Raw genomic sequence first — 54,577 nt, 5'->3', positions numbered from 1 at the left:
GCGTGGATCCCTTCATCCTGCTCGCGCTCGTAGTCGTCACAGCTCTCGCCTTCGACTTCACCAACGGCTTCCATGACACGGCGAACGCGATGGCCACGTCCATCGCGACCGGTGCCCTGAAGCCCCGCACCGCCGTCGCCCTCTCGGCGTCGCTGAACCTCGTCGGTGCGTTCCTCAGCATCGAGGTGGCGCTGACCGTCACCAACGCGGTCGTGAAGATCCAGGACTCCTCGGGCGCACCCGATCCGGCGCTGCTCGAGGACGGCGGTTCCGCTCTGCTGCTGATCGTGCTGGCCGGCCTCATCGGCGGCATCGTCTGGAACCTGCTGACCTGGCTGCTCGGCCTGCCCTCGAGCTCGTCGCACGCCCTCTTCGGCGGCCTGATCGGCTCCGCTCTCGCGGGCCTCGGCCTCAACGGCGTGAACTGGGCCGGCGACGGCACGAAGCTCGACGGCGTCGTCGGCAAGGTGATCCTCCCGGCGCTGATGTCGCCCGTGCTCGCCGGAGCGGTCGCGGCGATCGGCACCTGGCTCGTCTTCCGGGTGATCGGCAACCTCGCCGAGAAGAGCCTCCACCGCGGCTTCCGCTTCGGTCAGATCGGCAGCGCCTCCCTCGTCTCGCTCGCGCACGGCACCAACGACGCGCAGAAGACCATGGGAGTGATCACGCTCGCGCTGATCGCGGCCGGCGGCTGGAGCGACACCGAGTCGGTCCCCTTCTGGGTCAAGCTCAGCTGCGCGCTGGCCATCTCGCTCGGCACCTACATCGGCGGCTGGCGGATCATCCGCACCGTCGGCAAGGGCCTCGTCGAGATCGACACCCCGCAGGGCATGGCCGCCGAGAGCGCCTCCGCCGCGGTCATCCTCGCCTCCAGCCACCTCGGCTTCGCCCTCTCGACCACCCACGTCGCGACCGGCTCGATCCTCGGCTCCGGAGTCGGCCGCCCCGGCGCGCAGGTGCGCTGGCGCGTGGCGCTGCGCATGGTGATCGCCTGGGTCATCACGCTCCCGGCCGCCGCTCTCGTCGGCGCCGTGATGTGGTGGATCGGCCACCTCGTCGGAGGCGCGGCCGGCGGCCTCCTGATGGCCGCGATCCTCGTCGCCGTCGCCTCCCTCATCTACATCCGCTCGCGCCGCGACAGCATCGGCGCGCACAACGTCAACGACGAGTGGCAGGACGCGGCGGCACGCCCCGCGCCCGAGACCGCCGGCGTCTGAGCGAAAGGATCCGCACCGTGCTCTCCCTCTTCCTCTCCGCCGCCGGCCAGGTGGCCCTCGTCGCCGTGCTCCTCGGAGCAGGCCTGCCCGTGCTCTTCGCCGTCGGCGTCCGCTCCTTCGCCGTCGCCGCCGGTGCTCCCGCCTCGGGCGGGTCCGACGCCCCCGCGGTCCGGAGCGGTCTGCCCGCGCCGGTGCTGCGCGGGATCGGCGTGCTCTGCTTCGCCCTCGTCGTCGGCTCCGTCGTGATCGGCCTGAGCGTCATCATCGCGACGGGCCTCGGCCAGTCGGTGAGCTTCGAGCACGTGATCCCGACCTTCGTGCCCAAGGGCTGAGCATGGCCTCGACCGATCCGATCGCGGCGCGGGAGGGGATCGTCGCCCGCGTGGTCGGCTGGCTGCGCGCGGGCTACCCGTCGGGCGTGCCGGAGCAGGACTACCTGCCGCTGCTGGGCCTGCTGCGCCGCAGCCTCACGACGGACGAGGTCGAGCAGGTCGTCGCGCGGCTCCTGTCGGAGTCGGAGCGGGCCGAGACGGTCGTCTCACGGGCCGTCGTGCGCGAGCGGATCGAGCAGCTGCTGCTCGGACCGGCGCTGCCCGAGGACGTCGCCCGCGTCTCCTCGCGGCTCGCGAGCGCGGGCTGGCCGCTGGCGGGCCCGGAGTCGCTGGCCGAGCCGGACACTCGCGAGGGCCTGGTCGCGCGCATCGTCCGCTGGCTGCGCGCCGGCTACCCGGCCGGGCTGCCCGAGCAGGACTTCGTGCCGCTGCTGGCGCTCCTCCGCCGCCGTCTGAGCGACGAGGAGGTGGCCGAGGTGGCCGCCGGTCTCGCCGCCGACGCGCCCGCCTCCCGCGCGGACGTCGGCACAGCGATCGCCGGAGTGACCTCGGAGCTGCCCTCGGAGGAGGACATCGAGCGCGTGCGCCGGTCGCTGGCCGCGCTGGGCTGGCCGGAGGAGTTCGCGAGCTGACACGCCGCGGCCCGGGTCTCGGGCCGCAGGAGGCCGCGAGCCTCTCCGCCGCTGTCGCCGGCGTGCCGGCCGGAGAGCCCGCTGGCCGACCTCGCCGCGATCCCGGGCGGTCCAGCCGTCGAAGGGTGACCCCGCCGGGACCAGGATGCGGACGCTGCAGCGGTCGGGGCCCGCCGTGAGCGGGCGGGACGAGCGCTGGAGCGTGTCCTCGGGCGGGCGACAGGCGGCCGCCCGGTCGGCAGGGGAGTCGCGGGGTCACGACGCGCGCCGTCCGCCGTCCTAGGTTCGGCCCGGGTCCGGATCGGCTGCGCAGCCGGCTGCCGGACCGCAGCCCGACCGGAAGGACAGCCCATGCCCGCACCCACCATCGTCCTCGTCCACGGAGCGTTCGCCGACGCCGCGAGCTTCGCCCCGGTCACGCGGATCCTGCTCGACGCCGGCCACGCCGTGCGCGTCCCTGCAGTGCCGAACCGCAGCCTGCTGGGCGACGCGGAGTACCTCCGCTCCTTCGTGGAGCAGCTCGACGGGCCGGTCCTGCTGGCGGGCCACTCCTACGGCGGCGCCGTGATCACGGTGGCGGGCGCCGCCGAGAACGTGGTCGGCCTCGTCTACCTCGCGGCCTACGCGCTCGAGGAGGGGGAGAGCCTCGGGCAGCTGCAGGGCGCCTTCCCCGACTCCGACCTCCCGGCGAATCTCGTCTACACCCCGTTCCCGATCGACGGGGCGGAGCCGGGCACGGACGTGTCGGTCGCGGTGTCGGCGTTCCCGGAGGTGTTCGCGGCCGGGATCGACCCGGCCGAGGCGGCCGTGCTCGCGGTCGGCCAGCGCCCGCTCGCCGCTCTGGCCTTCGGTGAGGCCGCCCCGGTCGCCGCCTGGCGGACCCGGCCGAGCTGGGGCGTCGTCGCGGCCGCGGACCGGACGATCAACCCGGACGTCGAGCGGTTCGGCTACCGGCGGGCGGGCGTGCGCTCGGTCGTCGAGCTCGACGCGCCGCACCTGGTGATGCGCTCGCACCCGGAGGAGGTCGCGCGGGTCATCGCCGACGCCGCGGCGGAGCTGAGCTGACCGCGGAGTCGCCTGACCGCGGAGGGGTGCGCCGAGTGCCGGTGCGCTCCTCCGCACCCCGCCGCGCACCGCCCCCACCCGGAAGCACGCCCCGCCGATCTAGGTACTCCCGCCGCGGATCTAGGTCGGCGTCGCGTGGAGCCGGGCCCGCCGCCTCCCTAGCCTCGAAGGGAGAGAAGGGCGGGATCGTGGACACGGACACCGCACGGCTCGGCGCCTACCTCCGGGGGCACCGCGACCGGCTGCGCCCCGACGAGGTCGGCCTGGGCGCCGACGGCAGGCGCCGCGTCAGCGGGCTGCGCCGCCAGGAGGTCGCCGTGCTCGCGGGGATCAGCCCGGACTACTACCTGCGGCTCGAGCAGGGCAAGGACCGCCGCCCCTCGGCGCAGGTCCTGGACGCTCTGGCCCGCGCGTTCCGTCTCGACGCGGACGGGCGCGACTACCTCTTCCGGCTCGGCGGACACGCCGCGCCGCGCCGCTCGCCGGGCTGGGCACAGGCCGGGCCGACCCCGGCGCAGGTCGGCAGCCTGACGAGCATGGTCTCGTCCTGGACCACGACGCCCGCCTACGTGGTCGACCGCTACCAGGACCTCGTCGCCGTGAACGAGCTCGGCCGCCTGTTCCTCCCCCTGGCCTGCGAGCAGGGGACCAACATGATCGAGGCCGTCATCGACGCCGCGGCGCTCGAGACCGACGCCGAGCGGCACGAGGACTGGGACCGCACGATCGCCGTGATGACGGCCGCCCTCCGCTTCCACTCCGACCCGGCGGACCCGCGTCTGCGGGTCCTGGTCGCCTCGCTCGGAGGCCGCTCGCGGGTCTTCCGCCGCGTCTGGGCGAGCCAGGAGGCGTATCCGCTCCGCGAGGGCTCGTCGCCGGTGCGCGTCGACCCCTTCGGCTTCATCGCCTTCCGCTGGCAGACCTTGGAGGTGCACGGAGGCGACCACTTCCTGACCTCCTTCTTCGGCGCCCCCGGCAGCGCCGCGGCCGCCGCGATCGATTTCATCCGGGCCCGCCACCGGGTCGAGGAGTGTCTGCGCGAGGGTGCGATACTCGACGCGTGAAGCGGGACGCGCTCGTCGTCGGTCGGGGATCGGAGCTCGCGCGGCTCCGTCTGATGGTCGACGGCATCGCCGCCCACGGGTCGGCGCTCGTCATCGACGGGGACGCCGGGGTCGGCAAGACCACCCTGGTCGAGGAGGTCGTCGCCCACGCCCGCGCACGCGAGGTGCGGGTGCTGCGCACCGCGGGCTCCGCAGCGGAGTCGGGCGACCAGTACGCGGCGCTGCAGCTCCTCCTGCACCCGCTCCGCCCGGGCCTCGACGGCCTGCCCCTGCCGCAGCAGGACGCGCTCCGCGTGGCCTTCCACCTGGCGGACGGAGTGCAGCCGACGCCGCTCCTGGCCGGCCTCTCGGCCCTGACCCTCCTGAGCGACGCCGCCGCCGATCGGCCCCTGCTGGTCGTCGTCGAGGACCTGCACCGGATCGACCCGGAGTCGGCGTGGGCGCTGCGGATGCTCGCCCGGCGCATCGGCGAGGACCGCGTCGTCGTCGTGATGACCACGAGGGACCGGCCCGAGGAGGACTCCGGCCTCGAGCACCTCCACCTCGGGCCGCTGTCGGCCGCCGACTCGGCCGCTCTCCTGGACACGCTCCCGCATCCTCCTCGCGGCGCCGCCCGGCGCGCTCTGCTCGACCTGGCCCGCGGGAATCCCCTCGCCCTGGTGGAGCTGACCGGGCGCGACCCGTCCGCCGACGAGGCGGAGGACCGCGCGGTGACCGGACGCCTCGAGTCGGCCTTCGCCGAGCGCTTCGCGGAGCTCGACCAGCCCTCGCGGCTCGCCGTGCTGGCCGTGGCGCTGGGCGACGTCGCGACGGCGGAGGAGGCGAGCCGGCTGGCGAACCTGGCGATCGGCCGCCACCCCGACCCCTCCTGGATCGACCGGGCCGTCGCCGCGTCGCTGCTCAGCTGGACGCCGGGGAGCGGACTCCGCTTCCGGCACCCTCTCGTGCAGTCCGCTGTGACGAGCGTGAGCCGCCCCTCCGAGCGCGCGGCCGTGCTCCGCACGCTCGTCCAGGAGCACCGCGACGACCCGAGCCGGACGCTCTGGTGGCGGTCGGAGCTCGCGACCGGCTCGGACGGGCCGGTCGGCGAGGAGCTCGCCGGTCTCGCGGCGTCAGGCCTCGCGACGGGCGACGTCGTCCTGGCGGCGCAGGCGATGGAGCGGGCGGCGGAGCTGACCCCCGCGGGGCCGCTGCGCGTCTCGCGCCTGATCGACGCGGCCGAGTACTCCGGGCTCGCCGGCCGGACCGCGGAGGCGGCGCTGCTCGTGCACCGCGCGGCGGGCGAGACCGTCGATCCGGTACTCACCGCCCGCGCCGCCTGGACGCGCGAGACGCTGCCGACCGGGCGCACGGCCCTCTCGCGGGGAGACCTCTCGCCCGCGCTCGCCGCGGTGACCGCGCTGCAGAGCCACGGAGCCGTCGACGCCGCGACCGCCGCGCTCCTGCACCTCGCCGCCATCGCCTGGGACCACAACCGCGAGGCGTCGCCGGGGGAGCCGATGATCCAGGCGGTGCGCGCGCTCGCCCTCGACGACTCCGACCCGCGCGCCGTCCTGCTCGCGGCGGTCACCGAGCCGATCGCCCGCGGCGACGAGGTCGTCCGCCGGGCGCTCGCGGCGGCCGGCGGGGCGAGCGGTCCGGAGGAGGCGTGGTGGCTCGGCTACGCGCTGAACACGGCGGGCGAGGTCGAGGTCGCCCGGGAGCTCCTGGAGGAGGCGATCACGGGGCTCCGCGCGCGCGGCGACATCCGGATCCTCCCGCAGGCGCTCCTCGCCGCCTCGATGACCACGTCGCTCGCCGGCCGCTTCTCGCGGGCCCGCTCCTTCGCCGAGGAGGCGCTCGTCCTCGGGAGCGACCTGGGGGACGTGGGCTTCGAGACCGCGTCCCGGGCCTGCCTGGCCTGGTTCGACGCGATGGAGGGCGTCGCGCCCGATCCCGAGGCGATCAGCGCGGGGAGCGCGATCGGCGCGGCCGTCCTCTGCTCGAGCGTGATGCGGGCGACTCTCCGTGGATCGAGAGCGGCGGTGGCGGTCCTCGAGTCTCGACCGGGCGACGCCGTGCCGGAGCTCCTGCCCCTCCTCGACACGGACGACGACTCCCTGAACCCCGGCTTCGCGATCCTCACCACGCCCGATCTCGTCGACGCGGCTCTCGCGACCGGAGATGACGGAGTCGTGCGCCTGCACGCCGCGAGGCTGGAATCGCTCTTCGAGCGCTGGCACCAGCCGATGATCGAGGCGGCCCTCCGGTACGCGCAGGTCGCCGTGGCGCTCGCCGACGGAGCGCCGGACGCCGCGGCCGGGCTGCTCCGCCGGACTCCGCCGCCGCTCCCGTATGTGCGGGCGCGGGCGCTGCTGCTCGTGGGCGACGGGCTGCGCCGGGCCGGTCAGGCGGCGGAGGCGCGGCCCCTCCTCCGCGAGTCGCTGGCGATGCTCGAGGAGCTGCCGATCCACGCCTGGGCCGATCGGGCCCGTGACGCGCTCCGGGCCGCCGGAGGGAGGATCGCGGACGCGCCGTCGCCGGCCGCTGCCACGCTGACCCCGCAGGAGCTGCGCATCTGCGCTCTCGCGAGCACGGGGCTGTCGAACCGCGCGATCGCGCAGAACCTGTTCCTCTCGCCGCGCACGGTCGGCGCGCACCTGTACGCGGCGTACCGCAAGCTCGGGATCGGCGGGCGGGGCGAGCTCGCCGCGGTGCTCGGGAGGGACGCGGGCGCCGACGCCTGAGGCCGGACTCCGCTCGCAGGGGCACCCGGCCCCCGTTCGAGCGCAGACGCGCAGGCGCGCCCCGGAACGGCCGGGACGCGCCTGCGAGCGTGCCGCGCTACTCCTGGATGAAGGCCAGCAGGTCGGGGTTGATGACGTCGGCGTGGACGGTCAGCATGCCGTGCGGGTAGCCCTCGTAGATCTTGAGCGTCGAGTTCTGCAGCAGCTCGTGCTGCTTGAGCGCGGCGTCCTTGTAGGGGACGACCTGGTCGTCGTCGCCCTGGGTGACGAGGACGGGGACGGTGATCGCCTTCAGGTCCTCGGTCTGGTCCGTCTCCGAGAAGGCCTTGATGCCCTCGTAGTGCGCGAGCGCGGATCCGGTCATGCCCTGGCGCCACCAGTTGTCGACCACGGGCTGCGAGAGCTCGACGCCCTCGCGGTTGAAGCCGTAGAAGGGCCCGGAGGCCACGGCCTGGTAGAACTCGGCGCGGTTCGCCGCGAGAGCGTCGCGGAAGCCGTCGAACACCGAGATCGGCGTGCCCTCGGGGTTCGCCTCGGTCTGCACCATCAGCGGCGGGACCGACGAGACGAGGACGGCCTTGGCCACGCGACCCTGGGGCTCGCCGTACTTCGCGACGTAGCGCGCGACCTGACCGCCTCCGGTGGAGTGGCCGATGTGGATCGCGTTCCGCAGGTCGAGGTGCTCGACGACCGCGTTCACGTCGCTGGCGTAGTGGTCCATGTCGTGTCCGGTGCCGACCTGGGTCGAGCGTCCGTGCCCGCGGCGGTCGGTCGCGATGACGCGGTAGCCGTGCGCGTGGAAGAACAGCATCTGCGCGTCCCAGTCGTCGGACGACAGCGGCCAGCCGTGGTGGAAGACGATGGGCTGCGCGTCGGTGCTGCCCCAGTCCTTGTAGTAGATCTCGACGTCGTCGTCCGTGGTCACAAACGGCATCTTCGAACCTCCGTGCTCGTGTCGATCCCGAGCCCGGCCCGGGTCGTGTCCAAGGTGGTGCCTCCCCGGATGAGGGTGGGGAGCGGCTCCACGATAGGGGCGTGGGAGCGCTCCCTGAAGAGCGCGGGGAGATGTTCCGACGATCGTCCAGACCTGGTCGCCCGGGCGGTGCCGGGGCCGCCGGCCGCGCACGCCGTGTGGGGTCGGATGACTCGTGACCGGCACCGCGGACGCTGACAGGATCGCGGCGGATGCGCCCTCCCGCGGCGCGCGGATCGGAGGTCGCGATGCCCACGACGACGCCCACGACGACGGCCCTGCCGACGCCCCTGCCGACGACGCCCCTGCCGACGACCCCCCTGCCGACGACGCCCCGGCCGGCGGTGCTCCGGTGACCGTCGAGGACCGCGTCCCGATCGAGCCGCAGGCGGTCGTCGCTCCGCTCAGCCGGTCCGCCGTCTTCCTCTCGCTCGACATCGTCGGCGGGCAGGACGCCGCGGACCGCGTGCGGGACGTCGTCGCCGACGTGGGCGGGATCCTCCGCGCGGTCGGCTTCCGCGACCTGGGCCTGCGCCTCTCCTGCCTGGTCGGGATCGGGAGCGACGCGTGGGACCGCTTCGGCGGGGAGGGGCGCCCCGCGCAGCTGCACCCGTTCCGGGAGGTGGTCGGCGCGGCGCACACGGCCGTCTCGACGCAGACCGACCTCCTGTTCCACATCCGGGCGGAGCGGGACGACGCCTGCTTCGAGTTCGAGCGCCTCCTGCTCGACGCGCTCGGCGAGGACGTCGTCGTCCGCGACGAGGTGGTCGGCTTCCGCTACTTCGACAACCGCGACCTGCTGGGCTTCGTCGACGGCACCGAGAATCCGACCGGCGAGGCGCTGCCCCGCGTCGCGCTGATCGGCGCGGAGGACGCGGCGTTCGCGGGCGGCAGCTACCTGGTCGTGCAGAAGTACCTGCACGACCTGACGGCGTGGCACGCGCTCACCACCGAGCAGCAGGAGCGGGTCATCGGCCGGAGCAAGGCCGACAACGTCGAGCGCGAGGACGATCCGGCGCAGCTCTCGCACAAGGGGCTCGCGACCGTGGTCGACGCCGGCGGGACCGAGCACGACATCCTCCGCGACAACATGCCCTTCGGCCGGCCCGGCAGGGGCGAGTTCGGCACGTACTTCCTCGGCCTGGCCGCCGACCTGTCGGTGATCGAGACGATGCTGACGCGGATGTTCGTCGGCGTGCCCGCGGGCCGGCACGACCGCCTCCTCGACTTCTCGACCGCGACGACCGGCGGGGTCTACTTCGTGCCCTCGCGGGACGTGCTCGAGGGCCTGGGCGGCTGACCCGGGCCGGTCGTCGGGGCGCGGATCGAGTCGGATGACCGTGGTGCGGCCCGGGCCGGAGCGGTGGGATCGGAGCAGCGCAGGCGCGCAGGACGATCAGCAGGGAGAACGCCGTGGAACCCGACGACAGCACCGCTCCGCACCACGAGACCCCCGGTTTCGGAGACCCGGACCTCCCCCAGGAGGGGATCGTGAACACCGAGGGCGATCCCTCGGCGAACACGATGACCGGCCCGCAGAACCGCGTCCTGGAGGGGCTGTTCCCGAACCAGATCGCCGCGCCCGCGACGGACATCAGCACGCAGCCGTTCTTCTGGTCCTCCTTCAACATCTCGCCGCGGCGGGTGCAGCGGGGAGGCTGGGCGCGCGAGCTCACGCAGGCCGACTTCGCGATCTCGAACGAGATCGCCGGCGTGAACATGTACCTCGAGGCCGGCGGGATCCGCGAGCTGCACTGGCACCAGAGCGCCGAGTGGGCGCTGATGACCAAGGGGAACTGCCGCATCACCACGCTCAGCCGCACCGGCCGACCCAGCGTCGACGACGTGCAGGAGGGGGACCTCTGGTACTTCCCGCCCGGCCTGCCGCACTCCCTGCAGGGCCTCGGCCCGGACGGGGCGGAGTTCGTGCTCGCGTTCGACGACGGCGAGCAGTCCGAGAGCAACACGCTCCTGCTCACCGACTGGTTCGCGCACACCCCGCCAGACGTGCTGGCGAAGAACTTCGGCGTCGCGCAGGAGGTCTTCCGCGACATCCCGCTGCACGACCTCTGGATCTTCCCGGGCGACGTGCCCGGCGACCTCCAGGCCGACCGGGCCGCGGCCGGGGTGCAGGACGGCGACGAGGCGGTGATCTTCCGGCTCTCCCGCTCGGAGCCCGTTCACCAGAACAGCGGCGGCCGGATCCAGATCGCCGACAGCACGAACTTCCCGGCCTCGCGCACGGTCTCGGCCGCGCTGACGACCGTCGAGCCCGGCTCGATGCGCGAGCTGCACTGGCACCCCAACGCCGACGAGTGGCAGTACTACCTCCGCGGATCCGCTCGGATGACCGTCTTCAACACCGGCCCGCACGCCAACACGACCGACTTCCACGCCGGAGACGTGGGCGTCGTGCGCCGCAACTTCGGCCACTACGTGGAGAACACCGGCGACGACACGCTGGTCTACATCGAGACCTTCAAGAGCTCCCGCTACGAGGAGGTGTCGCTCGCCCAGTGGCTGAGCCACCTGCCGCCGTCGCTGGTCGCGCAGCACCTGAACATCCCGGAGGAGGTGCTGGCGACCTTCCCGCTCGGGACGCAGGGGATCACTCCGCTGCGCTGAGGGAGGGACGCGCGGAGGGGACGGGGACATGGCGGAGGATCACGAGGCGGCGCTCCTGCCGTGGGCGGGGAGGGCGGCGGTGCTGCTGGACCGGCACCTGCGAGTGCTGGCTGCGACTCCGCTCGCGCGGGCGCTCTCGCCCGCCTTCGCCCCGGGAGTGAGCATCGCCCGCTTCACCTTCCTGGACTCGTCCGAGGTCGAGGACCTGCCCTGCTGGGGGTCCGCCGCCGACCAGGTCGCGGCGATGCTCCGGGACTCGCTCGAGCGGCACCCGGGGGACCGGGAGTTCCTGACGGTCGTCGGGGAGCTCTCGGCGAGGAGCCCCCGGTTCGCGGACTCGTGGGCGGCCGGGGCGGAGGCCGACGCACGCGGGTCGGTCGTGTTCCTCAACACCGCGGTCGGCTCCGTTCCGATGGACTACCGGCTGGTCCGGGACGGCGCGCGCCTCCTGCTCCTGTTCGAGGCGGGTGACGCGGCGGGCCGCGAGGCGCTCGCGCGGCTCGCCGCCACGCGTCAGGCGCCGGCCGGGGCGGCCAGCGCGGTGCCCGCCTCCGGAGCGGGCCGCAGCGAGGCGAGGACGTCGACGGCCGCGGCCGCCGGAGTCCCCGCTGCCGCGAGGTAGGTCACGACGTACCGGCCCGGAGCGCCGGCGACCTCCAGGGTCTGCATCTCGAGGTCGAGCCAGCCGAACGGCTCGACGTGGACGCGGATCCACCGGTGGGTGAAGGGGCGGACCTGGTACTCGGCCCAGATCGACCGGAACAGCGGATTCTCGACCGAGCACTCGCCGACGATCTCGTGCAGCCGCGGATCGTCGGGGACGCTGTAGAACCGCAGCGCGGCGATCAGCTCGCGGAAGACCTGGCCCCACGCCTGCAGCTGGTCCGGCGGGTCGCCGTCCGCCACGGCGCGCGCATAGCCGCGGGAAGTGGAGAGCAGCATGTTGGCGCCGGGCACGCCCTTGTCGGGGGCGAGACGGCTCATCAGGTCGTTCGCGCCGAGGACGTCGAGGTTGCGGTCGAACGCGTACGCCGGGGTCCTCGGCCAGTGGGCGAGCAGCGACTCCACGCCCTGGCCCGGCGGAGGGGAGTCGGGATCGCGCGGGCCGGGGCGCAGCTGGGCCAGCCGGAAGAGGTAGGCGCGCTCGAACTCGTCGAAGGCGAGCGCCTCGGCGAGGGCGTTCAGCACCTGGTCAGACGGGGCGACCGCGTGCCCCTGCTCGACGCGGAGGTAGTAGTCGCGGCTGATCCGGGCGCGGTCGGCGACCTCCTCGCGGCGCAGGCCCGGCACCCGCCGCCGGGTGCCCGCGGTCGGCACGCCGACCTGCTCCGGCCGCAGCGCCGCCCGGCGAGCGCGGAGGAACTCCGCGAGGGGGCTGCGAGAGCTCATCGTGCGACTCCATCGGATCACCCGCCGCGTCGAGCGGCGGTCGTGCGGGGGTGGGGCCGTACCGGTCGTCCGGTGGGACACAGAGTACCGTCGGGCGCTCGCGGGGCCCACTGCCCTCCTGTGCCTCCTGCCCGGCGCCGACCGGGAGACGGGCGCTCGGGACGGTTCGACAGAGGGTGCGCTCCGGAGGGTTCCGACAGAGGGAGGAGAGCGCGCCCGCGCCCGGCGGTCAGCATGGGGTCCTCGGAACCCGTCCCTCAGGAGTCGCGATGACGATCAGTGCACTCTCCTCGCCGCCCGCGCACCCGAGCGCACCCGAGGACGTGGTGGTCCGGATGCTGAGCTCGGCGTCGCCCGCGCGGGAGCGGCTCCTGGTGGTCGAGGGCGGGATCGGCTCGGGCCGGACGCACATGCTGCGCTCCGCCGCGGCCACCGCTCGCGCCGCCGGCTGCGAGGTCGTGGAGGTGCGGCCGGACCGGGGCGACGCCGTGATCGGCGCGTCCTCGCTCGCACTGTTCGCCACGCTGATCGGCCGTCTGCAGCGGGTGCGCGACTCCTCCGCCTCACCCTGCGACCCCGGCTTCCTGATCGTCGTCGACGACTGGGAGCGGTTCGACGTCGCCGCCCGCGAGACCCTCCAGGCCCTGGTGACCCGGCTGGTCGACGAGGTCGGTGCCGCCTGCCTCCTCGCCACCGGCGACCGGCGCGTCCTCGCCGGCTGGGAGGGCCTCCGGCACCGTCGCACGGAGCCCCTCGACGCGGAGGCGGCCCGCGGCTTCCTGCGCGCCCACGGCGGCCGCCGGCCGCTCGCCGTCGAGGCGCGCCTGCTGCGGGTCGCGGAGGGGAATCCGCTGCTCCTCGACGTCCTCGGGCGGGCCTGGGCCGACGAGGACGCTCCCTCGCCCTTCCCGGTCTACCCGCGACTCGAGCAGGCCGAGACCAGGGTGCTCGACCTGCTGGCTCCGCTGTCGGAGGAGTGCCGGGAGGCGCTCCTGGTTGCCGCGGTGGCGGGCGCCGAGTTCCCGGAGAGCATCGGGTCGGCCCCCGGAGACGGGGACCGCGCCCTGGTACAGGCGGGGATCCTGACGGCGGGCGGCCGTGCGTTCCGCGACCCGGTGGTCCGCGCGGTGGTGCTCTCGACGGCGTCGCCCCGAGCGCTGCGGGCGGCACGGAGGCGGCTCGCCGAGCGCCCGGAGTCGGCCCCGCACCTCCGCCTGCTGCTCGCGGCGGACGACGCGGCCGGGCCGGAGGAGCGGGCGCGGCTGCTGAGGGACGCGGCGGAGGAGCGACTCCGCGCGGGTCGGCCGCAGGAGGCGCTGCTCCTCCTCGCCGAGGCGCGGTCGAGTGCGCGCGGTGCTGCTCTGCGGGAGGAGCTCGAGACGCGCGCGGCTGCCGTCGCGGCCTTCACCGGCGACGCGGCGGCCCTCGAGCGGGTGGTCGAGCGCTCGCGGGAGGACGGCGGGGTTCCCGGGACCGGCGTCGAGGCGGCGCGGCTGGCCGATGCGCTGCTCCGCACGGGGGACGTGGGCGGGGTCCGCCGCGCGGCCCTCCGGGCGCTCGGCGCTCGGGTGGGGCGTGGGGGCTCGGGAGTCGGTGGTGCCTCGCTCGCCGGCGGTGACTCTCCTGTCGGCGGTGCCTCTCCTGTCGGTGGTGCCTCTCCAGTCGGCGGTGTCGCTCCCGCCGAGACCGACGCCTCCCGCGACGACGTCAGCAGCCTCCCCGCCGACCACGCAGCCCCTCACGACGCCGCCGCCGACCTGCTGGTGACCGTTCTCCACCTCGCCTGCATGCTCCGCGGCGATCCCGCGTGGTGGCAGGAGGCGCTCGCCGTCGGCGAGGAGCACCCCCTCGATCCCGTCCTGCGCCTCGTGGAGGCCTGCGTGCGGCCGGTGCCGGACGAGGAGTGGGAGCGCCGCCTGCTGCTCGCCGAGGACTCCGCGGTCACGGGCGACCCGTGGAAGACGGTCGCGCTGCACCTCGCCTGGTCGCTGCTCGAGGTCTCGGACGAGCGCCGCGACCGCCTCGCCGGGCTCCTCGACGGCGGGGAGGAGGCGGACGGCCTGCCCGGCGCCCTCGCCCTCCTCCGCCGCGGCACCACCGCACTCGACGGCGGTCGCCTCGACGACGCCTCGGCCGACCTCGACCGCGCCGCCGCCCGCGCCGACGACCTGCCCGCCGTGCGCGCGCTGATCGACGCGACTCGAGCCCGGATCCACGCCCTGCAGGGCGACCGCGCACGCACCCTCGAGTGCGCCGAGCGCGCGACGGCCTGGGCGCTGCGGCACGGAGCGGCGTCGGTCGCGCGCGCCGCCGATCACGCCCTGTGCTCGCTCGACCTCGGCGGCGGCCGTTTCGAGGAGGCGCACGCCCGCTCCTCCTCCCGCGTCGGCGGCGACCCGCTGGAGCTCCTCGACGCAGCCGAGGCCGCCTCGCGCCTCCGCCTGCCCGAGCACTGCGCCGAGCTGGCGGCGGCCGCGGCGGACCTCGCCGCGCGGCCCCTCGCTCCCCGCGGGCGGATGCTCGCCCTCGCGGCGACCGCGGTCCTCGATCCGACCGGCGGCGCGGGCGCCCTCTTCGAGCGCGCCCTCGACCCGGCCTCCGAGGAGTGGCCGTTCGAACGGGCACGCGTCCAGCTCTGCCACGGCGAGTGGCTGCGCCGCCGGATGCGCCCGCTGGAGGCCCGCACCCGGTTCCGCCAGGCCGCCGCGGGGTTCGCCGCGGTGGGAGCCGAGCTCTGGCTCGCCCGCGCCCAGCACGAGCTGCGGGCGGCGGGCGGAGCGGGGGAGGCGCCGGTCGCCGCCGACCTCAGCGAGCAGGAGCGGCGCGTGGTCTCCCTGGCCGCCGCCGGCCTGTCGAACAAGCAGATCGCCCAGCAGCTCTTCGTCTCGCCCCGCACCGTCAGCGGGCACCTGTACCGGATCTTCCCCAAGCTCGGGGTGACCTCGCGGGCAGGGCTCCGCGACGCGCTCCTCAGCCTCGAGGACGCCCGGAGCGCGTGACGGAGCCGCAGGATCGAGTCATCCGACCTGGTGCCTGCCGCCGCGGGAGGCGCATGCTGAGCGCATGACGTCGCAGCAGATGATCGACCCCTCCGTCCCGCCGAGCGGCCCCGGCTGCGTCGAGTGCGAGCAGTCCGGCTCGTGGTGGCTGCACCTGCGCCGCTGCGCACTCTGCGGGCACATCGGCTGCTGCGACGACTCGCTGAACCGCCACGCGACGGCCCACTACCACTCGACGGGCCACGCGGTCATCCGCAGCTTCGAGCCCGGCGAGGACTGGTTCTGGGACTACCGGACCGACGACTACGCCGACGGCCCCGCCCTGGCCGACCCGCAGAGCCACCCGGCGAGCCAGACCACCCCGGGGCCGAAGGACCGCGTGCCGCGCGACTGGCAGTACCTCCTCGCCGAGCGGGCCGAGCGGGGCTGAGCCGCGCGCCTCGCGACAGCGCAGGACTTTCGCGAGAGTCCAGGAGTTGTCGCACTGGGCGTCGACTGCGACAACTCTCGAGCATTCGCGGCCGTCGGAGCCGTCGACACCCAACGCTTGTCCACAGGCGGCGAGTAGCCAGGAGTCGCCGTACTCGCGACCGACTACGGCGACTTCTGGATGGTCGCGGCGGCCCGCCGACGAGCGATCGCCACGAGAGTCCAGGAGTTGTCGCACTGGGCGTCGAGTGCGACAACTCTTGAGCAGTCGCGGGAGCAGTCGCGGGAGCAGTCGCGGGAGCAGGTCGAAACCAGCCGACCAGCCGGCGGCCGACGCCACGCCTGGTCGGCGTTCGTCAGCTCCGGACCCCGCCGGCCGAGCCCCGCCCCGTCACCCCCTCTCGACCCCGTCCAGCGCCTCCGCCTCGGCGATCCGCAGCCGCATCTGCCGGTAGCGGTGGAACTGGTACACCCCGTGCAGCACCGCGAGAACGACGGCGGCCGCCATCCCGCACGCGATCGCGGGGACCTCGTCCGCGCCGCTCTGCGTCAGCGCGAGCGCGACTCCGGCGCCCGCCACGATCGAGTTGACCACCGCGATCGCCGAGGACATCGTGAAGAAGATGCCCCGCCAGCTCTGCCGCCGGCCGATCTCGAGCAGCTCGTTCGGCGCGTGGCGGCCGCGCGGCACCGCGAAGTAGGCGCCCGCACCGGGCAGCAGGGTCCCGTAGTAGCGGCGGATGCGCTGGATGGCCGTCAGCGCGGCGATGTCCTCCATCGAGGTCTGCACCAGCCGCTCGTAGGTGAACACCCCCAGCAGCACGACGACCGGGATGATCACCGCGAGGAACCCCATCGCATACCGGGTCGGGGCGAGGAAGCCGAAGGCCACGAGCGAGCTGGAGAGCATCGTCAGGTAGAGCGAGGCGCGGCTGCTCGACTCCGTCACGGTGATCCCGCGCGCCGACTCCAGGACGAAGTGCTCGGTCAGGAGGGCGTTGAGGAACGCGGCCGGCCGGTCGGGGAGCGACGCGGCGGAGACGGCGGCCTCGGGCAGCGCGGGCGTGCGGGGAGGGTCCTCCTCGTCGAGGCGGTCGCCCGGCTCCGGATTCACGGCCGCACCTCTCGCGGGGACCGCACCTCTCGCGGGCCCGCCCCGGAGCGTCCGCTCTTCGAGTCATCCGACTCGCGCACCGGCTCCACCCGCGCGCCTACCGTCGGACGCGACGCCGAGCACCGCCACCGGGGCGCGTGCGCAGACACCGAAGGGCCGTTCATGACCGACACCCGCCACCTCCACTCGAACCAGCGAGACACCCTCGAGCGGCTGCTCGAGGACTCGCCGAGCCACAACGTCCTCTGGGCGGACGTGCTGACGCTGCTCGAGGCCGTCGGCACCGTCCACGAGAAGCACGACGGCGCCTTCTCGGTGACGGTCGGCTCGACGACCGAGACGCTCCACCGGCCGCACCACAAGGACGTGGACGAGCAGCAGCTCGTCGACCTGCGCCGCCTGCTCCGCGGAGCGGGGTACGGCGCATGAGCGCGGGGACGCCCGCCGACCTCACCGGGTCGGCAGCCGAGCGCCTCCGCCGGCTGGACGCGCTCGACGCGGGTGCGCTGACCGAGGAGTGGCTGCTGCGCCAGCTGCGACTCGCGCTCGGGGATCTCGCCGCGCTCGAGCCGGCCGCCGAGGCCGAGCAGGAGCGGCGCGAGGACTTCTGACGCGGCGGGCGGCCGTCCGGGGTGCACGCGGCCGGCACCCGGACGGCCGCCGGCCCGCACCCCGCAGCGCCGCCCCGCTCCGCCGCTCATCGTCCGGCCGCCGCGCTGCGGGCGCGCAGCAGCACGCCGGCCGTCGCGGTCGCCGCCAGCACGAGCGCCGCGAACACCGTCAGCACGGTCGTCGCGGCGACGAGGTTGAGCGCCGCTCCCGCCGCCAGTGCGGGCACCGCGAGTCCCGTGTACGCGACCAGGAACACCACCGCCAGGGTCTCGCCCCGGCGGGCGGGATCCGCGAGGGCGACCGCTGTGCCGATCGACCCCTTGAAGAGCAGCCCCACCCCGAAGCCCGAGACGACGGCGCCGGCGAGGAACACTCCCAGCTGCGGAGCGATCGCTCCGGCCGCGACCGCCGCGAGCCCGACCGCGCAGCCCGCCACCGCGATCGAGAGCTGCAGGCGCGTCCCCACCTTCACGAGCAGCAGCTGGCCGAGGGCCGCGGAGGCGAACACGGCGAAGGACGTCGCGCCGGCCAGCAGGTGGTCGCGCACCTGGAAGGTCTGCACCAGGAACGTCGGTGCGAGCGAGGTGAAGAGGCCGAGGACGGAGAAGGCCGAGAACGCTCCGAACGCCGCGAGCAGGAACGCCCGGCGCGTATCCGCCGGCACCGAGAGCCGCTGCGGCCGGTAGGCGGGCGCCGTCTCCGGCACGTCGACCGTCTCGGGCACGAGGAGCAGCGCCAGGCCCGCCACGAGCAGCGCGACCAGGAACACCTGGTGCGGCAGGAGGAGCGGATCGGGCAGGAACTCGGCGAAGACCCCTCCGAGCAGCGGGCCCAGCGAGAGTCCGCCGAGGTTCACCGCGCCCGAGATCGACGCGGCGACGATCGTGTTCTCGTCGGGCCGGGCGCGGGCACGCAGCTCGCCGAGGTGGGCGGTCGCCGTGGCGGTGAGCATCCCGATGCTGACGCCGTTGACGAAGCGGGCGACGATCAGCCCCGGCACCTCCGTCGTCAGCGAGAAGAGCACGGCCGAGACCGCCGAGACGAGCACCGCGATCAGCAGCACTCGGCGGCGGCCGAGCCAGTCGCTGACGTGACCGGCGAGGTACAGGCTCACGATCACTCCGACCGCGTAGGCGGCGAAGACGACGGTGATCACGAACGGTGGGAAGCCGTCGAGCTGCTGGTAGAGCGGGTAGAGCGGAGTCGGCACCGTCGAGTACGCCATCACGAGCAGGAAGGTCGCGGCGACGATCCAGAAGCCGACGCCGTGGCGCACCGTCGGCAGTCGGCGGCTCACGAGGTCTCCTGCAGGTGGCGGTGGGCGAAGGTGACGGCCATCGCGCCCTCGCCGACGGCGGAGGCGACGCGCTTGACCGAGCTGCGGCGCACGTCCCCCGCGGCGAAGGAGCCGGGGACGCTGGTCTCGAGGTAGAACGGCGCCCGCTCGAGCGGCCAGTCGGGAGCGGCGTGCTCGCCGGCGAGGTCCGGTCCCGTCACGAGGTAGCCGCCGGAGTCGCGGACGATCGCGGTCTCCGCCGCCCACGTGGTGTCCGGCTCGCCGCCGATGCAGACGAAGAGGTGGGAGGTGGCCAGCGCCCCGTGCGCGCCGGTCGCCGAGTTCTCGACCTCGATCGACTCGAGGGCGTCGGCGCCGTGCAGGCGGGTGACGCGGGAGTCGAGCAGGATCGTCACGTTCGGCTGCCGGACGACGCGCTCCGCGAGGTAGGAGGAGAGGCTGTCGGCCAGATCCGGGCCGCGGACCAGCATGGTCACGTGCCGCGCGTGCGCCGAGAGGTTCATCACGGCCTGCCCGGCCGAGTTGCCGCCTCCGACGACCACGACGTCCTCGCCCTCGCAGAGCGGCGCCTCGCTCGTGCCGGCACCGTAGTAGAGGCCGACGCCGAGCAGCTCGTCCTCGCGCTCGAGGCCGAGCCGGCGCCACTGGATGCCCGTGGCGCAGATGTTGGTGCGGGCGACGACGGTCGTCCCGTCGGCGAGCAGCGCGTGGATCCGGTCGTCGGCGAAGCGCCCGCGGATCCCCTCGCGCATCCGCAGCAGCTCGGCGCCGAACGAGACGGCCTGCTGCCGCGCGCGCTCGGCCAGATCGGCTCCCGCGATCCCGTGCGGGAAGCCGAGGTAGTTCTCGATCAGGCTGCTCGAGCCGGCCTGCCCGCCGATGGCCGAGCGCTCGAGGACCACGACCTTCAGCCCCTCCGAGGCGGCGTACACGGCGGCCGAGAGCCCGGCCGGACCGGCTCCGTAGATGGAGAGGTCGTACTCCGCGAGCCGCGGCGCGCCGACCCAGCCGAGCCGGGCCGCGACCTCGGCGAGCGTCGGATCGGAGGCACGGCTGCCGTCCGGGAACACCACGAGGGGGAGTGACGCGGTGGCGAGCGGATGCCCGGCGACGGCGAGGCACTGCTCGTCCGTGTCGATCGGCGTCCACGAGAACGAGACGACGCTGCGCGAGAGGAGGTCGCGGATCTCCCACGCGTCGCGGCTCTCGCGCCGCCCGTAGAGGCGGACCTGCGGGAGGTCCCCGGCCACGGTCACGAGGCCCGCCGCCGCTCGAGCCCGTCGCGGAACTTCATCAGCTTGAGGCAGAGGTGCAGCGTGCTGCGGGCGAGGCCGTCGTCGAGCGCCTCCCGGACCGCCTCGGGCAGGTTGTCGAGGCGGTAGTAGAGCGTGGTGCGGTGGATGTGGAGGAGCCCGCACGCCTCCCGCACGCTGCCGCGCACGTCGAGGTAGGCCTCCACGGTCCGCCGCTGCACCTCGTCACCCCGCTCGAGCAGCGTCGCCGCGGCCGGCGAGAGCATGGCGAGCTGCGAGCTGTCCGCCCCGATCGAGGCGAGGAGCACCCACGCCCCGAGCTCGGCGATGTCGGCCCGGCCGCGGCCGTCGGGCAGGGAGCCGACGATGGTCGCCGCGAGGGCGGCCCGCTCGGCGGTCGGGAGGAGGTCGTCGTCGCGGACGTCGAAGCGCGCCGAGCCGATCGCGTCGACGGCCGTGCCGCGGCCGCGCGCCTCCGCCCGCAGGACGTCGTCCGCCTCCGCGGCGGCCTCGGGCGCCTCCACGCTCACGAAGAACAGCACGCCCTCCTGGTCGCCGAGGAACGTCAGCCCGGAGGCGGCGCTCGCGTCGATCCGCCGCGCCAGCGCCGTCCGCTGGAGGGAGCCGGTCGGGCCGGTCAGCCGCACCGCGCGGACCACGGTCTGGGCGTCACGGCGCAGCCAGCGGCGCTCGACCGCCTCGGCGAAGGAGGCGCGCCGGGTGCCGCCGTCGGCCGCCAGGAGCGCCGCGAGGACGTCCGCGCGCCGGGAGCTGCCGCCCGCCCGCGTCGAGGGGCCGAGGAGGCGGCGGATCGCTCCGACGGCCGCGTCGATGAGCGAGTACTCGGCCGGAGTGAGCGGCGCGGGCCGCTCCCGGGGGAGGAGGAGGGTCGCGAGCCGGCCCCGCGGATCCTGGACGGGGAACACGCCGTCGTGAGGCGCCTCCTCGCGCGCGCGCGTCGCGGCCAGCACCCGGCTCGAGGCGTCCTCGATCGTCACCGGGCGGTCGAGAGCCTGGGCGAGCTCGTCGGCGAGGTCCTGCAGAGTCATCGGCGGGGATCCGTGTGGGGGGCCATGCCGTGATCCTCGCGGAGGGAGCCCTCCCGAAGCGTGGCCCTTCCAGGCCCACCTTCCGCGTCGGATCCGCTGCCGGCCGCGATGAGACGCTCAGCCTCCGCTGCCGGAGCGGTCCCCGGGGAACCCGTCCGCGAGGAGGCGGTCGAGGACGTCCGGCCAGTCGAGCAGGACGCCGATGTGGCCTCGACCGGGCCGGATCGTGAGCTCCGCGGCCGGGTGGAGGCGGCGGATCCGCTCCGCGTGCGCGACCAGGACCACCCTGTCCGCGGCGCCGTGGAGGAGGAGGACCGGCGCCGCCAGGCGCGAGAGATCGACTCCCCAGGGCATGACGAGAGCGAGGTCGTCGTCGACGCTCCCGCCCTGTTCGAGCTCCGAGGCGCGTCCGGCCTCTGCGCCGAGCGCCGTCAGCGGGCCGTCGAGGGCCGAGTAGTCGTCACCGGTGAACTGCTCCGGATCGAAGCGGGCCGTCTCCTCCCACTCCTCGCGCGCAGCCCGGCCGTCGCGCGCGCTGCGGAGAGCGCCCGGATCCTGCATGCCGTCGAACCACGCTCCGTCGTCACTGAAGGGCGCCGGGCTGCCGAACGTCGCGACGCCCAGGACGCGATCACCTCCGAGAGCCCCGGCGGCCAGTGCGTGCGGGCCGCCGCCGGAGTAGCCCGTTACCACGAAGCGCTCGATCCCGAGCAGGTCGGCGACGCGGAGCACATCGGCGGCCGCGTCCGCGATGCTCCGTCCGGGAGTGCGCATCGAGCCGCCGAAGCCGGGACGGGCGACGGAGACGAGCCGGATGCCGCGCGCCGCAGCGGCGTCGACGTGGGGAGCGAGGAGTGCGCCGGTGTGCGGTGTCCCTCCGCACCAGACGACGACAGCGCGGGGGGCTCGAGTGCCGAGGAGGTCGTGGGCGACGAGCGTGCGCGAGTCGACGCGGAACTCGTGCCGGGACGTAGCGGCGCGTCCGGTCATGGAGGAACGGTAGCCGCAAGTCGAGGGCAGTGCTCGTCGCCCGGCCCGACCGGGATGCGACGTCTCGTCGTAGGGTCGACGGGAGGGTCGGTGGACCCTCGGACGGGAGGGGTCCGCATGTCGATCGACGAGGTGTCCGACGGGATCGAGACCGCCGCCGCGCTGCCGCACGTGCGCTCCGGCTTCTCCGGCGCGACACCGTACGGGATCGCGCAGCGCTTCGCCGCGGGGGAGCTGACGCGGGAGCAGGCCGTCGACGAGCTCGGCCGCTGGCGCTACCGGTCCGGATCGCCGAGCGACGGCTTCGACTGGACGACCCTCGACCCGGGGGAGTTCGAGGAGGTCTGCCGGGCCCTGTCCGATGGTCTGCTCGACGCCGCGATGTACGACGAGATCCTCGACCGGTACAGCGGGCAGGGCTCCTCCGGCGAGAGCGCGGCGTCCGCGGAGGAGAGCGCATGAGCGCCGGCCCCCTGGACCTCGCCTTCGCCGCTCCGATCGGCGTCACCGTCAAGGGCGACCTCTGGTCGTGCGTCGAGGTGCCCGGCTCCGTCGAGCTGCTCGGCACAGGGAGGTCCGTGAAGGTGGTCGCCGCCGTCGACGGCGAGCCGGTGACCGCGGGCCTGCTGCCGACCGGCGCCGGCGGTCACATGCTGTCGATCAGCGCGAAACTGCGGAAGACGATCGGCAAGGACCTCGGCGACGTCGTCACCGTCCACCTGACCGAGCGCCTGAGCTGAGCGCTGGAGCCGGAGGAAGACAGGTGAGCGGAGCGGAGGAGCCGGCCTGGGCGGATCCGGAGCCGGAGGTCCACCGGGCGCTCGCGCGGTGGGCGGCGGAGTGCGCGGAGCGCGCCCTCCCCGCGTTCGAGGAGCGGGACCCGGACAATGCCCGGCCCCGGCGCGCGCTCGACGTCCTCCTCGCCTGGGGGCGGGATGAGGCTCCGATGACCGAGTGCCGCACGGTGGCCTTCACGGCGCACGCCGCAGCCCGCGCCGCGACGCAGGCGGGCGAGCGGGCCGCCACCGCTGCCGCGCGGGCGGCCGGGCAGGCCGCAGCAGTCGCGCACATGGTCGATCACTGCTCGCACGCCGCCGTGTACGCCGCGAAGTCGGTCGGGCTCCGGGGGAGCGACGCCGACCGGGACGCGGAGCGGCGTCAGCAGTGGGAGAGCCTCGACCCCGCGCTGCGCTCACTCGGCTTCCCGAAGGGGCTGTGACGCCGGCCCGGTGGACCTCACCGGGCCGGCGCGCGCGCTCAGCGGTTCGCGGGTCGGAGCCCCAGCAGCGTGTCGATGATCACGAAGGCCGCGAGGCTCGCCCCCAGGAGCGGGAGGAACAGCCCGACCGCGGCGGCGACCACCAGGACGGACGCGACTCCCCACCACGGCGCGCGCCGGAGAGCTCCCCGGGCCGGCGGGGTGCCGACGAGCCGTCGGGGGCCGCGGGTGGGGCGGCGCTTCCACCACATCAGGTACCCGAGCACGACCATCGTGGCGATGCCGGCCGCGGTGACGAACAGCAGCAGCTGGTTGGGCAGCCCGAACATCGAGCCCATGTGCGTGTCGATGCCCCAGCGGGAGAGCTTGGCGACGAGGCCGAAGTCGGCGAAGTCGACCCGGTCGACGACCTGCATCGTGCTCCCGTCGATCGCGACGCCGTCGACCTCGGTCGGGAAGCTGCGCTGGATCTCCTGCACGACCCAGGCCGAGCCCTCCGCCGCGGGCGGCCGGATCTCGACCAGTCCCGTGTTCACGTTGACCTCGCGGGCGACCGAGAGCACCGAGTCGTAGGCGGCCGGCGAGTAGCCCGCCGTCGACTCGACGGCGTCGCCGGTGGCCGCGCCGTGTCCGGCGTGCCCGGCGTGCTCGTCGGCCACCTCGCCGGTCCGGTCGCCGAGCGTCGTCCCCAGCGAGGGCGTGGTCCAGCCGACTGCGGAGCGGAGGGTCTCGAAGTTCCCGCCTCCGTAGAGCGACCAGGTGATCCCGGTGGCCGAGAGGAACAGGGCGCCGACGAGCAGCCAGACGCCGGTGGAGGCGTGCCAGGAGAACAGGCGCTTGTAGCCGGTGGTCCTCGGCGCGGGGCGCAGCAGGTCCCTCTTCACGCGGGCGCGGCGGAGGCGGATGATCCAGAGACCCAGGCCGGCGAGGGCGACGACGCCCAGCCAGGAGGCGGCGAGCTCGCTGTAGGAGCGGCCCAGGTCCCCGAGGTGCAGCGTCCGGTGCAGGTCGCTGACCCAGGTCCGCAACGGCAGGGCGCCGCTGGTGCCGTAGGCGGTGAGGTCGCCGCGGATGTCGGCGGTGGCCGGGTCGATGAAGACCGCGCGGGTCTCGCTGGCGCCGAGCGACGGGTCCGCGTACATCACCCGGGTGGTGTCGCCGGGGTTCGGGGCGGGGCGGACGGCGACGATGCTCTGCCCGCCTCCGGTGTACGCGTCGGCGGCGTCGATCTGGTCGGCCAGGGGCAGGGAGGTGTCCGCTTCCGGGGCGTGCAGCTCCTGCGCGTAGACGACCTGCTCGAGCTGCGGGGTGAGTGCGTAGAGCGCTCCGCTGGTCGCGGCGACGAGGATGAACGGCCCGACGAACAGGGCGGCGGAGAAGTGCAGGCGGAGCAGCAGCTGTCCGAGCCAGCCTGCGCTGCTTCTGTGCGGCGGGGGCGGGGTGTCGGCGGAGTCGCTGGGTCTCGTGGCGGTGGTGGTCATGCTTCTGGTCCTTCGGTGCTGTGGCGGGTGCCGGTGAGGGTCAGAGGAGGGTGTCGCCGATGTAGCCGCCCTCGACGCAGCCCGGCGGGATCGCGAAGACGGCGGAGCCGATCGGCGTCGTCCACTCGTTGAGCAGGTCCAGCTCGTCCAGGCGCTTCTGGATCGGCACGAACTGCGCGGTGACGTCGGCCTGGTACGCCGCGAAGATCAGCCCGGAGTTCGAGATGTCCTCGCCCGTCGGGGTGTCGTCGTAGTTGTAGGCCCGGCGGTGGAAGCGCTCGGCGGTGTTCTCCGAGCGGGCGCGCCTCATGTGCGAGAACTCCGGGATCACCGGGAAGCCGATGGCCGTCGTCGCCTCGAAGTCGGGCTCGTCGGTCTCCGCCGTCCCGGTGAGGGGCGCGCCGTTCGCGAGGGTCCGCCCGACGGACTGCTCGCGGCCGCTGCGGTCCAGGCGGTCCCACTTGTCGAGGTCCATCCGGATCCGGCGCAGCACCAGCCCGGTGCCGCCGGCGAGCCAGCCGTCGCGGACCCAGACAAGCTCGTCGAAGTCGACGTCCTCGGGGCGCGGATTGACGGTCCCGTCGACCTGGCCCAACAGGTTCCGCATCGTGGTGCCGGCCTTCTCGGAGCCGTGCGCCCGGCGGAACCCGGTCTGGGTCCAGCGGACGGTCGCGAAGGTGCGGGTGTTCTTCAGCAGCATCCGCAGCGCGTGCGCGATCGTGAACGCGTCGTCGGCGTGGAACTGCAGCAGTAGGTCCCCGTCGTTCCACTGCTCCTCGAGCCGGTCGATCCCGAACGCGGGCAGCGGTGCCAGCCAGGTCGGCTTCGCCGCCTCGCCGGCCGCGAGGGACACGAGCCTCGGCCCGAACCCGAAGGTCACGGTGAGGCGGGCGGGGACCACGCCGAGCTCGGGCTCGGAGTCGGCCAGGGCCGGCTGCCCCTGGGTGAGGCGCGCGGCGTCGTCGGACAGGATGCGCAGCATCCGCCGCAGTCCGTCCCGGTCGGTGCTCTCGCGCAGATCGAGGGCGACGAAGGTCGCGTGCGCCTGCGGCGTCGCGGCGATCCCCGCCTGGTGCGCACCGTGGAAGGGGATCGTCTCGTCGCCGTTCAGCGCCGCGGCCGCTGCCGGCGCAGCGCCGGCGCGGCCGAGCAGCTGGTCCGCTCCGATCGCACCCGCCGCGCCGATGCCGGCGACTGCTCCACCGAGGAGGAGCCGTCGCCGGCTGACGGCGCTGCGCGGGCGCTCCTCGGCTCCGTGGCCGGTGTCGCGGTCCTCGCTCATCAGCCCTCTCCGCCCATGTCCATGTCCATGTCGCCGCCCTCGTAGTCCTCGTTCGCGCCGGCGTAGTCGCGCGCCGGGACGGTGAACTCCGTCGTGGAGTCGTCCGAGAAGGTGAGCGTGACGGTGACCTCGTCCCCGGCGACGATCGGCGCGGCGAGGTCCATCAGCATGATGTGGTTCCCGCCGGGGGCGAGCTCGAGGCTGCCGCCGGCGGGGATCGTGAAGCCGCTCTCCTTGGCGCGCATCACCATCTCGCCCGACTCGTTCGCCACGGTCTCGTGCAGCTCCAGCTCGGAGGACGCGGCGGAGGTGGCGGACACGACGGTGACGTCCTCGGTGCCGGAGTTCTCCAGCTCACCGAACGCGGCGGACATGCCGGAGTCGGCGGCCTTCACCCAGCCGTCGGTGATGCTCACCTCGGTCGCGGCGGGCGCGACCTCGGCGGAGGTGCTGCCGGAGGCTCCGGCACTGCAGCCGGTCAGGGCGAGCAGGGCTGCGGCCGAGAGGGCGGAGAGGGCGGTGATGTGTCGAGTGCGCATGGTGTGGCGCCTTCCTGTGAGGTGGTGCGGTGGGTGGAGGACGTCGGCGGTCACGACGACGTCCGGTCTTCGGTGGTGGTCGAGGGCCGCCCGCGGCGGCGGGTGATGAGGAGGAAGGCAGCGACGGCGAGGACCGCGCCGGTCAGACCGATGAGGACCGGTCGGAGGACGTCCGGCGGGGCCTGCGAGGAGGCGGCTGCGACGACGGTCGGCTCGACGGTCGGGGTGGATTCCGCCACGGCCGCGGCCTGCGCCGAGGCGCCGTCGCCGACGGTGAAGGGGACGACGCCCGCGATCGGGTGGCCGTCGGCGGAGACCACCCGCCACTTGAGGTCGTAGGAGCCGCCCGGAAGCGCCGCCTCGAGCGGAGCGGTGACCGTCGAGTCGGTCAGCTCGACCGGGCCGGACACGTGGTCGATGCCGTCCATGTCGGTGACGAGGACCAGCGCGCCGATCGTGAGGACGTCCTCGGAGTACGTCAGCGTCACCTCCGCGGGCGAGTTCGTGAAGTGCTCACCGGAGCCGGGAGTGCTGCTGATCAGCTGGTCGTGCGCCTGGACGGGCCCGGCCGTCCCGATCAGGACGCCCGCCAGGGCGAGGGCTGCCAGCGCGGCGGGAAGCCGTCGCAGGGGTCGAGAGGTCATCGGTCGGTCTCCTTCGTGGTGGTCGGACGGGGAGTGCTCCGGCTGTCGAGCCGGTTCAGGTGGTCGTTGTAGGCGGTGAGCTCGGCCTCGCCGTCGCGGTCGGCGCGCCGGTCGTAGCGCTTCGCGGTCCGCTCCTCCGAGCGCACCCACTGCGCGACCACGACCAGGGCGATCAGCGCCATCGGGATTTCGCCCGCCGACCAGGCGATCCCGCCGCCGACGCCCTGGTCGGCGATCAGCGCCTCCGTGTCGGTGTATCCGAGCGCGGTCCACCAGGACGCGGCCAGCACGGTGGTCTGCGACATGATCGCCAGGCCGAAGAAGGCGTGGAACGCCAGCGTCGCGAGCATCACCAGCAGCCTCAGCACGTGGCCGGGCCGGTTCGGGCCGGGGTCGACGCCGATCAGGACCCAGAAGAAGAGGTAGCCCGTGGCGAGGAAGTGCAGGGTCATCAGGACGTGGCCCTGGTGGCTGAACATCGCCCACTCGAACCAGCCGGTGTAGTAGAAGACGACCAGGCTGCCGGCGAAGAGAACGGCGGCGACGGGCGCCCGCGACAGCACGGCGAGGTAGCGGGAGTGCACGACGGCGAGGATCCACTCGCGCAGCCCGCGCCCGCCGTCGCGGCGCACCGGCAGCACCCGCAGAGCGAGCAGCACCGGTCCGCCGAGCACGAGCAGCGGCGGTACGACCATCATCAGCAGCATGTGCTGGATCATGTGGGTGCTGAAGTGCACCTGCCCGTACACGGCCGGGCCGCCGCTGGTCGTGTAGGCGAGGGCCGCGCAGCCGGCCACCCAGGCGACAGTGCGCCCGAGCGGCCAGGCGTCGCCGCGGCGCCGCAGCCTCAGGACCGCCGACACGTAGAGGGCGGCGCCGACGACCGCGATCCCGAGCCAGACGGCGTCGAGGTGCCACTGGTCGAGCATCCGCTCGGGTGTGACCTCGGGCGGGTAGCGGAAGCCGAGCAGACTGCGCCGGACGTCTCCGCTGATCGGGTCCTGCGAGACCGGCGGCGCGCTGTTCGAGAGCGCCACCGAGACGCCGATGGTCAGCGCCATCACCACCACCTCGCCGACCGCGATCGCGACGAACGCGCGGCGGTCGGCCGGGTCGGCGCGCAGCCGCGGGATCAGCCGCAGCCGGTGCCCGAGGCCCGCGCCGCCGAGGGCGAGCAGCGCGACGGCCTTGACGATCAGCAGCTGCCCGTAGGGCGTACCCAGGTCGCCGAGGTCCTCGATCCGGAGCGACGCGTTCACCAGACCCGAGAAGGCGACCGCCCCGAACGCCCAGCCGGCCAGCACCGAGTAGCGCGCGACGACCACGCCGAGCTGGGCGCCGACGGTCCGCCGCAGCAGGATCACCGCGGCGAGCCCGCCGGCCCAGGCCGTCACTCCGATCAGGTGCACGGCCAGGCTGTTCACCGCGTTCGCGTGCTCGTCGGCGCCGGCGGCGTGCCCGGAGAGCGAGAGGGGGAGCAGCGCCAGCACCGCGATCGCGGTCGCCGCCGCCACCCAGGCCGGCCGCCGCGAGAACAGGGTGAGGAGGAGGACGGCCGTCGCGCACGCCGTCGAGGCCACGAGCGTCTGCCCCAGCTCGATCTGCGTGGCGTAGAACACGAGCTGCGTCCGGAAGCCCGGCGCGTCCAGCGGCTGCCCGATGGTGTTCGCCGCCGTGAACACGAGGACAGCGATCGCGGACGCCACCCAGACCGCGGCCGACCAGGTCGCCCAGCGCAGGGCGCGGTTCTGCGAGTACGAGACGACGCCCGGCGCGATGCGCTGCCCGGGCAGCAGGAAGGTGGCCGCGGTGAGCAGGCCGATCGTCAGCGACGCGGCGGAGTCGTGCAGGACCCGCGCGATCGGCAGGCCCCGCGTCACCAGGTCGCCGGGGTCGATCAGCCGCGTCGCCACCGAGAACGCCCCGGTGTACGACAGGCCCAGCAGGGCGACGGCGACCGCCGCCGGTATCGCGAGCAGGAGGGACGCCTCCGCCCCGCGGAGAGGAGCGGCGAGCGGCCGCGGAGGCGGGAGGAGGTCGTCGTCGACCGGTGTCGATGGTTGTGCCACAGGCGTGGCTCCCTTCACGGGCGTCCCCGAGGGGACGCTCCACAGACCCCTCCGCCGGCGCGCAGGAGCGCCGGGCCAGGACGATCCGTCCGGGAGGAGTCGCCGAGACGCCGACCGGCCGGCGTCCCTCGGAGACCCCTGCGGCGGAGGAGACGGGTCGGTCAGACGCCGCGGGGACCTCCGGGGAGGTCCTCGCCGCGGCTCGCGTCGATGATCAGGAGGCGGGCTGCAGAGGGGGGCCGCGCCGCAGCGCCGCCTGGGGGAAGACGCCCGAGGCGAGGGGGAGCACGTCGCGCAGCTCGAAGGAGGAGCGTCGCGCGGGTCGAGGAGCGGCCACCGGAGTCGGCAGCACCCGCACCAGGCGGGTCACGAGGTGGCTCGTCGTCGCGGCGACCCTGACGAGGAGGGACTCGCCGCGGTGGAGCGCCGCGGTCGTCGCGACGGCGGCGACGAGGTGCGCCGCCCACATCGAGGAGCCGGTCATCCCGCTGTGCGTCATCGCCGCGCTGACGTCGATCACGGCGCCGTGGTGGGCGTGCAGGGTCGGCGCATCGACCGGCCCCGTGAAGGTCCCGATCGTGAAGAGCGTGTGGAACAGGAACTGGCTGACTCCGACCGAGACCGCCAGGCGCACCAGGGAGAGCCTGCGCCCGGCGAGCGCCACGCACACCAGGACCGACAGGACGAGCGGCATCGCGACACCGAGCGGACCCGGGATCTGGCCGCCGCCGGCCACGTGCGAGAACAGCGCGACGAGCGTCGCCACCGTCGCCGCGACGACACCCCGGAGGGTGCGCAGCGGGCGCGACGACGACATCTCCCCAGTGTCGCAGACGCCTCCTTCCCGCGGAGGACCGCTCCCGGGCGAGAGGAGCGGCCGGCCGGCGGTTCCTCTCAGCGCGCCGCGGAGGCTCCGGGGCGTCACTTCTCGGGCCGGACCACCAGCCCGACGCCGCCGCCGCGCCGCACCGGTTCGGCGACCGCGGTCATCCGGCCGGAGGGGTCGACCTCGATGGCGGCCACCGCGCCGATCTGCGCGGCCGAGGTGAAGGTGTCGCCCGAGGGGACCAGCTGCTGGCCGAAGTGAGCGAGGTCGTCGGCGTACGCCTCGATGAACTCGGGCTCGGCCGAGGTCGTCGCGCCGTTGCGCTGGGAGGCGCGGGGCGCTGCCACCGCCTCGGGGAGCGTCATGCCGAGGTCGATGCGGTTGACCAGGGTCTGCAGGACCGTCGTGATGATGGTGGATCCGCCCGGCGAGCCGACGACGAACCGCACGTCCCCGCCGTCGAGCACGATCGTCGGCGACATCGACGAGCGCGGGCGCTTGCCCGGCTCGATCCGGTTCGGGTCCCCGTCGACGAAGGTGGGGGAGAAGTCGGTCATCTCGTTGTTGAGGAGGAAGCCGCGGCCGGGGACGGTCATCGCCGAGCCGCCGGTCTGCTCGATCGTCAGCGTGTAGGAGGCGGCGTTGCCCCACTTGTCGACGACCGAGAGGTGGGTGGTGGAGATGTTCTCGGTGTCCGACTCCTCCGCGGCGGGGGCGGTCGCGCATCCGGAGCCGTCGAGAGCGCCGGGCGCGACCGGGCGGACGGAGGCGGTCGCCGGGTCGATCGTGCAGTCCCGCGAGTCCGCGAACTCCTGGCTGAGGAGCGTCTCGGTGGGCACGTCGACGAAGGCGGGGTCGCCGACGTAGGCGCCGCGGTCGGCGAAGGCGCGGGCGGACGCCTCGAGGTAGAGGTGCAGGGCGCTGCCGGTGTCCTCGGCCGCGAGGTCGTGGTTCTCGAGGATGTTGAGGGCCTCGCCGACCGCGATCCCGCCGGAGGAGGAGGGTGCCATCCCGTAGACGTCGAGTCCGCGGTAGGAGACGCGGGTCGGCGCCTGCTCGGCGACCGAGTACGCCGCGAGGTCGGCGGCGGTCATCGTGCCGGCCGGGGCGGGGAGGTCCGACCCCTCGGCGATCCGCGGGTTCTGGACCGTGTCGGCGATCTCGGCGGCCAGCGCGCCCTCGTAGAACGCGTCCGGCCCGTGGACGGCGATGGAGGTCAGCGTCTTCGCGAGGTCGAGGTTGCGGAAGGTGCTGCCCACTTTCGGCGCGTCCCCACCGGGGAGGAAGAGCTCGGCCGTGTCGGGGAACGCCTGGAACCGCTCGAGGTTGTCGAGCGTCTGGTTGCGGAAGGTCTCGTCCACCCGGAAGCCCTTCGCCGCGAGCGCGATCGAGGGCGCCAGCACGACGGGGAGCGGCAGGGTGCCGAAGCGGTCGACCGCGGTGTCCCAGGTCGCCACCGTGCCGGGCACGCCGACCGCGACGCCGGAGGAGACGAGGTCCGGGGTGAACGGGTACGGGGCTCCGGTCGCGGGGTCGAGGAACGCGTCCGAGGTGATGCCGGCCGGCGCTGTCTCGCGTCCGTCGATGGTGCTGACCTCGCCGGAGGCCTTGTCGAAGTAGACGAAGTACCCGCCTCCGCCGATGCCGGCGCTGTAGGGCTCACTCACGCCGAGGGCCGCGGCCGTGGCGACCGCGGCGTCAGCTGCGTTGCCGCCGCGCTTCAGCACCTCCATGCCCACGCGGCTCGCGTTCGCGTCGACGCTCGAGACCGCTCCGCCGTAGCCCACCTGCGTCGAGGGCGAGATGAGGGGTCCGCCGAGGAAGTCGCGGATCTTCTCGGGCGTGAGCCCGCTGTCCTTCAGGTATCCGGAGACGGGCCTGTCGAGAGCGGACGCCGGTGCGGCACCCGCCACTCCCACTGCGACGACCGCGACCAGCGCGATCGCGATCCTGCGGAGCACGGGTGTCGTGGCCATGGCGTTCCTCCATCGGAACTCTGTGGTGCGCGGTCGGCGATGCGGGTCCCCCCAACCTAGGGGCGGGATGGGGGTGCGGGGTAGGGGGTGTGCGGCGGGCTCCACGATCGGTAGGCCTGCCGTTGCCGCGTGCCGGACCGGATCGTGGAGGTGCCCCTGATCGGGGCCGCAGTCTCGATCCGTCCGGCAGCCCCTCTTGACAGGCGAGCGAAGTAAGTGTTCGATCAGTCACATGCCTTCTCCCTCCACCCGCTCCACCGCCGAGGCGCAGCGCGAGCGGATCACCGCGGCAGCGCTCCACGTCTTCGCGCGCACCGGCTACGCCGCGACTCCGATCACCGAGGTCGCCGCCGAGGCCGGCGTCTCGCCCGCCTACGTCTTCCGCCTGTTCCCGGGCAAGCTCGGCGTCTTCGTCGCGGCCGTCGACCGCTGCTACGAGCAGGTGGCGACCACGCTCGCGGCGGCGGGGGAGGCCTCGCCCTCCTCGGACCCGGCCGACCGGCTCGAGGCGATGACCGTCGCCTACATCGACCTGATCGCCGACCGCGACCTGATCATGCTGCAGTCACAGGCGCAGAGCGCGTGCGAGGTCCCCGAGATCCGCGAGGCGGTGCGCCGCGGGATCTCCGCGGTCGTCCGAACGGTCACCGTCGTCTCCGGAGCCGACGGTCCGGCCGTGCAGCGCTTCGTCGCCTACGGGCAGCTCTGCCACCTGATCGTGCAGACCGACCTCGGCGGCGTCGACTCCGAGTGGGCGCGCATCGTCTCCGACGGCATCCGGCACCGCGACTGAGTCCGCGGTCCTCTCGTCTGCCCTCTTCTCCTTCCCCTCCTCCTTCTCCTCCTCTTCACCACCCTCCCCTTTCATGTCCGCGATTGTGACTGTCCAGTCACTCACCACAACCTCCAGGAGCCCCTCATGTCCACCACCCTTCCCCGCACCACCACCCGCGTCGTCCTCCCCGGGATCGTCGAGCCGTCCGGACTGCTCCTCGAGCAGGCGCCGGTCGAGCCGCCCGCGGCCGGCGAGCTGCTCGTCGCCGTCGAGGCCACCGGCATCTCGTTCGCCGAGCAGTCGATGCGCCGCGGCCGCTACTTCGCCCAGCCGCCGTTCCCCTTCACGCCCGGCTACGACCTCGTCGGCCGGGTCCTCGCGGTCGGCCCCGGCGGCGACGCGTCGCTCGAGGGCCGCCGGGTCGCCGCCCTCACCAAGACCGGCGGTTGGACGGGTCACGCCCGCGTCGCCGCCCGCGACTGCGTTCTCGTCCCCGACGGAGTCGCGTCCGAGGACGCCGAGGCCGTCGTGGTCAACGGAGTGACGGCGTGGCAGATGCTGCACCGCTCGGCCCGGGTCTCCCGCGGCGGCACGATCCTCCTGTTCGGCGCGAACGGCGGAGTCGGCGGCCTCGTGCACCGCCTCGCCCGCCTCGAGGGGATCCGCGTGATCGGCGCCGCCTCGCCCCGCCACCACGAGGCCCTCCGAGCGGCCGGAGTGGAGCCCGTCGACTACGCCGATCCCGACCTCGCCGCCCGCGTGCGCGAGCTCGCTCCCGGCGGAGTGCAGGCCGTGTTCGACAACGTCGGCGGAGCGACGACCCGGCTGGCGTGGTCCCTGGTCGCGCCCGGCGGCACCCTCGTCGCGTACGCGATCGTCAGCGCGAGCACCGGGAGCATCTGGCCCCCGTTCCTCCGCCAGCTCGCGCGGATCCAGGCCTACCAGCTGGCCCCCAACGGCCGGCGCGCGGCCTTCTACGACCTCTGGGCGGGCCACTCGCTGCGCCCCGCGCGCTTCCGTGCGCGGCTCGAGGAGGACCTCGGCCGCGTGCTCGGACTCCTCGCCGACGGCTCGCTGACGGCCAACATCGCCGCCCGCTTCCCGCTTACCGGGATCGTCGAGGCGATGGAGCTCGCCGAGTCCCGGACGCTCGACGGCAAGGTGATCCTGCTGCCATGAGCGGGGTGCGTCCGGGCGGAGGGTGATTCCGGCGCGGAGGCGCCCCGGTCGGCGAGCAGGGGAGAATGGCGCGGTGGACACGGGACTGGTCGAGGTGCTGAAGGCGCTGGGCAATCCCACGCGACTGCAGATCATGGAGTGGCTCCGCTCTCCCGAGGCGTCGTTCAGCGAGTTCGAGCCGATCGCCGACCGCGCCGAGTTCGGGGTCTGCGTCACCCATCTCGCCGCGAAGAGCGGTCTCGCGCAGTCGACCATCTCGTCGTACATGGGATCCCTGGAGCGCGCGGGCCTCGTCCGCTCGACGCGCGTGGGGAAGTACACCCACTACCGGAGGAGCGACGCCGACGTCGACGGGCTCCTGAAGCGGCTCGGAGCCTCGATCTAGCGACGTATCGCGAATCGTCGATATGATCGGCGCCATGACCGATGCTTCCGAGGCCGCTCCCGCTCGCCGCGCTCTGCTCGTCCACGCCCATCCCGAGGAGCGGTCCTTCTCCTCGGCGCAGGCGGACGCGGTCCTCGAGCAGCTGAGGGCCGACGGCATGGAGGTGCGCCGGCTCGACCTGTACGCCGAGGGCCGGGACCCGGTGCTGCACCGCGACCAGTTCGCGCCCGGCTCCGGCTACTTCAAGCCGCAGGCGCAGCAGATGACCGCGGTCCTCGAGAAGACGCTCGGGGAGCACGTCACGAGCGATCTCGACGAGCTGCTGCAGGCGGATCTCCTGGTGCTCTCGTTCCCCCTGTGGTGGTTCTCGATGCCGGCGATCATGAAGGGCTGGATCGACCGCGTCTTCGTGATGGGCGCGACGTTCGGAGGCGAGCACGGCGTCTTCGCCGAGGGCGGCCTGCGCGGCAGGACCGCGATGCTCCTGCTGACGACGGGAGGTGGCGAAGCGGCCTTCGCGCCCGGCGCCGCCGACGGCTACGGCGACCTGCAGTCGTTCCTCTTCCACATCCATCGCGGGATGCTCGAGTTCGTCGGGTACGACGTCCTGCCCCCGGTGGTCACCTACGGTCCCGCCCGCCTCGACGCGGCCGGACGCGAGGAGGCCCTGCAACGGGCTCGCGCGCAGGCGTCCGCATCGACGGCCCGGCTGCGCGGCGCCTAGCGTTCGCCGCTGCGCCTCCCGGCCGCCCTCAGTCCCGCGACCGGCTCGCGTGCGCGCGGGCCTTCATCCGGTTGCCGCACGTCGCCATCGAGCACCACTTGGCGGTGCCGGGGCGGCTGCGGTCGAGGAGGAAGAGGTTGCACTCGTCGTTCGCGCAGGCGCGGAGCCGCCCGGGGAACCGGGCGTTCACAGCGGACCAGGCGAGGACCGATTCCACCGCGAGTCGATCCGGTTCGGGAGCGCTCAGCTCCCACACGACGCCCTCATCGGTGACGCGCGGGGTGCGCACGGCGTGCGCGACCAGGTCCGCGAGCTCCGCGACGGATTCGGGCGCGCCCGAGCGCACGACCGCTTGGAGCGCGTCGCGGGCACGGCGCAGCTGCTCGAGCTCGTCCTCGGTGCCGACTCCGCCCCACCGCCGGGCGAGCTCGCGACCGGCCGCGTCGCCGAGGTCGTCCGTCGGCCGTCCGTCCACCACGGGCGCGCTGTTCAGCACCGCTAGGAGCAGCTCCTCGTCCCGATCCATCGTTCCCCGTCCTCCCACGCCGTGCGGCCCGTTCGATCCATGCTAGCGTCCGACTAACCAGTAAATCTACTTGAAGGGGTTAGCTATGGTCGTCGTCCATCACCGCACCGTGTCCGTCGACGGACTCGACGTCTTCTGGCGGGAGGCTGGTCCCGTCGACGCGCCCGTCCTCCTGCTGCTGCACGGGTACCCGAGCAGCTCGCACATGTTCCGCCACCTCCTTCCCGCCCTCGCGGGTCACTACCGCGTCATCGCCCCCGACCACATCGGCTTCGGACGCTCGTCCGCGCCCTCCGTCGACGACTTCGACTACACGTTCGCGGCCCTGACCGCGGTGACCGGCCGCTTCCTCGAGACCATCGGGGTGACCCGGTACACGATCTACGTCCAGGACTACGGCGCCCCCGTCGGCTGGCGCCTCGCCCTCGCCGATCCGTCCGCGGTCGTCGCCGTGATCTCGCAGAACGGCAACGCCTACGAGGAGGGCTTCGTGCCCGGCTTCTGGGACCCGATCTGGGCCGACGCCGCCGAGCGGACCGACGAGACGCGCGAAGCCCTCCAACCGGCCCTCGGCCGGGAGGCCGTCGAATGGCAGTACACCCACGGTGTCCCCGACTCCACCACCGTCGATCCGGACGCCTGGGAGCACGACCTCGCGCTCCTCGCCCGCCCCGGCCAGGACGACGTGCAGCTGGCGCTCTTCCGCGACTACGCCACCAACCGCGAGCTCTATCCCGCCGTGCACGCCTGGATCCGCGAGTCCGGAGTCCCCGTCCTCGCCGTCTGGGGCCGGAACGACGAGATCTTCACCCCCGCCGGCGCCCAGGCGTTCCTCCGCGACGCGCCCCACGCGCGCATCGAGCTCGTCGACGGCGGGCACTTCCTGCTCGAGTCCCACCTCGACCGCGTCGTCAGCGCGATCACGGACTGGCTCGGCCGCGAGTGACGGGCCCGTGAGCCGGGCGGGCCCGCTGATTCGGCCTCGCGGGAGCGGCCACGGACGCCTGCTCCTGCTGCCGGCAACCGCGCCGACGTCGGCGCAGCCGGGTCGCGATCCCGACCCGCTGCGCCCGGCGAGACCCTCCTGCCCGGCGTCCCTCAGCGGCTGAGGAGGGCGACGAGGTCGGTCGCGATGCGGTGCTCGACGTCGGCCGGGACGGGCTGCACGGCGGCGTCGAGGTCCGCGGTGACGACTGCGGCGAGGCTCCGGGCCTGCAGGGTCAGGCCGAGGTCCATCGCCTGGATCGGGTTGCCGCCGGCCGCGGTGAGGTTGATCATCCGGCCGTTCTCGAGGCGGACGATCTGCTTGCCGTTCTTCAGGCGGATGCCCTGCCGGCGCTGTCCGTCGGCGAACTCGGTGGTCGACTCCGTGGCGGCCGCGAGGGCGTCCTCGTCGATCTCCCACGGGAAGTGGCCGACGCCGGCGATCACGGCGCCGTCGGCGAACGCGTCGATCTCCGCCGCGCCGATGACGCCGGGTGCGCCGGTGGCGGTGAAGACGAACTGCGCGTCCGAGAGGACGTCGGCGACGGGTCCGACGCGGTGGCCGCGGAGGATCGCCTGCAGCGAGCGGATCGGGTCGACGTCGGCGACGGAGACCCGCGCTCCGAGCTGCGAGAGGGTGTCGGCGACCCCGCGCCCGCACGGGCCGTAGCCGATGACCGCGGCGCGGGTGCCCGGGATCATGAGGTTCGTGGCGTTCATGAAGCCCTGGACGACGCTCTGGCCGACCCCGTACTCGTTCTCGACGATCAGCTTGAGGGGCGAGTCGTTGATGACGACGACCGGTCGCGGGAGGGTCGCGCTGTTCTCCCGCAGGCGGATGCCGCCGGTGGTGGTCTCCTCGGTGCCGCCGAGGTAGTGGTCCGGGACGCCCGAGTTGATGAGCCGGAGAGTCAGGTCGGCGCCGTTGTCGAGGGTGAGATCGGGATCGTGCTCGAGCACCTTCTCGATGTTGCGGAGGTGCTCCGCCTCGCCGTCGCTCTGCTTCGTGTGCACGTGCACGCCGAGGGCGCGGAGGTCGTCGGCGACGTCGTCCTTCGTGGTTCCGGGCGAGCCCGTCAGAGCGATGTCCATCCCGGCCTCGACGAGGAGCGAGACGAGGGCGGCGGTCTTGGGCTCGACGTGGAGGCAGATCGCCAGCTTCTTCCCGGAGAGCACCGGAGCGAGCTCCCGGACGGCCTGCGCGGTGAGGGGCATGTGGTCGAGAGCCCAGCGGCTCGCCGGGTGGGAGAGGGAGGAGGTCATGGCGGGTCCTGTCTGGAGTGGGTGCGTGGGCGTCGGGTGGGGGCGTCGTGTGGCCGGCGGCGCGGGAGTCGCGTCAGGGCGCTCGGTCCCCGGCGGGCTGCCGCCGCGCCCGGCGTCCCGCGTGCGTCGAGCGCGCTGCCCGGTACGGAAGGTCCTGAGGAGGCCGATCGCCGGGGACGGCCGCGAGAGGCAGCACTCGCCTGCTCTCTGCGAGATGGAGCCTGAGGTGCATCTCCTCACGCCGGGCCGAGGTCGGCACGGCGCGGATCGTCATCGGTGAGGACACCAGCCCAGTCTGTCGACCCGGACGAGCCCTCGCTCGGATGATCGTGCCCGGCAGCGGCACCCCGGGAGGGGCCGACCTGTCGTGCGGTGACGTCCCGCACGGATCGACAGGCGCGCCGCGTCCGCTCACCCTCCGGTGACTGGGCGAGGGGCGTCGAAGAAGAGGTAGGACACGAAGTGGATCGCAACGGTGGCGGCGATGCCGGCGGCGGGCGTGATCCAGAAACTCCTCAGGGGGGCGGAGAGGCGACGGACGACGATGAACGAGACGACGGGAGTGATGACGACGAGCACCCACGGAGCGAAGGCCGCCCATTGGACGGCCCGCCCGAGCGTCGACAGGTCGGACCACTCATCGACGGCCGGATAGTTCTCGGAGGCGTAGCTCAACAGTCCGAACGGGACCAGGTTGACGGCGACCACGAGGTGGACCAACGCGAGCACTCCGATCCGGAGGCGTGCACGAGCGAGGTCCAGTGCGCGAGTCGAGGAGGTCACGGGCGAAGGCTATCGGCGTCGCCGGGAGCACAGAAGGAGCGGTGGTCCTCGCTTTCGGCGGTCGCTGCGCTACAGCCGCGCGAAGAATCCAAGGCCCCTGAGGCGAGGGCGGCGCTGGTGAGCGCCACCGCTACCCTGACGCCATGCGCCGCATCCTCGACGACCCTCTTCGGAACCGCGTCCGCACTGGCTCTCCGTCCGTCGCCTCGGCCTGATGAAGCGGCGACGGGCGGACCGCTCGGAGCCGGTTCGCGAGTTCCGGCCCTCGAGGGCCCGGCAGGAGAACGAGTCGCGACGCCTGAGGCCCGTCGCCGTCCTCCCCGCGCTGGTCCTGCTGGCGGGGAGCGTCTGGGGAGTCGTGATCGCCGACGACCGCGGTGCCGCGCTGGCCGTCTACCTCGGGCTGTTCGGCTTCGCCACCGTGGTGGCTCTGGTGATCGTCGGAGTGCTGGCGCTCCGCAACCGGCGGTTCCTCGCCAGCGCGTCGCTGCGGATCTCGGACCGGGCGATCGAGTGCACAGACGCTCGAGGCAGGGTCGTGACCTTCGAGCGCGCCGACCCGTCGGTGAAGGCGCTGCTCGCGTGGGTGCACGCCGGCCCCAACAGTGAGGGGATCGACCTGCCCCCGTCGCTGATCCTGTTCCTGTCGGACGGAAGCCGGTCGCTGCGGCTCCGCGGGGCGGACTGGGAGCTCGAGGATCTGCGGGCCGTCGTCGCCGCCGTGACGACACCGCTCTCGCCGGCGGCGCGTGGCGTGCACACCGGTAGCCGGAGCGTGTGGGCGCGCCTGACCGGAGCCGCTCGTCGGCGGAAGATCGAGGCGCCGCCCGTCGCGGAGAAGACGCTCGGCCCCGCCGAGATCAACGAGCTGATCCCCGGGACGATGAGCTTCCGCGAGACCCGTCCGCTGACGTTCGCCCTCCTGATCGGGTTCGGCTCGGTGGCTCTCGTGCTGGGCCTCGTCGTCGGCGTCGCCTTCGTGGTGGTGCTCGGGTAGCGGAGGAATTCGGCGCCGTGCCGGGGACCGCTGGGCGGGAGGCGCGGGCGACGGGCCCACGCTCCCGACCGGCGACCTCTCCGGGGCGATCCTGCCCGCGCCCTAGGCTCCACGCATGACACTCACCCAGGACTCCGGTTGGATCTGGTTCGGACTCGCGATCGTCACCGCCGGTCTGGCCGAGCAGAAGGGCCGCTCGCGCTGGCGCTGGTTCGTGCTGGGGCTGCTGCTCGGGCCGATCGCGACGGCACTCGTCGTGCTGTGGGCGCGACCGGAGGGCGGAGTGGCGACGGACGTGCGCTGGAACTTCGCGATCGGCGCCGGCGTCGCCGCGGCGGCGCTCGTCCTCGTCGCCGTGACCTCGGCCCTCTGGCTGCTTCTCATCCCGGCGGCGATCGCGGCGCTCGCCGCCGGGCTGCTCGCCTGGCTGAGCCGCCGCGTCCCCTACGAGGACCTGCCCCGCTGACGACCGCTAGAGGCTGGTCGAGCATCGGAACTCGAGATCTCGCGGCCCGAGGCGGCAGGCGCGTCACTCCTCGGACAGGGTCAATGACCTCGCGAGAGTCTGCCGGCCGCGGCGTCAGCGTTCCGGCCAGGCCTCCCACACTCGACTGAAGGGCGCGGTCAGCTGCTGCCCGTCGTGGCCGATCCTGTGATGTACCCCCACGTCGTTGCTGTAGCCGCTCGACCAGCCGAGCTCACTGCCGCTCCCGATGCGGTAGCCGACGATGATGCCGTCCTTGCCGGCGGCGATGCTCTCCTCGTAGCGGCCCGCGACGACGTCGAAGACGCTGCGCTCGAGGTCGTCCGCGAGGGCGGTCCACTCGTCGTCGCAGGCGTCGCAGCCGCAGACGGGGTAGTTGAAGCGGTGCAGTGCTCCGGCGTGGAGGAGGACGCCGGGGAAGACGGTCCAGACGATCGTCAGAGGTGCGGCGTCGACCGCCCGCGGCGTCACGCGGACGGCGCGGGCGGCCCAGGAGATCTCCGCTTCGTCTCGTGAGGCCAGGGCCGGGTCGTCCTCGACCGTGACGTCGTAGGTGCGCTCGAGGTGCTCGAGCAGGGCGTCCGCGACGGTGTGCAGCGGCTGGAAACGCTCGAGATCGCTCGTGACGGAGTAGCTCTCGTCCGGAGGCGACTCACCCAGCCAGCGAGTGCCGTAGGGGATGGGTCGGCCGTCCTCGCCGATGAAGACGCGGTCCGCGACAGCCGGTCGAGCGTAGTCCGTCATGGACGAGAGGGTACGACGCGAGCCGTCCCGCCGTCAGGTCGGCGACTTCCTGCCGACGGGTGCCGCGCCACCCAGCCGCACGTCCCCCTCCGGATACGCGTCGTGCGAGAAGCACAGCCGCACGCCCGCCGCCTCCACCCGCTCCAGCATCTCGGACGTCCGCTCGTGCGCCCGTGCGTCGTCGCTGATGAACCGCGGCAGCCGGCGCAGGCGCCCGGACCAGCCGAGGAACTCCCTTCCCCACGCCGCGTCCCCGGCGACCAGCACGCGCCCCTCGACGAGCGCCCCGAGGTGACCGCGTGCGTGCCCCGGGAGCGGCACCACGAGCAGCGACCCGTCGCCGAACAGGTCGAATCCGGTCAGCCCCGCGATCGTCGTCGCGGGCTGCTCGTCCGCCACGATCCCGGCCGCGAACCCCGGCGGCAGCAGCGCGCGGAAGATCCCCTCGCGCACGCGGTTCCGCCGCACGGAGGCGACCTGGCCCGAGGACAGCACGAACGTCGCGTCCGGGAACCAGCGCACGCCGCCCACGTGGTCCGGGTGCAGGTGCGTCAGCACCACGAACTCCACGTCGGCCGGGGTCAGGCCGAGGGCGAGCAGCCGCTGGTCGACGGTCTCGTCGTCCGGCACCGTCGCGGGCAGGATCCGCTCGTACAGCCGTCCGACGAGGCCTGTCCCGCGGAACGTCGGCGGGTAGCCCGTGTCCACGAGCACCCGCCGGCCGCTCGCGTGCGTGTAGAGGAAGACGTTCGAGGGGAAGACGCGGCGGGGGAGCCCCTTCCCGCGGAACACCCGGGACAGCGGGAAGACGGTGCTCCCGCACGCCATCACCTGCAGCGACGACTCAGCCACGCGTCCTCCTCAGGTGCTCGCCGACCCGGCGGATGCCCTCGGCCAGCGGCACGGTCGGCTCGTAGCCGAGCTCGGTCCGCGCCCGCGAGATGTCGAGGGTCTGCGCGTAGGCGAGGGTCGCCACGGTGTAGCGGGTGAACGGCGGCTCGCGGCCGGGCAGCAGCCGGTACACCCGCTCCAGGATCTCGGCGAGCGCGGTCAGCACGCGCAGGTCCACCCGGATGAAGCGCGGCTCCTCGCCCATCGCGGCGAAGAAGCGCTCGAGGAGGTCGCCGAGCGGAGCGGGCTCGCCGTTGGTGATGTTGTAGACGCCGCCGTCGGCCACGGGAGCGTCGGCGGCGAGCACCAGCGCGTGCGCGGCGTTCTCGACGCAGGTGATGTCGACGGGGTTCCGACCGCCGTCGAAGAGGGGGATGCCGCGGCGGCGGCTCGCGGCGACGAAGCGGGGGAGGAGGCTGGGGTCGCCGACGCCGATCAGGCCGCGGGGGCGCAGGATCACGAGCTCGGGGATCCGGCCGGCGCGGTGCGCCTCCTGCAGCAGCCGCTCCGCCTCGATCTTGCTGCGGATGTAGAGGCTCATCCGGCTGCCGGCGTCGACCTCCTCCTCCCGCACCAGGTACTGGTGGCGCCGGGCGGAGTAGATGCTCGGCGAGGAGACGAAGACGAAGCGGCGGACCCCGCAGCGCTCGGCCAGCGCGATCATCGCCTCCGTCCCCGCGACGTTCGCGCGCTCGAACTCGCTCCACGTGCCCCACGGGCTCGAGAGAGCGGCGGCGTGCACGAGCACGTCGGCCTCGACGTCCGTCGCGCCCAGCTCGGCGAGGTCGGCGCGGAGGACCGTGGCGCCCTCCTCCTCCAGCCGCGCCAGCGCCTCGGGGGCGCGACCGGTGGCGAGCACGTCGTCGCCCGCGGCCAGGAACTCGCGCACCGCGTAGCCGCCGAGGAACCCCGTCGCCCCGGTGATCAGCACGCGGCGCCGGCGCTCAGCGGACATCGACGACCTCCAGCCCGCGCTTGCGGCCCCAGTACCAGAGCAGGATCCCCAGGTACCCGAGCGCCTTGCCCTTCCGGATCGACATCAGCACGACCGCGTCCTTGTCGAGCAGCGCCTCGCTCCGCCCGATCACCTGGCAGACCTTGAGGTGCAGCTCCAGGTCCTCGTCCGTGTCGTCGATGCTCGAGCGCGGGAAGCCGTCGACCTGGAGGTACAGCGCGGCGTCGATCGCGAGGTTGCAGCCGGCGGCCATGAACATCCGGTACCGCTGGCCGGGGCGGCGGTAGAAGACGCCCGGCGCGTGCTCCATCAGGCGGATCAGCGCGGTGCCGAGCACGCCGTCGTACCAGCGGTAGACGGCTTCGTCCCGCCGCGGGGACAGGCGGCCGCCGACGAAACGGGCGCCGCCGCGGAGGTCGGCCTTGAGGCGCGCCACCCAGTCGGCGCTCGGCAGGCAGTCGGCGTCCGTGCGGGCGACGGCCGTCGCGCCCTCGGCGATCGCGTGGCGGAAGCCGGTGTCGGAGGCGGCTCCCGTGCCCTTCTGCGCCTCGTCGATCACGGCGACCTGCCGCTCCGGGCACCGGCGGCGGAACTCCTCGATCACGGCGCGCGAGCCGTCGGTGCTGCCGTTGTCGACGAGTAGGAGCGTGAAGTCCGGATCGGTCTGGCGGGCGAGCGCGTCGAGGGCGCCGCCGAGCAGCTTCTCCTCGTCGAGGAAGGGCACGACCACCCAGAAACCGCGCGCGTCCATCCGTCCCCCGCTCCGGGACCATGGTGTCGGCGGGGGCCCGTGCCGTCAAACCGCGCCGAACAGTGCGCGCGGAGGTGCAGAGGCGCGCTATACAGGGATTCGCTCCGCACGTCCCGGGGCAGGAAGGGGCCCGCGTGCCCGACCTCCTCCCGCTCCGCGTCCTCGGCACGGGCGAAGCGCTGCCCGAGCGGATCGTCACGACCGCCGAGGTCGCCGCGCTCTGCGGCCTGCCCGCCGACGAGGCCGAGCGCCGCTCCGGCGTGCGCACCCGCCACTGGGTCACCGACGACGAGGACCCGCTGGAGCTCGGCCTGCTCGCCGCCCGTCGGGCGCTCGCGGCGGCCGGGCTCAACACGGTCGACGTGGTGCTCAACGCCTCGGGCACTCAGCTGCAGGCGATCCCGGACGGAGGCGCGCTGCTCGCGGCGGGACTCGGCCTCGACGACGTCTCGGCGTACAGCGTCGGCGCCACCTGCCTGTCGTTCCTCTTCGCTCTGCAGGAGGCGGGATTCCTCCTCGCCACGGGTCGCGCCGACACCGTGCTCATCGTCTCGACCGACTGCGGCAGCCGCGGCATCGACCCGGGCCAGCCCGAGAGCGCCCTGCTCTTCGGCGACGCGGCCGCCGCCGTCGTGATCGGACGCGCCGAGACTCCGGGCCAGGGCCTGGTCACCACGCACTTCCGCACCCGCCCGAGCGGTGTGGGCCACGCGGAGCTGCGCGGCTTCGGCTCGCGCATCCGCATCGAGGAGGCGCCCGACCGGCTCGCCGACTTCCGCTTCGACATGCAGGGCAAGGCGCTGCTCGTCGACGCGCTGCGGCACTTCCCGGCGTTCCTCGAGGAGGTGCGGCCCGGCCTCTCGAGCGGGCTCCCCGGCATCGACCGGGTGGTCCCGCACCAGACCAGCGCGGCCGGGCTCGAGGGCATGGCCCGCCTCTGGGGTCGCGACCGGATGACGATCACGCTCGGCGAGGTCGGCAACACGATCGGCAGCGCGATCCCGCTGGCCCTGCACCGCTCGCGCGTGCAGCCGGGGGAGTCGGTGCTGCTGGTGGGCACGGGCGCGGGCACGCACTACGGCGCGGTGATCCTGCAGGCGTGAGAGGCGGCGCCTAGCCGAGGAGCGACAGGGCCGAGAGCCCGAGGAACGGCGCCATCACCACGAGGCAGACCGCGGCGGACGGCAGGAACCCGTGGAAGGAGTCCCGCCCGCCGACCAGACGGGCGAGCAGTCCCGTGACCAGCGGTGGGAGCAGGAACAGCAGCAGCCACGGAGCCAGGACCTCCGCGCGCGGCGCCGTCCAGTCGGGCTGGTCGTCGCGGTCGAGCGGAGGGAGCCGCACGAGGAGGAACGCGGCCGTGAGGACGATCGCGGGGAGGACCGACAGGCAGGTGAGCGTGATCGCGGTGAACCTCGCCCCGTCGTCCCGGGAGTACCGGGCACAGTCGGGTTCGGGCGCAGGTCCCCGGTCGGTGTCCTCGTCCCAGCCCGGACTGCTGAATCGGATGCGTCCCATCAGGCGATCATGCCGTTCCGGAGCGGGGTCGCGTTGCGGCCGACGAGACCTCCGTCATCCCCGCCGCCCGACCAGTGCCCGCAGCGCATCGCGGACGAACCGGGCGCCGGCGACTCCGCCGTAGTGCGCCGCGAACCGCTCGTCGTCGACGTACATCTCGCCGAGCCCGAGCAGGTACTCGTCGCTCGGGCCGCCGGTCGCGTCGCGGGGCGTGCCCGGCACCTCGGCGAGCCAGGCGCGGTGCCGCTCGGCCAGCGCGAGCGCCTCCGCCCCGGTCGGATCCGCCCCGCTCGCCGCCACGGCGGTCCACGCGTCGGCGAGGTCCGCCTGCCGCCGCTGCCACTGCTCGCGGTCCTCCGCGCTCATCGAGCGCCACCAGCGGTCGCCGTCGGCGTACGCCGGAGCACCCCAGCGGCGCTCCACCTCCTCGCGGTGCTCCGCGTGGTCGAACCCGTCGAACATCTCCTCGGCCATCGGCCCGTTCCCTTCTCTCATCGTGGTGATCGTCCCGGCGACCGCTCGGATGCGGCGGTCGAGACGTCGGCGCTCCTCCTGGAGCACGTCGAGGTGCCGCTCGAGAGCGGCCACCGGCTCCGCGTCGCGCCGCAGGATCCGCCCGATCTCGGGCAGCCCGAGACCGAGGTCGCGCAGCAGCAGGATCCGCTGCAGCGTCACGAGCGCGGCGGCGTCGTAGTAGCGGTAGCCGTTCGCGCCCACCCGGCTCGGCGGCAGCAGCCCCTCGGCCCCGTAGTGCCGCAGCGTCCGGCTGGTCGTACCGGCCAGCCGCGCCACCTCGTGCACGGTCCACTCCTGCTCCACAGCGCCCTCCGTCTCCGCGTCGCCGGGGACTCCGGCGGCGATGGAAGCGACGGTACGGGTTGACGCGGCGTCAACGTCAAGCGGCGGGAACGGATCCGCTGGCGGGCGCCGATCCTGCGGGTTCCCACCCGGAGGACGAGCTCGGTCACCGGCACCGCGGCGATCGAGCAGCAGGCGGCGGGCACCACGGTCAGCAGCGCGACGACGGCGTCCGTCCCGTCGCCCGCGTCGGTCCACGCCGCGATCGAGACCACGATCCAGGCGATCGCGAGGATGCAGACCGTGGAGGCCGACCAGAGGACCGGCCAGGGCGCGCGACCCCGTCCCGCGGAGTAGGGGAGCCCGCCGACGGCCGCCGTCACGGCGGTCGCCAGGAGTGCTCGAGCGAGCGGGAGGAGCAGCTCGCCGGGGTCCCGGCCGGTGTCGAGGGAGGACAGGGCGAACAGGACCGAGGTCGTCGCGAGCGAGAGGACCCCGGCGACGGCGACGAGCGTCAGCAGGGTCCGGACCGCGACGCTCACCGGTCGCCTCCGGCGAGGAACGCGCCGCGCTCCTCCAGCAGCCGCCGCAGGTGCCGGTCGAGCACCAGCCGCTCCGCGATCCGCCCGAGGACGCCGAGCGGGGCGGAGTACTCGAGCCGGTCGATCATCACGGAGCCGGAGCCGGAGCCGGAGCCGGAGCCGGAGTCGGAGCCGTCGGGCTCGAAGCGGTGCTCGTGCCGGAAGGTCGCGAAGGGTCCGCGGGTCTGCTCGTCGACGAAGGAGTTCGGGGCGTCGAGCGCGGTGACGGTGCTGGTCAGTCGGAGCGGGACGCCGAAGTGCCGGGCGCTCCAGGTCACGAGCTCGCCGAGCCCGATCAGCCCGGTGGTCGTCCCGGACACCGCGCGCTCGCGAGCGCCGGCCTGCGAGCGCATGTGTAGATCGATGTCGCGCGCCCGGTCGAACATCTCGGCGGCCGGGCGGGCGGAGCGGGTCACGACCTGGAGGAGCACGGTGTCGATCCTGCCCGCCGCGCCTGCGGCCGGCCACGGACGCGCCGGTCCGCCCGCCTCACCAGCTCGTCACCACGGTCCGCGTGATCACCCACCCCTCGTCGCGGCGGACGAGGCGGCTCGTCAGCTGGAGCCGCCAGGTCGCGTGCAGGCGGCCGATGGTCGCCTCGGTGATGGTGCGGGAGGTGAGCACCGGGTGCGCGGCGCCGCCCGAGAGGGCGCTCTCGACGTGGTCGATCTCGTGGTACTCCTTGCGCGCCTCGTCGATGTCGGCGAGCCACTCCTCCCGCGACTGCACCAGGCCGGTCGGGTGCTCGATCACGAAGCGCTCGTCGAGCAGCGCCTCGAGCGCGGGCAGGTCCACCAGCTCCAGCGCGTCGAAGAGGGCGGCGTGCACCGCGGTCGGGCCGTCGTCCTCCAGCTCGTCGCCCGTGCCGGCGGTCCCGTCGTCGCTCATGCCGGCGGTCCCGTCGTCGCGCGGCGGACGAGCTGCGTCGGCAGCTGCACGTGCAGCGAGCGCGGCTCGCGCCCGGCCATCAGCGCGATCAGCATCTCGGCGGCGGTCGCTCCGAGCGTCTGCATCGGCTGGCGGACGGTGGTCAGCGGCGGATCGAAGCGAGCGGCCTCGGGCACGTCGTCGAAGCCGATCACCGACAGGTCGTGGGGCACGGCGAGGCCCAGGTGCGCGGCGGTCTCGATGATCGCCAGAGCCGAGACGTCGTTGGCGGCGAAGACCGCGGTCGGGCGGTCGGGCAGTGACAGGAGCGAGGAGGCGGGCCGCCGGGCGGTGTCGCGGTGGTAGTTGCCCACCCGCAGCAGGCGCTCGTCGAAGGCGATGCCGGCCTCCGCCAGCGCCGCCCGGTAGCCGGCCTCCCGCAGCCGCGCCGAGCGCAGGTCGCCGCGGCCCGCGACGAAGCCGATGCGGCGGTGCCCGAGGGCGACGAGGTGGCGGGTGGCGAGCAGGGCGCCGCCGAAGTTGTCGGACTCGACGGTCGGCAGGTCGGCGCGGCCGGTGTGCGGGTCCACGGCGACGAGCGGGATGTCGGAGGGCGCGCTCACCACGCTCGGCGTCACCATGATCGCCCCGTCGATGAGGGTGCCGCTGAGCCGGCTGAGCGAGCGCCGCTCCCAGCCCTCCTGCTCGCCCTCGTGGGAGCCGGAGTAGGCGAGCAGGTCGAACCGCGACTCCGCCAGCACCGACCCCACGCCCTTCAGGATCTCGGCGCTGAACGGCTCGAACCCCGCGACGAGCACGCCGATCACGCCCGTGCGCCGGGAGCGCATGCTGCTCGCGACGAGGCTCGACTCGTAGCCGAGCTCGCGCACGACCTCGAGCACGCGGGTGGCGGTGGAGGGGGCGATGCCGTAGCGGCCGTTCACGGCCTTGGACACCGTCGCCACCGAGACGCCGGCGGCAGCGGCGACGTCGTGGATGGTCGGTCGGGTGGTCATGTGGCCGACTGTAACCCGTGCTTCGAAAACCATTTCGAAAACGTTTGACCACTTTCGCAAGCACTGCGGACACTGACTCCACCCGCGAAGGCGGGAACCCCCACGGCGCCGGTGCACCAGGCGGCGCCCTCGATGAAGAGAACGGTTGGACGATGAAGTTCAGGAAGATCGCAGTGGCGACAGCAGCCCTGCTCGGCACGGTCGCGGCCCTCACCGGCTGCTCGGGCCAGGACTCGGGATCGAGCGACGGCACCGTCGCGATGACCCTCTGGCAGAACTCGACCACGGGCCCCGGCCAGGAGTTCTGGGACAAGACGATCGCGGACTTCGAGGCCGCGAACCCCGGAGTGACCATCGAGTCGCAGGCCATCCAGAACGAGGATCTCGACGGCAAGCTCCAGACGGCGCTCAACTCGGGCGACGCCCCCGACGTCTTCCTCCAGCGCGGAGGCGGCAAGCTCGCCGCCATGGTCGCGGGCGGACAGCTGAAGGACCTCACCGACGGCATCTCGGACCAGGCGCGCAGCGAGATCCCCGAGGGCTCGTTCTCGGCGAACACGCTCGACGACAAGGTCTGGGCGATGCCGGTCGCCGTCCTCCCGGGCGGCCTGTTCTACAGCCAGGACCTCTTCACGGCGGCGGGCGTCACCGAGACGCCGAAGACCATCGACGAGCTCGACTCGGCGATCACGAAGATCAAGGGCAGCGGAGCCCAGGCCGTCGCGCTCGGCGCGAAGGACGCCTGGCCCGCCGCGCACTGGTACTACTTCTTCGCGCTCCGCGAGTGCAGCGCCGATACCATGGCCGAGGCGGCCGACACCAAGGACTTCTCGGACGACTGCTGGGTCCGCGCGGGCGAGGACCTGCAGGACTTCTCGGCCACCGAGCCGTTCAACGAGGGCTTCCTCACCACCGCCGCCCAGCAGGGCGCGGGCAGCTCGGCCGGACTCCTCGCCAACCACCAGGCGTCGATGGAGCTCATGGGCGCGTGGAACCCCGGCGTGATCGCCTCCCTCACCCCCGACGAGAAGCCGCTGCCCGACCTGGGCTGGTTCCCCTTCCCCGAGATCGACGGCGGCGACGGCGAGGCCGGCGCGATCATGGGCGGCGTCGACGGCTACTCCTGCTCCGCGGGCGCTCCCGACGAGTGCGTCGACTTCCTCAACTACCTGGCCACCTCCGACGTGCAGAAGGAGTACTACGCGGCCTTCAACGCGCCCCCGGTGAACACCGTGGCGCAGGAGGCGGTCACCGAGCCGTACCTGCAGCAGATCCTCGAGGCCTACAACTCGGCCCCGTACGTCTCGCAGTGGCTCGACACCGTCTACGGCCTCAACGTCGGCAACGCGCTGAACGTCGGAGTCGTCGACCTGCTGGCCGGCAAGAGCGACCCCGAGCAGCTGGTCGAGGCCGTCAACGCCGCCGCGGCGAAGGCCTAGCCACCATGGCACTCCGCGAGAGCCCGCTCCTCGGAGTGGATGAGCCCCGCGGGACCGCGCGCACCGGAGGCGTCACCTCGACGCCTCCGGTGCGCCGGCGCCGCCGCAGCGTGGGCTGGGCGGGGCGCTTCGAGATCGCGCTCCTGGTCGGCCCGGCGCTGATCGTCTTCCTCGCCTTCGTGATCTTCCCGGTCGTGATGGCGGCCTACTACGGCTTCTTCAGCTGGCAGGGCTACGGAGTGCCGACGGACTTCGTCGGCTTCCGCAACTACCTGACGATCCTGCAGGACCCCACCTTCCACGACGCCCTCGCGCACAACGGCATCATCGTGGTGCTCTCGCTCGTGCTCCAGGGGCCGGTCGCGATCCTCCTGGCGCTGCTGCTGAACCGCAAGCTGCGCGGGCAGTCGATCATCCGCGTCCTGATCTTCGTGCCGTACGTGATCTCGGAGGTCGTCGTCGGCACCGGCTGGAGCCTGATGCTCCAGACCAGCGGCGCGGTCAACGGCCTGCTCGAGAAGGTCGGCCTCGGCGCGCTGAAGCAGGACTGGCTCTCGGATCCGGCGATCGCGATCTGGACGCTGATGCTGATCATCACGTGGAAGTACATCGGCTTCGCCGTGATCCTCTTCCTCGCGGGACTGCAGGGCATCCCCGAGGAGCTGTCCGAGGCCGCGGCCATCGACGGCGCCTCCTACTGGCAGGTGCAGCGGCGGATCACCCTGCCCCTGCTCGCGCCGACCCTGCGGATCTGGGCGTTCCTGTCGATCATCGGCGCACTGCAGCTGTTCGACCTCGTCTACATCATCTGGGGCCAGTACGTGTCCTCGACCGCGGGCACCTCGACCATGGCGATCTACCTGGTCACCAACGGCCGCAATGCCGGCAACTACGGGTACGGGAACGCCGTCGCGGTGGTCCTGTTCCTGATCTCGCTCGTGGTGGCGCTGCTCTACCAGCGCTTCGTGCTCCGGCGCGACACGGCGGGCGCACTGACGGGAGACAAGCGATGACCGGCACGACGATGACGGCCCCGCCTATCACTCCGGAGACCCCTCGGCCTCTCGCGGCGAAGCGGCGCCGGCAGCCCCTGGGCCGCGGCACCACGATCGCCTACGTCGTGGCGATCGTCGTGATCGCGCTGATGCTCGCCCCGGTGGCGTACATCATCCTCGGCGGCTTCCGCACGAACGCGCAGATCACCACCGACCCGGCGGGCCTGCCCTCGCCGTGGAACGTGCAGAACTACCTCGACGTGATCACCGGCGGAGTCTTCTGGCAGGAGGTCGGCAACTCCACCATCGCCGGCCTCGCGACGACGCTCGGCGTGGTCGTGCTCGGCCTGATGGCGAGCTACGTCCTGGCCCGCTACGACTTCACCGGACGCGGCGTGTTCTACGCGCTCTTCGCCGCCGGCCTGATGTTCCCGATGACCGTGGCGATCACTCCTCTCTACCTGGTGATCAAGAGCCTCGGCCTGATGAACTCGCTCGCCGGAGTGGTGCTGCCGCAGATCGCGTTCGGCCTGCCGACCACGATCATCATCCTGGTGCCGTTCCTCCGCGCGATCCCGGACGAGATCCAGGAGGCGGCCTTCATCGACGGCTGCAGCCGGATCGGCTTCTTCTTCCGGATGGTCGTGCGCCTGGCGATGCCCGGCGTGATCACCACGGGGATCCTCGCGTTCATCGCGAGCTGGAACAGCTACCTGCTGCCCCTGTTCATCCTCAACAACGAGTCCACCTTCACGCTCCCGCTCGGAGTCCAGGCGTTCTCGTCGCAGTACTCGGTCGACACGGCGAAGGTGCTCGCCTTCGTGTCGCTGTCGATGATCCCGGCGCTGATCTTCTTCAGCGTCTTCGAGCGCCGCATCGTCGGCGGGCTGACGGGGGCGGTGAAGGGATGAGCGGATCGCTCCGCCCGTCCGCCGCGTCCCCCGTCCCGTCCGCACCCGTCGCCCCACCCGCAGAGAGGGTCGCACCGTGACCGCACCGCACGCACCAGAGGACCCACAGGCTCCGTCCGCCCGCACCACCGAGCTGCTGGGCCGGATGACGCTGGAGGAGAAGCTCTCCCAGCTGGTCGGCTACTGGGTCGACCAGGGCGGCGAGGTCGTCGCCCCGCTCGCCGGCGAGATGGCCACCTCGACCGGGTACGCCGAGGCGACCCGCGAGGGGATCGGCCAGCTGACCCGCGTCTACGGCACGCGCCCCGTCGATCCGCTCGAGCGCGCTCAGTGGCTGTGGGCGGAGCAGCGCCGGCTCGTCGAGGAGACGCGGCTGGGCATCCCGGCGATCGTCCACGAGGAGTGCCTGACCGGGCTCGCCGCCTGGCAGGCCGCGACGTTCCCGACTCCGCTCGCCTGGGGAGCCTCGTTCGACCCGGAGCTCGTGGCCGAGCTCGGCGCCGTGATCGGCGGCTCGATGCGCGAGCTCGGGATCCACCAGGGCCTGGCGCCCGTGCTCGACGTGATCCGCGACCCCCGCTGGGGCCGGGTCGACGAGTGCATCGCCGAGGACCCGTACGTCGTCGGCACGATCGGCACCGCGTACGTGCAGGGGCTGCAGTCCACCGGCGTCGACGCGACGCTGAAGCACTTCATCGGCTACTCCGCCTCCCGCGGCGGCCGCAACCACGCGCCGGTGCACGCCGGACCGCGCGAGATCGCGGACGTGCTGCTGCCGCCGTTCGAGATGGCGATCCGCGACGGGGGCGCCCGCTCGGTGATGAACTCCTACGCCGAGATCGACGGGGACCCGGTCGGAGCGACGCCCGCCTACCTCACGGGCGTGCTGCGCGAGCGCTGGGGCTTCGACGGCGTGGTCGTCGCCGACTACTTCTCCGTCGCGTTCCTCCACCTCATGCACGCGGTCGCCGCCGACCTGGGCGAGGCGGCCGAGCTGGCGCTCGCCGCGGGGATCGACGTGGAGCTGCCCACGGGCGATGCGTTCCTCGCTCCGCTGGCCGCGCGCATCCGGGCCGGGGAGGCCGACGAGGCGCTCGTCGACCGGGCCGTGCTGCGGGTGCTCGCGCAGAAGGAGCGTCTCGGCCTGCTCGACGCGCGCTTCGACGACGCCCCCGAGTCGATCGACCTCGACTCGCCGGCCCACCGCGACATCGCCCGCCGCCTGGCCGAGGAGTCGGTGGTGCTGCTCGCCAACGACGGCGTCCTGCCGCTCGCTGCGCCGCACCGCCTCGCGCTGATCGGCCCCAACGCCGACAGCGCGCCCGCGCTCATGGGCTGCTACTCCTTCGCCAACCACGTGCTGGCGCACCACCCGGGCGTGCCGCTGGGCTTCGAGATCCCGACGGTCGCGGACGCGCTGACCGACGAGTTCGGCTCGGCCGAGCTGCTGCTCGCCGAGGGCTGCTCGGTCGAGGGGGACGACGACTCCGGGATCGCCGAGGCGGTCCGGGCGGCCGCCGACTCCGATGTGGCGATCGTGGTCGTCGGCGACCGGGCGGGCCTGTTCGGCCGCGGCACGGTCGGCGAGGGCAACGACGTCGAGAGCCTCGAGCTCCCGGGCCGCCAGCGCGAGCTGGTCGAGGCGGTCGTGGCGACCGGGACTCCGGTCGTGCTCGTGCTGCTGACCGGCCGCCCCTACGCCGTGGGCTGGGCGCTCGACGGGCCGTCGGCTCCCGCCGCCGTGCTGCAGGCGTTCTTCCCGGGGGAGGAGGGCGCCGGCGCGATCGCGGGCGTCGTCTCGGGACGGGTCGATCCCTCCGGCCACCTGCCGGTCTCGCTGCCGCGCTCGGCCGGGGCGCAGCCGTTCTCGTACCTGCACCCGATCCTCGGCGGGCCGTCGGACGTGACCTCCGCCGACAGCACGCCGGTGCGCCCGTTCGGCCACGGCCTCTCGTACACGGCCTTCGCCCGGACGGAGCTGGCGGTCGAGGAGTCCGCCCCGACGGACGGCTCCTTCACGGCGACCGTGCGCGTCCGCAACACGGGCGGGCGGGCGGGCATCGACCTGGTGCAGCTGTACGCCCGCGACGTGTTCGCGAGCGTGACCCGGCCGGTGGCGCAGCTGCTCGGCTACGCGCGGGTCGCGCTCGAGCCCGGCGAGGAGGCGGAGGTCCGCTTCGAGGTCCCGGCCGCGCGCCTGGCCTTCACCGGACGCGAGGGCGTGCGGATCGTCGAGCCCGGCCGCGTCGAGCTGTGGGTGGGCCCGGACTGCGCGACGCGCGAGACGGAGGCGGCGCTCGAGCTGGTCGGCCCGGCCGCCGCTGTCGACGCCTCCTCGCAGCGCCTCGTCGGCACGCGGGTCCAGCGGGCGGGAGCGGGCGTCCCGGCCTGACCCCGTCCACAACGCAGGAAGGATCGCCTCGGCGGCCCGTGGATCCGCGGATCCCGGTGCTCGCGGGGCGCTACTTTCTGCGGTCTGAGCACGGCGCGGCTCCGGCACCGCTCTGGCGCGGCTCGGACGGGCGCGGCAGGCTGGGGGGATGAGCGACGACGCGAAGCAGACCCTCCTCCGCTATCTGCAGGAGGGGCGCGACGCCCTGCTGCAGAAGCTCGACGGGCTCGACGAGTACGACGTGCGGCGGCCGCTGGTTTCGACGGGCACGAACCTGCTCGGCCTGGTGAAGCACGTGGCGGGCACCGAGGCGGGCTACCTCGGCGCCGTGTTCGGGCGGCCGTTCTCGGAGCCGATGCCGTGGATGGAGGACGAGTCGGAGCCGAACTCGGACATGTGGGCGACGGCCGACGAGTCCCTGGCCGACGTCGTCGCGCTGTACCGCCGCGTGTGGGCCCACTCCGACGCGACGGTCGTGGCCCTCCCGCTCGACGCTCCCGGGCAGGTCCCCTGGTGGACGAACCGCGACGTGACGCTGCACCGGATCCTCGTCCACATCACCGCGGAGACGCACCGGCACGCCGGCCACGCCGACATCGTCCGCGAGCTGATCGACGGGCGGGTCGGGCTCCGGACGCCCGGCGACAACCTCCCGCCGGTGCCGGAGGAGTGGTGGCCGGAGTACCGGGAGCGCCTCGAGTCGCTGGCGCGCGCCGTCCGCGACCGGGGCTGACGTGCCGGCGTCCGTCGGCATCGCGGTCACGCCTGCGCGCGCGGCGCGGCTGCTCGACGACCTCGATCCCGCGACGGAGGCGGC

Annotated in this window: 55 protein-coding genes; 29 read left to right on the top strand and 26 right to left on the bottom strand. The window is 73.7% G+C overall.

From position 1 onward, the window contains the following. The first annotated feature begins 2 nt into the window (after window positions 1–2). The 6 genes from C5C95_RS05065 to C5C95_RS05040 all read left to right on the top strand — a co-directional run bounded on the left by C5C95_RS05065 (window position 3) and on the right by C5C95_RS05040 (window position 7,036). Window positions 3–1,217, top strand: a complete 1,215-nt coding sequence (locus tag C5C95_RS05065; protein WP_104224012.1) for an inorganic phosphate transporter — start codon at window positions 3–5, stop codon at window positions 1,215–1,217. A gap of 17 nt (window positions 1,218–1,234) precedes the next feature. Then, window positions 1,235–1,549, top strand: a complete 315-nt coding sequence (locus tag C5C95_RS05060; RefSeq protein WP_104227380.1) for a hypothetical protein — start codon at window positions 1,235–1,237, stop codon at window positions 1,547–1,549. Window positions 1,550–1,551: 2 nt separating this feature from the next. Continuing rightward, window positions 1,552–2,181 (top strand): DUF3349 domain-containing protein, encoded by a 630-nt coding sequence (locus tag C5C95_RS05055; protein ID WP_104227379.1) that lies wholly within the window; start codon window positions 1,552–1,554, stop codon window positions 2,179–2,181. Window positions 2,182–2,532: 351 nt separating this feature from the next. Continuing rightward, window positions 2,533–3,246, top strand: a complete 714-nt coding sequence (locus C5C95_RS05050; RefSeq protein WP_104248158.1) for an alpha/beta fold hydrolase — start codon at window positions 2,533–2,535, stop codon at window positions 3,244–3,246. Window positions 3,247–3,434: 188 nt separating this feature from the next. Then, window positions 3,435–4,310 carry a helix-turn-helix domain-containing protein gene (locus C5C95_RS05045; protein WP_181125563.1) on the top strand — a complete coding sequence of 292 codons (876 nt, stop codon included), beginning with the start codon at window positions 3,435–3,437 and terminating at the stop codon, window positions 4,308–4,310. Continuing rightward, window positions 4,307–7,036 carry an AAA family ATPase gene (locus C5C95_RS05040; RefSeq protein ID WP_104323946.1) on the top strand — a complete coding sequence of 910 codons (2,730 nt, stop codon included), beginning with the start codon at window positions 4,307–4,309 and terminating at the stop codon, window positions 7,034–7,036. The genes C5C95_RS05045 and C5C95_RS05040 overlap by 4 nt, the downstream gene beginning before the upstream one ends. Before the next feature lie 97 nt (window positions 7,037–7,133). Here the strand turns inward: C5C95_RS05040 and C5C95_RS05035 are convergent, their stop codons facing one another. Next, complete coding sequence (locus tag C5C95_RS05035; RefSeq protein WP_104224006.1) at window positions 7,134–7,970, bottom strand: alpha/beta fold hydrolase; 837 nt, start codon at window positions 7,968–7,970, stop codon at window positions 7,134–7,136. Window positions 7,971–8,361: 391 nt separating this feature from the next. On the opposite strand from C5C95_RS05035, the gene C5C95_RS05030 reads away from it, so the two are divergent. The 3 genes from C5C95_RS05030 to C5C95_RS17090 all read left to right on the top strand — a co-directional run bounded on the left by C5C95_RS05030 (window position 8,362) and on the right by C5C95_RS17090 (window position 11,256). Continuing rightward, window positions 8,362–9,309 (top strand): Dyp-type peroxidase, encoded by a 948-nt coding sequence (locus C5C95_RS05030; RefSeq protein ID WP_104227387.1) that lies wholly within the window; start codon window positions 8,362–8,364, stop codon window positions 9,307–9,309. Between the two features lie 113 nt (window positions 9,310–9,422). Then, window positions 9,423–10,634 (top strand): cupin domain-containing protein, encoded by a 1,212-nt coding sequence (locus C5C95_RS05025; RefSeq protein WP_258060596.1) that lies wholly within the window; start codon window positions 9,423–9,425, stop codon window positions 10,632–10,634. A gap of 28 nt (window positions 10,635–10,662) precedes the next feature. Next, on the top strand, window positions 10,663–11,256 hold the full coding sequence (locus tag C5C95_RS17090) for a hypothetical protein (protein ID WP_146087048.1): 594 nt from the start codon (window positions 10,663–10,665) through the stop codon (window positions 11,254–11,256). Here C5C95_RS17090 and C5C95_RS05015 read toward each other — a convergent pair. Further along, entirely contained in the window at window positions 11,148–12,023 is an 876-nt protein-coding gene (locus C5C95_RS05015; RefSeq protein ID WP_104323944.1) for a helix-turn-helix transcriptional regulator, read from the bottom strand. The genes C5C95_RS17090 and C5C95_RS05015 overlap by 109 nt on opposite strands. Before the next feature lie 269 nt (window positions 12,024–12,292). Between C5C95_RS05015 and C5C95_RS17940 the strand changes: the two genes are divergently transcribed. After that, window positions 12,293–15,022: a LuxR C-terminal-related transcriptional regulator gene (locus tag C5C95_RS17940; protein WP_104323943.1), complete on the top strand. Its 2,730-nt coding sequence runs from the start codon at window positions 12,293–12,295 to the stop codon at window positions 15,020–15,022. A 64-nt stretch (window positions 15,023–15,086) separates the two neighbouring features. Then, window positions 15,087–15,452, top strand: coding sequence for a UBP-type zinc finger domain-containing protein (locus tag C5C95_RS05005; RefSeq protein ID WP_104227372.1), 366 nt, complete (start codon window positions 15,087–15,089; stop codon window positions 15,450–15,452). Between the two features lie 390 nt (window positions 15,453–15,842). On the opposite strand, the gene C5C95_RS05000 is transcribed toward C5C95_RS05005, so the two are convergent. Continuing rightward, complete coding sequence (locus C5C95_RS05000) at window positions 15,843–16,565, bottom strand: hypothetical protein (RefSeq protein ID WP_104250450.1); 723 nt, start codon at window positions 16,563–16,565, stop codon at window positions 15,843–15,845. A 162-nt stretch (window positions 16,566–16,727) separates the two neighbouring features. Between C5C95_RS05000 and C5C95_RS04995 the strand changes: the two genes are divergently transcribed. Further along, window positions 16,728–16,994 (top strand): hypothetical protein, encoded by a 267-nt coding sequence (locus C5C95_RS04995; RefSeq protein ID WP_104257441.1) that lies wholly within the window; start codon window positions 16,728–16,730, stop codon window positions 16,992–16,994. Then, window positions 16,991–17,176 carry a hypothetical protein gene (locus tag C5C95_RS04990; protein ID WP_104224778.1) on the top strand — a complete coding sequence of 62 codons (186 nt, stop codon included), beginning with the start codon at window positions 16,991–16,993 and terminating at the stop codon, window positions 17,174–17,176. Before C5C95_RS04995 ends, C5C95_RS04990 begins: the two co-directional genes overlap by 4 nt. A gap of 86 nt (window positions 17,177–17,262) precedes the next feature. On the opposite strand, the gene C5C95_RS04985 is transcribed toward C5C95_RS04990, so the two are convergent. The 4 genes from C5C95_RS04985 to C5C95_RS04970 all read right to left on the bottom strand — a co-directional run bounded on the left by C5C95_RS04985 (window position 17,263) and on the right by C5C95_RS04970 (window position 21,766). Then, window positions 17,263–18,474 carry an MFS transporter gene (locus C5C95_RS04985; protein ID WP_258064101.1) on the bottom strand — a complete coding sequence of 404 codons (1,212 nt, stop codon included), beginning with the start codon at window positions 18,472–18,474 and terminating at the stop codon, window positions 17,263–17,265. Continuing rightward, entirely contained in the window at window positions 18,471–19,730 is a 1,260-nt protein-coding gene (locus C5C95_RS04980) for an NAD(P)/FAD-dependent oxidoreductase (protein ID WP_181125561.1), read from the bottom strand. Before C5C95_RS04980 ends, C5C95_RS04985 begins: the two co-directional genes overlap by 4 nt. Further along, the gene (locus C5C95_RS04975; protein WP_104274082.1) at window positions 19,727–20,776 is read right to left on the bottom strand and encodes a helix-turn-helix domain-containing protein; all 1,050 of its coding nucleotides are present in this window, start codon (window positions 20,774–20,776) and stop codon (window positions 19,727–19,729) included. The genes C5C95_RS04980 and C5C95_RS04975 overlap by 4 nt, the downstream gene beginning before the upstream one ends. A gap of 117 nt (window positions 20,777–20,893) precedes the next feature. After that, on the bottom strand, window positions 20,894–21,766 hold the full coding sequence (locus C5C95_RS04970; protein WP_104323942.1) for an alpha/beta fold hydrolase: 873 nt from the start codon (window positions 21,764–21,766) through the stop codon (window positions 20,894–20,896). 117 nt (window positions 21,767–21,883) lie between these two features. Between C5C95_RS04970 and C5C95_RS04965 the strand changes: the two genes are divergently transcribed. Genes C5C95_RS04965 through C5C95_RS04955 form a run of 3 tightly spaced genes read left to right on the top strand, consistent with a single transcriptional unit; the run spans window position 21,884 to window position 22,985 of the window. Continuing rightward, window positions 21,884–22,228: a hypothetical protein gene (locus C5C95_RS04965; protein ID WP_104227436.1), complete on the top strand. Its 345-nt coding sequence runs from the start codon at window positions 21,884–21,886 to the stop codon at window positions 22,226–22,228. Next, window positions 22,225–22,506 (top strand): DUF1905 domain-containing protein, encoded by a 282-nt coding sequence (locus C5C95_RS04960; protein WP_104323941.1) that lies wholly within the window; start codon window positions 22,225–22,227, stop codon window positions 22,504–22,506. Before C5C95_RS04965 ends, C5C95_RS04960 begins: the two co-directional genes overlap by 4 nt. A gap of 23 nt (window positions 22,507–22,529) precedes the next feature. Next, complete coding sequence (locus C5C95_RS04955) at window positions 22,530–22,985, top strand: putative immunity protein (RefSeq protein ID WP_104323940.1); 456 nt, start codon at window positions 22,530–22,532, stop codon at window positions 22,983–22,985. Between the two features lie 38 nt (window positions 22,986–23,023). Here C5C95_RS04955 and C5C95_RS04950 read toward each other — a convergent pair whose 3' ends face one another. From C5C95_RS04950 to ggt, 7 genes are all read right to left on the bottom strand, one after another. Beyond that, window positions 23,024–24,466, bottom strand: a complete 1,443-nt coding sequence (locus C5C95_RS04950) for a PepSY domain-containing protein (protein ID WP_104323939.1) — start codon at window positions 24,464–24,466, stop codon at window positions 23,024–23,026. Between the two features lie 40 nt (window positions 24,467–24,506). Next, window positions 24,507–25,748, bottom strand: a complete 1,242-nt coding sequence (locus C5C95_RS04945) for a Dyp-type peroxidase (RefSeq protein ID WP_104323938.1) — start codon at window positions 25,746–25,748, stop codon at window positions 24,507–24,509. Beyond that, complete coding sequence (locus C5C95_RS04940; RefSeq protein ID WP_104323937.1) at window positions 25,748–26,287, bottom strand: copper chaperone PCu(A)C; 540 nt, start codon at window positions 26,285–26,287, stop codon at window positions 25,748–25,750. Before C5C95_RS04940 ends, C5C95_RS04945 begins: the two co-directional genes overlap by 1 nt. A 50-nt stretch (window positions 26,288–26,337) precedes the next feature. Beyond that, window positions 26,338–26,931, bottom strand: coding sequence for a copper resistance protein CopC (locus C5C95_RS04935; protein ID WP_104250440.1), 594 nt, complete (start codon window positions 26,929–26,931; stop codon window positions 26,338–26,340). After that, the gene (locus C5C95_RS04930; RefSeq protein ID WP_181125559.1) at window positions 26,928–29,000 is read right to left on the bottom strand and encodes a cytochrome c oxidase assembly protein; all 2,073 of its coding nucleotides are present in this window, start codon (window positions 28,998–29,000) and stop codon (window positions 26,928–26,930) included. The genes C5C95_RS04935 and C5C95_RS04930 overlap by 4 nt, the downstream gene beginning before the upstream one ends. 214 nt (window positions 29,001–29,214) lie before the next feature. Continuing rightward, entirely contained in the window at window positions 29,215–29,817 is a 603-nt protein-coding gene (locus C5C95_RS04925) for a hypothetical protein (protein ID WP_104257424.1), read from the bottom strand. 104 nt (window positions 29,818–29,921) lie between these two features. Further along, a complete protein-coding gene (ggt, locus tag C5C95_RS04920; protein ID WP_104323935.1) occupies window positions 29,922–31,802 on the bottom strand; it encodes a gamma-glutamyltransferase in 1,881 nt (626 codons plus the stop codon). 232 nt (window positions 31,803–32,034) lie between these two features. Here ggt and C5C95_RS04915 point away from each other — a divergent pair, with 232 nt between their 5' ends. From C5C95_RS04915 to C5C95_RS04900, 4 genes are all read left to right on the top strand, one after another. Beyond that, window positions 32,035–32,595, top strand: coding sequence for a TetR/AcrR family transcriptional regulator (locus C5C95_RS04915; RefSeq protein ID WP_104323934.1), 561 nt, complete (start codon window positions 32,035–32,037; stop codon window positions 32,593–32,595). A 126-nt stretch (window positions 32,596–32,721) separates the two neighbouring features. Beyond that, entirely contained in the window at window positions 32,722–33,756 is a 1,035-nt protein-coding gene (locus tag C5C95_RS04910; protein WP_104323933.1) for a medium chain dehydrogenase/reductase family protein, read from the top strand. Window positions 33,757–33,829: 73 nt separating this feature from the next. Further along, the gene (locus C5C95_RS04905; protein ID WP_244230566.1) at window positions 33,830–34,141 is read left to right on the top strand and encodes a helix-turn-helix transcriptional regulator; all 312 of its coding nucleotides are present in this window, start codon (window positions 33,830–33,832) and stop codon (window positions 34,139–34,141) included. A gap of 34 nt (window positions 34,142–34,175) precedes the next feature. After that, entirely contained in the window at window positions 34,176–34,865 is a 690-nt protein-coding gene (locus tag C5C95_RS04900) for an NAD(P)H-dependent oxidoreductase (RefSeq protein ID WP_104323979.1), read from the top strand. Between the two features lie 28 nt (window positions 34,866–34,893). Here C5C95_RS04900 and C5C95_RS04895 read toward each other — a convergent pair whose 3' ends face one another. Next, window positions 34,894–35,391, bottom strand: a complete 498-nt coding sequence (locus tag C5C95_RS04895) for a CGNR zinc finger domain-containing protein (protein WP_104323932.1) — start codon at window positions 35,389–35,391, stop codon at window positions 34,894–34,896. Between the two features lie 85 nt (window positions 35,392–35,476). On the opposite strand from C5C95_RS04895, the gene C5C95_RS04890 reads away from it, so the two are divergent. Beyond that, window positions 35,477–36,337 (top strand): alpha/beta fold hydrolase, encoded by an 861-nt coding sequence (locus tag C5C95_RS04890; protein ID WP_104323931.1) that lies wholly within the window; start codon window positions 35,477–35,479, stop codon window positions 36,335–36,337. Window positions 36,338–36,489: 152 nt separating this feature from the next. Here the strand turns inward: C5C95_RS04890 and C5C95_RS04885 are convergent, their stop codons facing one another. Both C5C95_RS04885 and C5C95_RS04880 read right to left on the bottom strand, forming a co-directional pair. Next, a complete protein-coding gene (locus C5C95_RS04885; RefSeq protein WP_104323930.1) occupies window positions 36,490–37,638 on the bottom strand; it encodes an adenosylhomocysteinase in 1,149 nt (382 codons plus the stop codon). A gap of 411 nt (window positions 37,639–38,049) precedes the next feature. After that, window positions 38,050–38,421: a hypothetical protein gene (locus C5C95_RS04880; protein WP_104224916.1), complete on the bottom strand. Its 372-nt coding sequence runs from the start codon at window positions 38,419–38,421 to the stop codon at window positions 38,050–38,052. A 214-nt stretch (window positions 38,422–38,635) separates the two neighbouring features. On the opposite strand from C5C95_RS04880, the gene C5C95_RS04875 reads away from it, so the two are divergent. Next, the gene (locus tag C5C95_RS04875) at window positions 38,636–39,418 is read left to right on the top strand and encodes a hypothetical protein (protein WP_104323929.1); all 783 of its coding nucleotides are present in this window, start codon (window positions 38,636–38,638) and stop codon (window positions 39,416–39,418) included. A gap of 115 nt (window positions 39,419–39,533) precedes the next feature. Continuing rightward, a complete protein-coding gene (locus C5C95_RS04870; RefSeq protein WP_104224914.1) occupies window positions 39,534–39,884 on the top strand; it encodes a hypothetical protein in 351 nt (116 codons plus the stop codon). A 114-nt stretch (window positions 39,885–39,998) separates the two neighbouring features. Here the strand turns inward: C5C95_RS04870 and C5C95_RS04865 are convergent, their stop codons facing one another. The 4 genes from C5C95_RS04865 to C5C95_RS04850 are packed head-to-tail and all read right to left on the bottom strand — an operon-like array spanning window position 39,999 to window position 43,243. Then, entirely contained in the window at window positions 39,999–40,646 is a 648-nt protein-coding gene (locus C5C95_RS04865) for a DUF6226 family protein (protein WP_104224913.1), read from the bottom strand. A gap of 33 nt (window positions 40,647–40,679) precedes the next feature. Then, entirely contained in the window at window positions 40,680–41,498 is an 819-nt protein-coding gene (locus C5C95_RS04860) for an MBL fold metallo-hydrolase (RefSeq protein WP_104323928.1), read from the bottom strand. Continuing rightward, window positions 41,491–42,492: an NAD(P)-dependent oxidoreductase gene (locus C5C95_RS04855; RefSeq protein ID WP_104248080.1), complete on the bottom strand. Its 1,002-nt coding sequence runs from the start codon at window positions 42,490–42,492 to the stop codon at window positions 41,491–41,493. The genes C5C95_RS04860 and C5C95_RS04855 overlap by 8 nt, the downstream gene beginning before the upstream one ends. Continuing rightward, window positions 42,482–43,243, bottom strand: a complete 762-nt coding sequence (locus C5C95_RS04850) for a glycosyltransferase (protein WP_104261373.1) — start codon at window positions 43,241–43,243, stop codon at window positions 42,482–42,484. The genes C5C95_RS04855 and C5C95_RS04850 overlap by 11 nt, the downstream gene beginning before the upstream one ends. Window positions 43,244–43,377: 134 nt before the next feature. Between C5C95_RS04850 and C5C95_RS04845 the strand changes: the two genes are divergently transcribed. Beyond that, entirely contained in the window at window positions 43,378–44,346 is a 969-nt protein-coding gene (locus tag C5C95_RS04845) for a 3-oxoacyl-ACP synthase III family protein (protein ID WP_219814742.1), read from the top strand. Between the two features lie 10 nt (window positions 44,347–44,356). On the opposite strand, the gene C5C95_RS04840 is transcribed toward C5C95_RS04845, so the two are convergent. From C5C95_RS04840 to C5C95_RS04820, 5 genes are all read right to left on the bottom strand, one after another. After that, the gene (locus tag C5C95_RS04840) at window positions 44,357–44,761 is read right to left on the bottom strand and encodes a hypothetical protein (protein ID WP_104323926.1); all 405 of its coding nucleotides are present in this window, start codon (window positions 44,759–44,761) and stop codon (window positions 44,357–44,359) included. A 54-nt stretch (window positions 44,762–44,815) separates the two neighbouring features. After that, window positions 44,816–45,580, bottom strand: coding sequence for a MerR family transcriptional regulator (locus C5C95_RS04835; protein ID WP_104323925.1), 765 nt, complete (start codon window positions 45,578–45,580; stop codon window positions 44,816–44,818). A 517-nt stretch (window positions 45,581–46,097) separates the two neighbouring features. Next, on the bottom strand, window positions 46,098–46,571 hold the full coding sequence (locus tag C5C95_RS17340; RefSeq protein WP_308471516.1) for an SRPBCC family protein: 474 nt from the start codon (window positions 46,569–46,571) through the stop codon (window positions 46,098–46,100). Window positions 46,572–46,629: 58 nt separating this feature from the next. Next, entirely contained in the window at window positions 46,630–47,028 is a 399-nt protein-coding gene (locus C5C95_RS04825; protein WP_104317333.1) for a nuclear transport factor 2 family protein, read from the bottom strand. After that, window positions 47,025–48,023 (bottom strand): LacI family DNA-binding transcriptional regulator, encoded by a 999-nt coding sequence (locus tag C5C95_RS04820; protein ID WP_104224902.1) that lies wholly within the window; start codon window positions 48,021–48,023, stop codon window positions 47,025–47,027. Before C5C95_RS04820 ends, C5C95_RS04825 begins: the two co-directional genes overlap by 4 nt. 152 nt (window positions 48,024–48,175) lie before the next feature. Here C5C95_RS04820 and C5C95_RS04815 point away from each other — a divergent pair, with 152 nt between their 5' ends. The 5 genes from C5C95_RS04815 to C5C95_RS04795 all read left to right on the top strand — a co-directional run bounded on the left by C5C95_RS04815 (window position 48,176) and on the right by C5C95_RS04795 (window position 54,493). Continuing rightward, window positions 48,176–49,462 carry an ABC transporter substrate-binding protein gene (locus C5C95_RS04815; RefSeq protein ID WP_104226346.1) on the top strand — a complete coding sequence of 429 codons (1,287 nt, stop codon included), beginning with the start codon at window positions 48,176–48,178 and terminating at the stop codon, window positions 49,460–49,462. Window positions 49,463–49,467: 5 nt separating this feature from the next. Further along, window positions 49,468–50,475 (top strand): carbohydrate ABC transporter permease, encoded by a 1,008-nt coding sequence (locus tag C5C95_RS04810; RefSeq protein WP_104226347.1) that lies wholly within the window; start codon window positions 49,468–49,470, stop codon window positions 50,473–50,475. Then, window positions 50,472–51,368, top strand: coding sequence for a carbohydrate ABC transporter permease (locus tag C5C95_RS04805; protein ID WP_104308476.1), 897 nt, complete (start codon window positions 50,472–50,474; stop codon window positions 51,366–51,368). The genes C5C95_RS04810 and C5C95_RS04805 overlap by 4 nt, the downstream gene beginning before the upstream one ends. 145 nt (window positions 51,369–51,513) lie before the next feature. Next, window positions 51,514–53,760 (top strand): glycoside hydrolase family 3 N-terminal domain-containing protein, encoded by a 2,247-nt coding sequence (locus tag C5C95_RS04800; RefSeq protein WP_104323924.1) that lies wholly within the window; start codon window positions 51,514–51,516, stop codon window positions 53,758–53,760. Window positions 53,761–53,908: 148 nt separating this feature from the next. Further along, window positions 53,909–54,493 (top strand): DinB family protein, encoded by a 585-nt coding sequence (locus C5C95_RS04795; protein WP_104323923.1) that lies wholly within the window; start codon window positions 53,909–53,911, stop codon window positions 54,491–54,493. The last annotated feature ends 84 nt before the right edge of the window (window positions 54,494–54,577 follow it).

Origin of the sequence: Rathayibacter sp. AY1B7 (assembly GCF_002932735.1) — a bacterium.
Taxonomy (GTDB): domain Bacteria; phylum Actinomycetota; class Actinomycetes; order Actinomycetales; family Microbacteriaceae; genus Rathayibacter.
Note: the sequence above shows the minus strand (reverse complement) of the source record. Positions and strands in the feature narration are given on the sequence as shown.

What these genes read in the sequence shown, in the direction of transcription:
- C5C95_RS04960 (WP_104323941.1), top strand. Translation starts at nt 22,225, where the DNA reads ATGAGCGCCGGCCCCCTGGACCTCGCCTTCGCCGCTCCGATCGGCGTC.
- C5C95_RS04885 (WP_104323930.1), bottom strand. Translation starts at nt 37,638, where the DNA reads ATGACCTCCTCCCTCTCCCACCCGGCGAGCCGCTGGGCTCTCGACCAC.
- C5C95_RS04940 (WP_104323937.1), bottom strand. Translation starts at nt 26,287, where the DNA reads ATGCGCACTCGACACATCACCGCCCTCTCCGCCCTCTCGGCCGCAGCC.
- C5C95_RS04805 (WP_104308476.1), top strand. Translation starts at nt 50,472, where the DNA reads ATGACCGGCACGACGATGACGGCCCCGCCTATCACTCCGGAGACCCCT.
- C5C95_RS04855 (WP_104248080.1), bottom strand. Translation starts at nt 42,492, where the DNA reads ATGTCCGCTGAGCGCCGGCGCCGCGTGCTGATCACCGGGGCGACGGGG.
- C5C95_RS04865 (WP_104224913.1), bottom strand. Translation starts at nt 40,646, where the DNA reads ATGACGGACTACGCTCGACCGGCTGTCGCGGACCGCGTCTTCATCGGC.
- C5C95_RS04935 (WP_104250440.1), bottom strand. Translation starts at nt 26,931, where the DNA reads ATGACCTCTCGACCCCTGCGACGGCTTCCCGCCGCGCTGGCAGCCCTC.
- C5C95_RS04910 (WP_104323933.1), top strand. Translation starts at nt 32,722, where the DNA reads ATGTCCACCACCCTTCCCCGCACCACCACCCGCGTCGTCCTCCCCGGG.
- C5C95_RS04840 (WP_104323926.1), bottom strand. Translation starts at nt 44,761, where the DNA reads ATGGGACGCATCCGATTCAGCAGTCCGGGCTGGGACGAGGACACCGAC.
- C5C95_RS04915 (WP_104323934.1), top strand. Translation starts at nt 32,035, where the DNA reads ATGCCTTCTCCCTCCACCCGCTCCACCGCCGAGGCGCAGCGCGAGCGG.
- C5C95_RS04990 (WP_104224778.1), top strand. Translation starts at nt 16,991, where the DNA reads ATGAGCGCGGGGACGCCCGCCGACCTCACCGGGTCGGCAGCCGAGCGC.
- ggt (WP_104323935.1), bottom strand. Translation starts at nt 31,802, where the DNA reads ATGGCCACGACACCCGTGCTCCGCAGGATCGCGATCGCGCTGGTCGCG.
- C5C95_RS04870 (WP_104224914.1), top strand. Translation starts at nt 39,534, where the DNA reads ATGACACTCACCCAGGACTCCGGTTGGATCTGGTTCGGACTCGCGATC.
- C5C95_RS17090 (WP_146087048.1), top strand. Translation starts at nt 10,663, where the DNA reads ATGGCGGAGGATCACGAGGCGGCGCTCCTGCCGTGGGCGGGGAGGGCG.
- C5C95_RS04995 (WP_104257441.1), top strand. Translation starts at nt 16,728, where the DNA reads ATGACCGACACCCGCCACCTCCACTCGAACCAGCGAGACACCCTCGAG.
- C5C95_RS04815 (WP_104226346.1), top strand. Translation starts at nt 48,176, where the DNA reads ATGAAGTTCAGGAAGATCGCAGTGGCGACAGCAGCCCTGCTCGGCACG.
- C5C95_RS04945 (WP_104323938.1), bottom strand. Translation starts at nt 25,748, where the DNA reads ATGAGCGAGGACCGCGACACCGGCCACGGAGCCGAGGAGCGCCCGCGC.
- C5C95_RS17940 (WP_104323943.1), top strand. Translation starts at nt 12,293, where the DNA reads ATGACGATCAGTGCACTCTCCTCGCCGCCCGCGCACCCGAGCGCACCC.
- C5C95_RS04890 (WP_104323931.1), top strand. Translation starts at nt 35,477, where the DNA reads ATGGTCGTCGTCCATCACCGCACCGTGTCCGTCGACGGACTCGACGTC.
- C5C95_RS05005 (WP_104227372.1), top strand. Translation starts at nt 15,087, where the DNA reads ATGACGTCGCAGCAGATGATCGACCCCTCCGTCCCGCCGAGCGGCCCC.
- C5C95_RS04875 (WP_104323929.1), top strand. Translation starts at nt 38,636, where the DNA reads ATGAAGCGGCGACGGGCGGACCGCTCGGAGCCGGTTCGCGAGTTCCGG.
- C5C95_RS05050 (WP_104248158.1), top strand. Translation starts at nt 2,533, where the DNA reads ATGCCCGCACCCACCATCGTCCTCGTCCACGGAGCGTTCGCCGACGCC.
- C5C95_RS04850 (WP_104261373.1), bottom strand. Translation starts at nt 43,243, where the DNA reads ATGGACGCGCGCGGTTTCTGGGTGGTCGTGCCCTTCCTCGACGAGGAG.
- C5C95_RS04970 (WP_104323942.1), bottom strand. Translation starts at nt 21,766, where the DNA reads ATGACCGGACGCGCCGCTACGTCCCGGCACGAGTTCCGCGTCGACTCG.
- C5C95_RS05035 (WP_104224006.1), bottom strand. Translation starts at nt 7,970, where the DNA reads ATGCCGTTTGTGACCACGGACGACGACGTCGAGATCTACTACAAGGAC.
- C5C95_RS04795 (WP_104323923.1), top strand. Translation starts at nt 53,909, where the DNA reads ATGAGCGACGACGCGAAGCAGACCCTCCTCCGCTATCTGCAGGAGGGG.
- C5C95_RS04925 (WP_104257424.1), bottom strand. Translation starts at nt 29,817, where the DNA reads ATGTCGTCGTCGCGCCCGCTGCGCACCCTCCGGGGTGTCGTCGCGGCG.
- C5C95_RS04895 (WP_104323932.1), bottom strand. Translation starts at nt 35,391, where the DNA reads ATGGATCGGGACGAGGAGCTGCTCCTAGCGGTGCTGAACAGCGCGCCC.
- C5C95_RS04975 (WP_104274082.1), bottom strand. Translation starts at nt 20,776, where the DNA reads ATGACTCTGCAGGACCTCGCCGACGAGCTCGCCCAGGCTCTCGACCGC.
- C5C95_RS05015 (WP_104323944.1), bottom strand. Translation starts at nt 12,023, where the DNA reads ATGAGCTCTCGCAGCCCCCTCGCGGAGTTCCTCCGCGCTCGCCGGGCG.
- C5C95_RS04965 (WP_104227436.1), top strand. Translation starts at nt 21,884, where the DNA reads ATGTCGATCGACGAGGTGTCCGACGGGATCGAGACCGCCGCCGCGCTG.
- C5C95_RS04800 (WP_104323924.1), top strand. Translation starts at nt 51,514, where the DNA reads ATGACGCTGGAGGAGAAGCTCTCCCAGCTGGTCGGCTACTGGGTCGAC.
- C5C95_RS04950 (WP_104323939.1), bottom strand. Translation starts at nt 24,466, where the DNA reads ATGACCACCACCGCCACGAGACCCAGCGACTCCGCCGACACCCCGCCC.
- C5C95_RS05055 (WP_104227379.1), top strand. Translation starts at nt 1,552, where the DNA reads ATGGCCTCGACCGATCCGATCGCGGCGCGGGAGGGGATCGTCGCCCGC.
- C5C95_RS04810 (WP_104226347.1), top strand. Translation starts at nt 49,468, where the DNA reads ATGGCACTCCGCGAGAGCCCGCTCCTCGGAGTGGATGAGCCCCGCGGG.
- C5C95_RS04900 (WP_104323979.1), top strand. Translation starts at nt 34,176, where the DNA reads ATGACCGATGCTTCCGAGGCCGCTCCCGCTCGCCGCGCTCTGCTCGTC.
- C5C95_RS04820 (WP_104224902.1), bottom strand. Translation starts at nt 48,023, where the DNA reads ATGACCACCCGACCGACCATCCACGACGTCGCCGCTGCCGCCGGCGTC.
- C5C95_RS04825 (WP_104317333.1), bottom strand. Translation starts at nt 47,028, where the DNA reads ATGAGCGACGACGGGACCGCCGGCACGGGCGACGAGCTGGAGGACGAC.